57 protein-coding genes and 1 riboswitch (1 of these 58 only partly in view) are annotated in these 55,275 nt (G+C 70.1%); of the genes, 24 read left to right on the top strand and 33 right to left on the bottom strand.

The window, feature by feature from the left end; all coding sequences use genetic code 11:
• Together ABZ845_RS12645 and ABZ845_RS12640 are read right to left on the bottom strand one after the other, a co-directional pair.
• Positions 1–458: the 5' portion of a copper homeostasis protein CutC gene (locus tag ABZ845_RS12645; protein WP_360977116.1), read on the bottom strand. It extends 238 nt beyond the left edge of the window; only the first 458 of its 696 coding nucleotides appear in the window; it begins with the start codon at positions 456–458; its stop codon lies beyond the left edge, outside the window.
• A 141-nt stretch (positions 459–599) separates the two neighbouring features.
• Positions 600–1,277: a maleylpyruvate isomerase family mycothiol-dependent enzyme gene (locus ABZ845_RS12640; protein ID WP_360977113.1), complete on the bottom strand. Its 678-nt coding sequence runs from the start codon at positions 1,275–1,277 to the stop codon at positions 600–602.
• A gap of 287 nt (positions 1,278–1,564) precedes the next feature.
• On the opposite strand from ABZ845_RS12640, the gene ABZ845_RS12635 reads away from it, so the two are divergent.
• From ABZ845_RS12635 to ABZ845_RS12625, 3 genes are all read left to right on the top strand, one after another.
• Complete coding sequence (locus ABZ845_RS12635; RefSeq protein WP_360977110.1) at positions 1,565–3,403, top strand: trypsin-like serine protease; 1,839 nt, start codon at positions 1,565–1,567, stop codon at positions 3,401–3,403.
• 237 nt (positions 3,404–3,640) lie between these two features.
• Positions 3,641–4,285 (top strand): hypothetical protein, encoded by a 645-nt coding sequence (locus ABZ845_RS12630; protein WP_360977107.1) that lies wholly within the window; start codon positions 3,641–3,643, stop codon positions 4,283–4,285.
• Between the two features lie 82 nt (positions 4,286–4,367).
• Positions 4,368–5,483, top strand: a complete 1,116-nt coding sequence (locus ABZ845_RS12625) for a GNAT family N-acetyltransferase (RefSeq protein ID WP_360977104.1) — start codon at positions 4,368–4,370, stop codon at positions 5,481–5,483.
• Here the strand turns inward: ABZ845_RS12625 and ABZ845_RS12620 are convergent.
• Both ABZ845_RS12620 and ABZ845_RS12615 read right to left on the bottom strand, forming a co-directional pair.
• Positions 5,465–5,788, bottom strand: a complete 324-nt coding sequence (locus tag ABZ845_RS12620) for a DUF4031 domain-containing protein (protein ID WP_360977101.1) — start codon at positions 5,786–5,788, stop codon at positions 5,465–5,467. The two genes, ABZ845_RS12625 and ABZ845_RS12620, sit on opposite strands and share 19 nt — an antisense overlap.
• On the bottom strand, positions 5,785–6,168 hold the full coding sequence (locus tag ABZ845_RS12615; RefSeq protein ID WP_360977098.1) for a hypothetical protein: 384 nt from the start codon (positions 6,166–6,168) through the stop codon (positions 5,785–5,787). The genes ABZ845_RS12620 and ABZ845_RS12615 overlap by 4 nt, the downstream gene beginning before the upstream one ends.
• Positions 6,169–6,236: 68 nt before the next feature.
• Between ABZ845_RS12615 and ABZ845_RS12610 the strand changes: the two genes are divergently transcribed.
• A complete protein-coding gene (locus ABZ845_RS12610) occupies positions 6,237–7,211 on the top strand; it encodes a MurR/RpiR family transcriptional regulator (protein ID WP_360977095.1) in 975 nt (324 codons plus the stop codon).
• Here the strand turns inward: ABZ845_RS12610 and ABZ845_RS12605 are convergent.
• Both ABZ845_RS12605 and ABZ845_RS12600 read right to left on the bottom strand, forming a co-directional pair.
• Entirely contained in the window at positions 7,201–8,109 is a 909-nt protein-coding gene (locus ABZ845_RS12605; RefSeq protein ID WP_360977092.1) for an oxidoreductase, read from the bottom strand. The two genes, ABZ845_RS12610 and ABZ845_RS12605, sit on opposite strands and share 11 nt — an antisense overlap.
• A 138-nt stretch (positions 8,110–8,247) precedes the next feature.
• Entirely contained in the window at positions 8,248–8,748 is a 501-nt protein-coding gene (locus tag ABZ845_RS12600; RefSeq protein ID WP_360977089.1) for a cupin domain-containing protein, read from the bottom strand.
• A gap of 145 nt (positions 8,749–8,893) precedes the next feature.
• Between ABZ845_RS12600 and ABZ845_RS12595 the strand changes: the two genes are divergently transcribed.
• Positions 8,894–9,679, top strand: coding sequence for an alpha/beta fold hydrolase (locus ABZ845_RS12595; RefSeq protein WP_360977086.1), 786 nt, complete (start codon positions 8,894–8,896; stop codon positions 9,677–9,679).
• 63 nt (positions 9,680–9,742) lie between these two features.
• Here the strand turns inward: ABZ845_RS12595 and ABZ845_RS12590 are convergent, their stop codons facing one another.
• From ABZ845_RS12590 to thrC, 5 genes are all read right to left on the bottom strand, one after another.
• On the bottom strand, positions 9,743–10,873 hold the full coding sequence (locus tag ABZ845_RS12590) for an NADH:flavin oxidoreductase (protein ID WP_360977083.1): 1,131 nt from the start codon (positions 10,871–10,873) through the stop codon (positions 9,743–9,745).
• 207 nt (positions 10,874–11,080) lie between these two features.
• On the bottom strand, positions 11,081–12,703 hold the full coding sequence (groL, locus tag ABZ845_RS12585) for a chaperonin GroEL (protein ID WP_360977080.1): 1,623 nt from the start codon (positions 12,701–12,703) through the stop codon (positions 11,081–11,083).
• Positions 12,704–13,119: 416 nt separating this feature from the next.
• Positions 13,120–13,323 carry a cold-shock protein gene (locus ABZ845_RS12580; protein WP_009339379.1) on the bottom strand — a complete coding sequence of 68 codons (204 nt, stop codon included), beginning with the start codon at positions 13,321–13,323 and terminating at the stop codon, positions 13,120–13,122.
• A 463-nt stretch (positions 13,324–13,786) separates the two neighbouring features.
• A complete protein-coding gene (locus tag ABZ845_RS12575) occupies positions 13,787–14,062 on the bottom strand; it encodes a MoaD/ThiS family protein (RefSeq protein WP_360977077.1) in 276 nt (91 codons plus the stop codon).
• Between the two features lie 54 nt (positions 14,063–14,116).
• Complete coding sequence (thrC, locus tag ABZ845_RS12570; protein WP_360977074.1) at positions 14,117–15,397, bottom strand: threonine synthase; 1,281 nt, start codon at positions 15,395–15,397, stop codon at positions 14,117–14,119.
• A gap of 18 nt (positions 15,398–15,415) precedes the next feature.
• A riboswitch (SAM riboswitch) is annotated at positions 15,416–15,566 on the bottom strand.
• Between the two features lie 141 nt (positions 15,567–15,707).
• On the opposite strand from thrC, the gene ABZ845_RS12565 reads away from it, so the two are divergent.
• Positions 15,708–16,652, top strand: coding sequence for a glucosyl-3-phosphoglycerate synthase (locus ABZ845_RS12565; RefSeq protein WP_360977499.1), 945 nt, complete (start codon positions 15,708–15,710; stop codon positions 16,650–16,652).
• A gap of 59 nt (positions 16,653–16,711) precedes the next feature.
• The gene (locus tag ABZ845_RS12560) at positions 16,712–18,148 is read left to right on the top strand and encodes a trehalose-6-phosphate synthase (protein ID WP_360977071.1); all 1,437 of its coding nucleotides are present in this window, start codon (positions 16,712–16,714) and stop codon (positions 18,146–18,148) included.
• Between the two features lie 34 nt (positions 18,149–18,182).
• On the opposite strand, the gene otsB is transcribed toward ABZ845_RS12560, so the two are convergent.
• From otsB to ABZ845_RS12545, 3 genes are all read right to left on the bottom strand, one after another.
• Positions 18,183–19,055, bottom strand: coding sequence for a trehalose-phosphatase (otsB, locus tag ABZ845_RS12555; RefSeq protein WP_360977069.1), 873 nt, complete (start codon positions 19,053–19,055; stop codon positions 18,183–18,185).
• A gap of 55 nt (positions 19,056–19,110) precedes the next feature.
• Positions 19,111–19,338, bottom strand: coding sequence for a DUF3263 domain-containing protein (locus tag ABZ845_RS12550; RefSeq protein ID WP_360977066.1), 228 nt, complete (start codon positions 19,336–19,338; stop codon positions 19,111–19,113).
• Between the two features lie 65 nt (positions 19,339–19,403).
• Positions 19,404–20,654: an extracellular solute-binding protein gene (locus ABZ845_RS12545; protein WP_360977496.1), complete on the bottom strand. Its 1,251-nt coding sequence runs from the start codon at positions 20,652–20,654 to the stop codon at positions 19,404–19,406.
• Between the two features lie 174 nt (positions 20,655–20,828).
• On the opposite strand from ABZ845_RS12545, the gene ABZ845_RS12540 reads away from it, so the two are divergent.
• From ABZ845_RS12540 to ABZ845_RS12530, 3 genes are all read left to right on the top strand, one after another.
• Positions 20,829–21,839: an ROK family protein gene (locus ABZ845_RS12540; RefSeq protein ID WP_360977063.1), complete on the top strand. Its 1,011-nt coding sequence runs from the start codon at positions 20,829–20,831 to the stop codon at positions 21,837–21,839.
• On the top strand, positions 21,839–23,020 hold the full coding sequence (gene nagA, locus ABZ845_RS12535; protein WP_360977059.1) for an N-acetylglucosamine-6-phosphate deacetylase: 1,182 nt from the start codon (positions 21,839–21,841) through the stop codon (positions 23,018–23,020). The genes ABZ845_RS12540 and nagA overlap by 1 nt, the downstream gene beginning before the upstream one ends.
• Positions 23,021–23,159: 139 nt before the next feature.
• Complete coding sequence (locus ABZ845_RS12530; protein ID WP_360977056.1) at positions 23,160–24,089, top strand: 1-phosphofructokinase family hexose kinase; 930 nt, start codon at positions 23,160–23,162, stop codon at positions 24,087–24,089.
• Between the two features lie 66 nt (positions 24,090–24,155).
• Here ABZ845_RS12530 and ABZ845_RS12525 read toward each other — a convergent pair whose 3' ends face one another.
• From ABZ845_RS12525 to cdgB, 3 genes are all read right to left on the bottom strand, one after another.
• A complete protein-coding gene (locus ABZ845_RS12525) occupies positions 24,156–24,488 on the bottom strand; it encodes a peptidase inhibitor family I36 protein (RefSeq protein ID WP_360977053.1) in 333 nt (110 codons plus the stop codon).
• A gap of 89 nt (positions 24,489–24,577) precedes the next feature.
• On the bottom strand, positions 24,578–25,537 hold the full coding sequence (locus ABZ845_RS12520) for a CBM35 domain-containing protein (protein WP_360977051.1): 960 nt from the start codon (positions 25,535–25,537) through the stop codon (positions 24,578–24,580).
• 128 nt (positions 25,538–25,665) lie between these two features.
• Entirely contained in the window at positions 25,666–27,345 is a 1,680-nt protein-coding gene (gene cdgB / locus ABZ845_RS12515) for a diguanylate cyclase CdgB (RefSeq protein ID WP_360977048.1), read from the bottom strand.
• Positions 27,346–27,898: 553 nt separating this feature from the next.
• Between cdgB and ABZ845_RS12510 the strand changes: the two genes are divergently transcribed.
• Complete coding sequence (locus ABZ845_RS12510) at positions 27,899–28,474, top strand: flavin reductase family protein (RefSeq protein ID WP_360977045.1); 576 nt, start codon at positions 27,899–27,901, stop codon at positions 28,472–28,474.
• Between the two features lie 236 nt (positions 28,475–28,710).
• Here the strand turns inward: ABZ845_RS12510 and arfB are convergent, their stop codons facing one another.
• A complete protein-coding gene (gene arfB, locus ABZ845_RS12505; RefSeq protein ID WP_360977042.1) occupies positions 28,711–29,139 on the bottom strand; it encodes an alternative ribosome rescue aminoacyl-tRNA hydrolase ArfB in 429 nt (142 codons plus the stop codon).
• A 204-nt stretch (positions 29,140–29,343) separates the two neighbouring features.
• Here arfB and ABZ845_RS12500 point away from each other — a divergent pair, with 204 nt between their 5' ends.
• Both ABZ845_RS12500 and ABZ845_RS12495 read left to right on the top strand, forming a co-directional pair.
• Positions 29,344–29,919, top strand: coding sequence for a TerD family protein (locus tag ABZ845_RS12500; RefSeq protein ID WP_360977039.1), 576 nt, complete (start codon positions 29,344–29,346; stop codon positions 29,917–29,919).
• Between the two features lie 245 nt (positions 29,920–30,164).
• Positions 30,165–30,680 (top strand): GNAT family N-acetyltransferase, encoded by a 516-nt coding sequence (locus tag ABZ845_RS12495; protein ID WP_360977036.1) that lies wholly within the window; start codon positions 30,165–30,167, stop codon positions 30,678–30,680.
• A 76-nt stretch (positions 30,681–30,756) separates the two neighbouring features.
• Here ABZ845_RS12495 and ABZ845_RS12490 read toward each other — a convergent pair whose 3' ends face one another.
• Positions 30,757–32,169 (bottom strand): M1 family metallopeptidase, encoded by a 1,413-nt coding sequence (locus ABZ845_RS12490; protein ID WP_360977033.1) that lies wholly within the window; start codon positions 32,167–32,169, stop codon positions 30,757–30,759.
• 63 nt (positions 32,170–32,232) lie between these two features.
• Here ABZ845_RS12490 and ABZ845_RS12485 point away from each other — a divergent pair, with 63 nt between their 5' ends.
• From ABZ845_RS12485 to ABZ845_RS12475, 3 genes are all read left to right on the top strand, one after another.
• Positions 32,233–32,733, top strand: a complete 501-nt coding sequence (locus ABZ845_RS12485) for a hypothetical protein (RefSeq protein ID WP_360977030.1) — start codon at positions 32,233–32,235, stop codon at positions 32,731–32,733.
• A gap of 61 nt (positions 32,734–32,794) precedes the next feature.
• A complete protein-coding gene (locus ABZ845_RS12480) occupies positions 32,795–33,238 on the top strand; it encodes a hypothetical protein (RefSeq protein ID WP_360977027.1) in 444 nt (147 codons plus the stop codon).
• 169 nt (positions 33,239–33,407) lie between these two features.
• Positions 33,408–34,091 (top strand): pentapeptide repeat-containing protein, encoded by a 684-nt coding sequence (locus ABZ845_RS12475; protein WP_360977024.1) that lies wholly within the window; start codon positions 33,408–33,410, stop codon positions 34,089–34,091.
• Between the two features lie 96 nt (positions 34,092–34,187).
• Here ABZ845_RS12475 and ABZ845_RS12470 read toward each other — a convergent pair whose 3' ends face one another.
• Entirely contained in the window at positions 34,188–35,594 is a 1,407-nt protein-coding gene (locus ABZ845_RS12470) for an FAD-dependent oxidoreductase (protein ID WP_360977020.1), read from the bottom strand.
• A gap of 10 nt (positions 35,595–35,604) precedes the next feature.
• Positions 35,605–36,258, bottom strand: a complete 654-nt coding sequence (locus ABZ845_RS12465) for a rhomboid-like protein (RefSeq protein WP_360977017.1) — start codon at positions 36,256–36,258, stop codon at positions 35,605–35,607.
• A gap of 197 nt (positions 36,259–36,455) precedes the next feature.
• Between ABZ845_RS12465 and ABZ845_RS12460 the strand changes: the two genes are divergently transcribed.
• Positions 36,456–37,520: a right-handed parallel beta-helix repeat-containing protein gene (locus ABZ845_RS12460; RefSeq protein ID WP_360977014.1), complete on the top strand. Its 1,065-nt coding sequence runs from the start codon at positions 36,456–36,458 to the stop codon at positions 37,518–37,520.
• A 53-nt stretch (positions 37,521–37,573) separates the two neighbouring features.
• Positions 37,574–38,626 carry a methyltransferase gene (locus tag ABZ845_RS12455; RefSeq protein ID WP_360977011.1) on the top strand — a complete coding sequence of 351 codons (1,053 nt, stop codon included), beginning with the start codon at positions 37,574–37,576 and terminating at the stop codon, positions 38,624–38,626.
• Positions 38,627–38,749: 123 nt separating this feature from the next.
• Here the strand turns inward: ABZ845_RS12455 and ABZ845_RS12450 are convergent, their stop codons facing one another.
• The 7 genes from ABZ845_RS12450 to ABZ845_RS12420 form a co-directional block, all read right to left on the bottom strand.
• A complete protein-coding gene (locus ABZ845_RS12450) occupies positions 38,750–39,082 on the bottom strand; it encodes a TcmI family type II polyketide cyclase (RefSeq protein ID WP_360977008.1) in 333 nt (110 codons plus the stop codon).
• 67 nt (positions 39,083–39,149) lie between these two features.
• Positions 39,150–39,629: an SRPBCC family protein gene (locus ABZ845_RS12445; RefSeq protein WP_360977005.1), complete on the bottom strand. Its 480-nt coding sequence runs from the start codon at positions 39,627–39,629 to the stop codon at positions 39,150–39,152.
• A gap of 1 nt (position 39,630) precedes the next feature.
• Complete coding sequence (locus tag ABZ845_RS12440) at positions 39,631–39,888, bottom strand: acyl carrier protein (RefSeq protein WP_360977002.1); 258 nt, start codon at positions 39,886–39,888, stop codon at positions 39,631–39,633.
• 27 nt (positions 39,889–39,915) lie between these two features.
• A complete protein-coding gene (locus ABZ845_RS12435) occupies positions 39,916–41,184 on the bottom strand; it encodes a ketosynthase chain-length factor (RefSeq protein ID WP_360976999.1) in 1,269 nt (422 codons plus the stop codon).
• Complete coding sequence (locus ABZ845_RS12430) at positions 41,181–42,449, bottom strand: beta-ketoacyl-[acyl-carrier-protein] synthase family protein (RefSeq protein ID WP_360976996.1); 1,269 nt, start codon at positions 42,447–42,449, stop codon at positions 41,181–41,183. The genes ABZ845_RS12435 and ABZ845_RS12430 overlap by 4 nt, the downstream gene beginning before the upstream one ends.
• A complete protein-coding gene (locus ABZ845_RS12425) occupies positions 42,446–42,925 on the bottom strand; it encodes a cupin domain-containing protein (protein WP_360976994.1) in 480 nt (159 codons plus the stop codon). The genes ABZ845_RS12430 and ABZ845_RS12425 overlap by 4 nt, the downstream gene beginning before the upstream one ends.
• 321 nt (positions 42,926–43,246) lie before the next feature.
• On the bottom strand, positions 43,247–44,404 hold the full coding sequence (locus tag ABZ845_RS12420) for a SchA/CurD-like domain-containing protein (RefSeq protein WP_360976991.1): 1,158 nt from the start codon (positions 44,402–44,404) through the stop codon (positions 43,247–43,249).
• A gap of 544 nt (positions 44,405–44,948) precedes the next feature.
• Here ABZ845_RS12420 and ABZ845_RS12415 point away from each other — a divergent pair.
• From ABZ845_RS12415 to ABZ845_RS12405, 3 genes are all read left to right on the top strand, one after another.
• Positions 44,949–45,539 carry a hypothetical protein gene (locus ABZ845_RS12415; protein WP_360976989.1) on the top strand — a complete coding sequence of 197 codons (591 nt, stop codon included), beginning with the start codon at positions 44,949–44,951 and terminating at the stop codon, positions 45,537–45,539.
• A gap of 221 nt (positions 45,540–45,760) precedes the next feature.
• The gene (locus ABZ845_RS12410; protein WP_360976986.1) at positions 45,761–46,234 is read left to right on the top strand and encodes a carboxymuconolactone decarboxylase family protein; all 474 of its coding nucleotides are present in this window, start codon (positions 45,761–45,763) and stop codon (positions 46,232–46,234) included.
• 66 nt (positions 46,235–46,300) lie between these two features.
• Positions 46,301–47,230, top strand: coding sequence for an RNA polymerase sigma-70 factor (locus tag ABZ845_RS12405; protein ID WP_360976984.1), 930 nt, complete (start codon positions 46,301–46,303; stop codon positions 47,228–47,230).
• A 69-nt stretch (positions 47,231–47,299) separates the two neighbouring features.
• On the opposite strand, the gene ABZ845_RS12400 is transcribed toward ABZ845_RS12405, so the two are convergent.
• The 3 genes from ABZ845_RS12400 to ABZ845_RS12390 are packed head-to-tail and all read right to left on the bottom strand — an operon-like array spanning position 47,300 to position 49,468.
• A complete protein-coding gene (locus ABZ845_RS12400; protein ID WP_360976981.1) occupies positions 47,300–47,662 on the bottom strand; it encodes a hypothetical protein in 363 nt (120 codons plus the stop codon).
• A 22-nt stretch (positions 47,663–47,684) separates the two neighbouring features.
• Complete coding sequence (locus tag ABZ845_RS12395) at positions 47,685–49,175, bottom strand: hypothetical protein (protein ID WP_360976978.1); 1,491 nt, start codon at positions 49,173–49,175, stop codon at positions 47,685–47,687.
• A complete protein-coding gene (locus ABZ845_RS12390; protein ID WP_360976975.1) occupies positions 49,172–49,468 on the bottom strand; it encodes a WXG100 family type VII secretion target in 297 nt (98 codons plus the stop codon). The genes ABZ845_RS12395 and ABZ845_RS12390 overlap by 4 nt, the downstream gene beginning before the upstream one ends.
• 566 nt (positions 49,469–50,034) lie before the next feature.
• Here ABZ845_RS12390 and ABZ845_RS12385 point away from each other — a divergent pair.
• The 3 genes from ABZ845_RS12385 to ABZ845_RS12375 all read left to right on the top strand — a co-directional run bounded on the left by ABZ845_RS12385 (position 50,035) and on the right by ABZ845_RS12375 (position 52,660).
• The gene (locus ABZ845_RS12385; RefSeq protein WP_360976972.1) at positions 50,035–51,993 is read left to right on the top strand and encodes a hypothetical protein; all 1,959 of its coding nucleotides are present in this window, start codon (positions 50,035–50,037) and stop codon (positions 51,991–51,993) included.
• A 227-nt stretch (positions 51,994–52,220) separates the two neighbouring features.
• Complete coding sequence (locus ABZ845_RS12380; protein WP_360976969.1) at positions 52,221–52,454, top strand: hypothetical protein; 234 nt, start codon at positions 52,221–52,223, stop codon at positions 52,452–52,454.
• Complete coding sequence (locus ABZ845_RS12375) at positions 52,451–52,660, top strand: hypothetical protein (RefSeq protein WP_360976966.1); 210 nt, start codon at positions 52,451–52,453, stop codon at positions 52,658–52,660. Before ABZ845_RS12380 ends, ABZ845_RS12375 begins: the two co-directional genes overlap by 4 nt.
• 45 nt (positions 52,661–52,705) lie before the next feature.
• Here the strand turns inward: ABZ845_RS12375 and ABZ845_RS12370 are convergent, their stop codons facing one another.
• Both ABZ845_RS12370 and ABZ845_RS12365 read right to left on the bottom strand, forming a co-directional pair.
• Entirely contained in the window at positions 52,706–53,845 is a 1,140-nt protein-coding gene (locus ABZ845_RS12370) for a hypothetical protein (protein WP_360976963.1), read from the bottom strand.
• A 197-nt stretch (positions 53,846–54,042) separates the two neighbouring features.
• The gene (locus ABZ845_RS12365) at positions 54,043–55,176 is read right to left on the bottom strand and encodes a hypothetical protein (RefSeq protein ID WP_360976959.1); all 1,134 of its coding nucleotides are present in this window, start codon (positions 55,174–55,176) and stop codon (positions 54,043–54,045) included.
• Positions 55,177–55,275 lie beyond the last annotated feature (99 nt).

Raw genomic sequence — 55,275 nt, 5'->3', positions numbered from 1 at the left:
TCCGGCGAGCCCGCCGTGAGGTAGGTGTCCAGGCCCGGCAGGTCCGCGAGCCGTTTGCGCAGGGCATCGCGGTCGGCGGCCCGGTCGATGGCGCGGTGGAAGGTCCAGCGGCACCCGTCCAGCTCCGCGACCAGCCGCTCCACGGCATCGAGATCGGGGCCGCCGTCCTCGCCGAGGAAGCCGAACACGAATTCGTCGGCACCGGCCGCGCGCAGCCGGCACGCCGTACGGACGAGCCCGTCGACGTCACCGGCCGCGAACCCGTCGTGCAGCCGGAGCATCACCCGCAGCGAGATGTCCACGGCGGCCCGGACCCCGGCGAAGGTCTCCGCGGGCGGAGTGAGCCCGTCGGCGGCCATGTCGGTGACCAGTTCGAGGCGGTCCGCACCTCCGGCCTGTGCGGCGACCGCGTCCTCGACGCCGAGGGCGATCACCTCCAGGACTGCACGCGTGCTCATAGGGCCCCTTCCGTCGGTGTTCCCTGGAGCGAGGGTCGACTACAGGTCTAGTCCAATCCAAGGGTACGACGAAGGACCGCCGACGGCCTGCCGGCGGCCCGGTCGGCCGCAGTGATCAGCGGCAGCGATCAGCCGAAAAGGTCAGCCGAAGAGGTTCAACTCCCCTTCCTCCACGCCCGCCAGCTCGTACGGCGTCCCCGTGACCGGACGGCCGGAGTAGAGCCGTACCAGCGTGGACGCGTCCCCGATGTACCGGGCGGGCGGATGCTGTCCATCCGTGCCGCCCAGACGCAGGGGTTCGTCGGCGTCGTCGAGGTCCGCGTGCAGCGGAATGTGACCCCTCTCACGGGACACCTGGGCGAGCAGGACGAGCGCGTGCGGCAGCGCGTCGCCCCCGTACGCCCCCGGCTCCCCGAGGGTGTCGCGTACGTCCCCGGCGTGCACCCACTCGCCCAGCGCGACCATGTCGAGGGAACCGTCCGCCTTCGCGATGACGGCTCCCGCCTCGCTCATCCCGCGCTCCAGCTCGTCCAGCACCTGGGCGTTGGTCCATCCGGCGCGCTCGGCGATGTCACGGTCGTTCGACTCGGGTCCGAACACCCCTTTCTCGAAGCGGCTTTCCACCACCCGAGTCAGTGCCGCCGAGCAGTGCGCCAGTACGTGCCGCACGGTCCAGCCCGGACACGCGGCGACCGGCAGCGTGAAGTCCGCGTCGGTGCGGGCCCGCAGCAGCGGGATCAGCGCGTCGCGCTCGATGGTCAGCAGCCGGCCTGGAAGTCCGGGGTCCCGTACGTCGTCGTGCAGGTCTGCGATCGTCATGGAATCCACGCTAGGCGCTCCGCCGGAATTGCGGTTCATCATCCGCGGGTCGGTCGTGGCTGGTGCCGCAGCAGGCAACGTTCGCCCCGTCACGACGGCCGGTCCCGCAACTCGCCTCCGCTCGACGGCCGTTCGCGATCCGCTCGCCCAGCCGGAACCCGGTGACCGGGGCCGAAACGTTAGGCATCTGTGGCCCAGGAGTCTGGTGAAGATCAGGGGGCCAGAAGTAGCATCAGCCGCTTGTCTTTGATTCTGCTTCTTCAGCATTTCACTCACAGGAGACCTGAGTGTCCTCTGCCCACAGAGGCGGCAAGCACCGCCGCCGGGGCCGCATAGCCGTACGCGCCGCTGTCGCCACGCTGTTCCTCGGCGGCGCCGGTGCGTTTCTCATCGCGCCCGCCGACGCGGCGCCCCTGCCGACGGACATCGGCGTGCAGGGCCACGACAGCGCCGGCAAGGCGCAGCTCACCGCCCGCGTGCACGGCGCGCTCACCGCGCCGGCCGCCAACACCCCCGCCGGCCTGCGACCCGCCACGAGCGCGGGCACACCGTCCGGCACCACCACCCCGAAGCCGCGGCCCTCGGCTTCCGGCGCCGTCGGCCCGCAGATCATCGGCGGCACGACCACCAGCATCTCCACGGTCCCGTGGATGGTGCAGCTGTGGTACTACGACGACAAGGGCACCACCGACACCAGTGACGACGTCGGCTTCTTCTGCGGCGGCACCGTCGTGTCGCCCACGAAGATCCTCACCGCCGCGCACTGCGTCTCGGGCTACGACTGGCACAACAACGGCTCCGTCATCTACGGCACGGACCAGCTGCCGACCACCGACCCGTCGACCAACACCACCGACTTCCACGGCGGAACGGTGACGGGCGTCTGGCGTCAGTGGAACGATTCCTCGTTCGGGATCACCCCGCACGGCACCGCTGTCAACGACGTCGCCGTGCTGACGCTGCCCAACCCGATCAGCGCCAAGCCGCTGCCCATCACCACCTCCAACGACACCACGTCGTACAAGGCGGGCACCCAGGCGCAGATCTACGGCTGGGGCCGCACCAGCTCCACCAGCCAGGACATCTCGCAGTCCCTGCGCAAGGCCACCGTGCCGGTGAACGGCGACTCCACCTGCTCGGGTTTCTACGGCGGCGACTTCGTCGCGGGCGAGATGACCTGCGTCGGCACACCGGCCAGCGGCTCCGACAGCGGCACCGTCGCCACCTGCAACGGCGACTCCGGAGGCCCGCTGGTCGTGGGCGGACGTGTCGTCGGCATCGTGTCGTGGGGCGCGCAGGACTGCGTGGTCAAGGGCTCGTACAGCGTCTTCACCAAGCTGAGCACGTACGTCGGGGCGACCGAACCGCGCATCGATGACACCGACCTGAACGGTGACGGCCGCGCCGACATGTTCGCGATCGCCTCCAACGGACAGGGCTACGAGTACGACTCGCGCGGCTCATCCTTCGCGTCTCGCGTGTCGCTCGGCGACTGGAGCGGGGTCAACCTGGTCCGCCAGGCCGACCTCGACCGCGACGGCTACGCCGACCTGCTGGTCCGCACCACCGACGGCACCCTGTACTGGCAGCACCTGAACCTGTCCACCGACACCACCGACGTCACCAAGCTCGGGGCCGGCTGGAACAGCATGAAGGTCATGCTCGTGCCCGGCGACGTCAACGGCGACGGCCACCAGGACCTGCTGGCCATCGACACCAGCGGCAACTTCTGGCTCTACCCCGGCACCGGCCACGGCAACTTCGGCTCGCGCGTCAAGCTCGGCTACGGCTACAACATCTACGGCGCCAACGTCTTCGGCAAGGGCGACTTCACCGGCGACGGCAAGCTCGACCTGCTCGCCCAGGACTCCTCCGGGAACCTGTGGCTGTACAAGGGCACCGGCGACACGTCGCACCCGCTGGCGTCCCGAGTGAAGATCGGCTGGGGCTTCCACTACACCGCGTACGTGATGAACGGGGACATGACCGGCGACGGTCACTCCGACCTGATCACCCGCGACAGCAGCGGCAACCTGTGGCTGTACAAGGGCACCGGCGACGTCTCGCACCCGCTGGCCTCCCGCGTCAAGATCGGCTGGGGCTACAACGGCTACCGGCTGAGCTGACCCGTACCGGCGAACGTCCGGTCCCGCACCCGGACACCGGGTGAGCGCGGGCCCGCATGCGTCCTGATCCAGGCGTGTGCGGGCCCGTTCGCCGTTGACCGGCGGCTGGTGCCACAGCAGGCGACGTTCGCCCCGTCGCGCATCCGGGGCCGCCGCGTCCCGCGCCTCTCGGCACCCCGCGCAAGGCCCGCATAGCATCGTGCCCATGACAGCCCCGTCGTTCACGGAGATCACCGCATGACCGACCTCGACGCACTGCGTTCCCGCTGGGTGCGTGCCCTGCTCGCGGTCCGGGAGGACGAGTGCTTCCCCGACCCGTACCGGTACGCCGACGACCTGCTGCGCCGCTGGTCGGAGCCGCAGCGCCGCTACCACACGGTCGAGCATCTGGCTGCGGTCCTCGATCACATCGATGTGCTCGAGGAGTACGCGGACGACCCGGACGCGGTACGTCTCGCCGCATGGTTCCACGACGCGGTCTATCTGCCGGACCGCTCGACGAACGAGGAGCGCTCGGCGCGGCTGGCCGAACGCGCGCTTCCCGAGGCGGGGGTGGCGCAGGGCACGACCGGCGAGGTCGCCCGGCTGGTGCGGCTCACGGTCGGTCACGCCCCGGAGCCCGGCGACGCCAACGGCGCCGTCCTGTGCGACGCCGACCTGGCGATCCTCGCCGCGCCCCCGCACGCGTACGCCGCGTACACGGCGGCGGTCCGCCAGGAGTACGGCTTCGTCCCGGACGAGGCGTTCCGCGTCGGCCGCGCCGCCGTGCTGCGGCAACTCCTCGACCTGCCCGGTCTGTTCCGCACGCCGTACGGGCGGCGGGAGTGGGAGGCCACGGCCCGCTGGAACCTCGCCGCCGAACTGGAACTGCTCGGCGCCTGAACGGCGTTCGGGACGCAGCCGCCGTCGCACTCGACCGGAAACCCGGTGGGGACGAGCGCACTCGGCGGCATATCCTCGCCGCATGCGAAGCATGGACGGGGAACAGGTGACCAAAGCCGTCACGGGTGCCGTGGCGGCGTTGCGGGCGGGCGGGGACCAGGACTGGAGCGAGGTGATCGCTGGCCGCCTGGAGTGGACCTGCCTCCGTACGGCCGAGCATCTCACGGGCGCCCTCTGCGGGTACGCGGGGCAGTTGACGGCACGCGCCCGGGACGCACGGGTGCCCTTGTACACCACGCTGCGGGACGGCGTCGACCACGAGGGAATCCTGCAGTCGATCGAGACGGCAGCGGTCCTGCTCGCCACCGTCATCGCCGCCACGCCCCGCGAGGTGCGCGGCTTCCACCCCCTCCCCTTCCGCAGCGCGAACCGTGAGGGGTTCGCCGCGATGGCCGTCACCGAAATCGTGCTGCACACGCACGACATGGCCGAGGGCCTGGGCATCGCGTACGAGCCCGAAGCCGAGCTGTGCGAGGACGTCCTGACGCGGCTCTTCCCGCATGTGCGCCCCGGCCCCGACCACTGGCGCACCCTGCTGTGGGCCACCGGGCGCGGCGATCTGCCGGGACACGCCCCGGTGACCAGCTGGCGCTGGAGCAACAACCTGGTGATCCCCACCGAACGGCTCACCCTTCAGGGCATCACACCTGCGGCCGCCATGGATCTGCGGCAAGGCGGCTCGGGCGGCTTCGAGTGGCTCGACGGCAGCCCCTACGAGGGCACACGCGACGCCGCCGGAATGCTGGTGAAGGCGTACGAGTCCGGGGTGCACCGGCCGGAGTGGGGCATGTTCGCGCTCGTACGCTCCGAGGACGGCCGCGCGGTCGGGGCCATCGGCTTCCACGGCACCCCCGACGAGGAGGAACGCGCCGAGATCGGCTACGACCTGGTGGAAGGCGCCCGTGGCCACGGCTATGCGACCGAGGCGCTGTGTGCGCTGGCGGATTGGGCGATGACCGGGGACGGCGGCGAGGACGACGCGACGTACGGCTTCGGGTTCGGCGCCAAGCACAGCGTGAAGGAACTCCTCGCGACCGTCGAGCGGACGAACATTCCCTCGCAGCGCGTGGTCGAGAGGGCCGGATTCGCCCAGGTGGGTGAGGGCCAGGGGACGTACGCCTACGCGCTGCGCCCCTGAGCCCGGGGGCGGCCGGCCTCCCGTCCACCGGCTCCGCCGGTCGCCGCCCACTGCTTGCGCCTGCGCAGTCCCGACGCGTGCAGCAGCCGCACCACCTCGCGGCTGCCGACCGCGACCGCCCCGGCCCGCACCGCGTCGGCGTACCGGTGGGAGGACAGGTCGTAGTGGTCGCGGTCGAAGGCGCGGCGCGGCACGTCCAGCCTCGCGGCGAACGCGTGCAGTTCGTCGTACGAGACATCGCTGATCAGATGCGACCACATCCGGCCGTGGCCGGGCCAGGAGGGCGGGTCGATGTAGATCGTCACGAGGAGGGCATCCCGCCCGTCGCCCGCCCGAGCGCACCCACCGCCGCGACCTTCACCCCCGCCTTCGTACACACCCAGTGCGGGTCGGGCCCCAGTTCCGGCTCCACGTCGAGGGCGTGCGGATCGCCGGAGCCGCAGACGGGGCACAGCGGCCAGCGCCCGTAGCGCTCCAGCAGGGCGTCCTGGACGTCCTGGGCGACCAGTCCCGCCACGTAGTGCGCGCCTTCGGGCCACTGTTCGACCCACCAGCGGCGCTGGGTGACCGAGTCCTCGACCAGCGACACGACGTCCGCCTCGGCGACGTCCCCCGCGACCAGGTCGGCCAGCACGAGGGCGCGAGCGGCGTGCAGGGCCTGCTCCATGGGGCTGATGGGGTCCATGCCCCCATTGTGCGCACTCTTGACCGGACGGCCGAGCGGAAAATATCTTTCACGGTGTGCCTCGTGACATGAAGAAAACTTCCGCAGGGTCGGCCCGCCCTCGCACGGGCCCTCGCACCGGCCCTCAGGCAGGCCCCAAAGCGAGCCCCGGGACGCCGCCCGCACCCGCCGCGCTCGCCGCGAAGGTGCGGACCCTCGCGCCCTCCATGACCCGGTCCATGCAGCGCGTCGCCGAGACCGTCGCCGGTGACCCTGCCGGGTGCGCCGCGCTCACGGTCACCGGGCTGGCCGAGCTGACCGGCACCAGCGAGGCCACCGTCGTCCGCACGGCCCGCCTTCTCGGCTACGCCGGCTACCGCGACCTCAGGCTCGCCCTCGCGGGCCTCGCCGCCCAGCAGCAGTCGGGCCGCTCCCCAGCCGTCACCGCCGACATCGCGGTGGACGATCCCCTCGCCGATGTCGTCGCGAAGCTCGCCTACGACGAGCAGCAGACCCTCGCCGACACGGCGGCCGGACTCGACACCGTGCAGCTCGACGCCGCCGTGACCGCGCTCGCCGCCGCCCGCCGCGTCGACGTCTACGGCATCGGCGCCTCCGGCCTCGTCGCTCAGGACCTGGTCCAGAAGCTGCTGCGGATAGGACGCATAGCCCACGCGCACAGCGACCCGCACCTCGCGGTCACCAACGCCGTGCAACTGCGCGCCAAGGACGTGGCGATCGCGATCACGCACTCCGGGTCCACGGGCGATGTCATCGAACCGCTGCGGGCCGCCTTCGAGCACGGCGCGACGACCATCGCCGTCACCGGCAGCCCGGACGGTCCGGTGACGCAGTACGCCGACCACATCCTCACCACGTCCACGGCACGCGAGAGCGAGCTGCGCCCGGCGGCGATGTCCTCCCGCACGAGCCAACTGCTGGTGGTGGACTGCCTGTTCGTGGGAGTGGCCCAACGGACGTACGAGACCGCCGGGCCCGCCCTTTCCGCGTCCTACGAGGCCTTGGCGCATCGCCACCATCCGCGCGGCGCGGCTAGGGGCTGAGCGTTGCTCGCCCTCCGGACAGGTGCGCCATCTCCTGCTCGGTCAGCCGCAGTGCGCCCGCCGCCACGTTCTCGGCCAGATGGTCCGGGTCGCCGGTGCCCGGGATGACCAGCAGGTGCGCGCCTCGCTGAAGCGTCCAGGCCAGCCGGACCTGCGCGGGCGACGCGCCGTGCGCGCGGGCGACGGCGAGTATCTCCTGGCTCTCGCTCCCGGTCGCTCCCGTCGCACGCCCGTCACCGGCGACGGAGAAGAACGGCACGACCGCGATGCCCTGCGCACCGCAGTCCCGCACCAGTAGCTCCTCGTCCTCACGCGCGTCGATTCCATAGCGGTTCTGCACGCACACCACCGGTGCGATCGCCCGGGCTTCGGCAAGGTGATGCGGCCGGATGCCGGAGACCCCGAGATGCCGGATGAGACCGGCACCGCGCAGTTCGGCGAGGGCCCCGAAGTGCTCCGCGATGGAGTCCTGGCCGTCCATGACGCGCAGGTTGACCAGGTCGAGGTGGTCACGTCCCAGTTGGCGCAGGTTCTCTTCCACCTGACCGCGCAGCTCGTCGGGCCGGGCGGGGGCGCTCCACCCGCCCGAGGCATCCCGCCCCGGTCCGACCTTGGTGGCGATGACGAGGTCGTCCGGGTAGGGCGACAGCGCCGAGTTGATCAGCTCATTGGCGGAGCGGAGCTGCGAGAAGTAGAAGGCCGCGGTGTCGATGTGGTTGACCCCGAGTGCGACGGCCTGCCGCAGGACCCCCAGCACGCGGTCGCGGTCGCTGGGGGTGCCGCGGTGGAAGGGTGCGCTCCCGGTCAGCCGCATGGCACCGAAGCCGATCCGGTTGACCCTCATGTCGCCGAGCAGCCAGGTGCCCGCGACCGCCGCGGATGCCGTCTGCGCCGTCATGCTGCAATGTCCCCCTCAACCTAGCGCCATGATCCATGAGTTGGCGCGGTCATGGACTATGCACGGGCGGCAGCCCCCGGGGGAAGGCGCGGAGCGTGGGGCGAACGTCATAGCGAGAAGGGGAACGCCCGGGCCCCGTCAGACGTTGTCACTGATGTCCGGGGCCACCTGGTAGGAGCTGGTCCGGTAACGGCCGCGGAACTCGGCCAGCAGCTCATCGGTCGCCACGGCTCCGGCGCTCACGGCGGCATGGACGTCGCGGAAGTAGTTCTCGTACCCGGCCGGGGTGTAGAGGCACAGGGCGCGTGCGGGGACCGTCCCCGCGTTGCGGAAACCGTGCGGGGTGCCGCGGGTCGCGGCGAGCAGATCACCGGGACCGGCCGTCACCTCGCCGTCCCCGTTGTGCAGGGTCAACTCCCCTTCCAGAACGTAGAAGTACTCGTCGTGCCCCTCGTGCACATGCGGTCTGGCACCGATGGTTCCGGGGGCGAGACCGAACTCCTCGAAGGCGAAGTGCCCGCCCGTGTGCTCGCCGGTGAGCCGGAAGAAGTGCGCGACACCGGCGACGTCTATGAGCTCACCGTCCGCGGGGCGGCGCAGCAGCGGACGGGCGGGGATCCTGGACTGGTCATCGGTCATGGCGCATTGTGACCCGGGACAGTGACCTTCATCGCTTCAATATCGGCGTGGGCGGAGGGTGGCGCCGGCTCCCTCCCGCTCCCGGAGCCCGGAAGCGTTCCCTTAATGGCTGGCCGATGCGCTGTGACCCTGGGAGCATCCGCACATGCTCGTACTCCACGATGATCTCGGACACCTTTCCTACGACATGACCGGCGACGGCCCGCCCGTCGTGCTCGTGCACGCCGGGGTGGCCGATCACCGCATGTGGGACGCGGTCGTGCCCGCTCTCGCGGAACGTCACACCGTCATCCGGTACGACCTGCGCGGCTTCGGCGAGTCCGCGCTCCCGGCCGGCCCGTTCCGCGAGACCGACGACCTGCGCCGCCTGATGGACCACCTCGGCCACGAACGCGTACGGCTGGTGGGCGCGTCCTGGGGTGGCCGCGTGGCCCTGGACTTCACGCTCACCCACCCGGACCGGGTGCACTCGCTGGCGATGCTCGCCGCGCCCTGGCCTCGTTACCACTGGTCCGAGGACATGATCGCGTACGACGAGGCCGAGACGGCGGCGCTGGACGCCGGCGACCTGGACGCCGCCGTACGCATCAACCTGGACATGTGGCTGCGCGGGCCTGCTCGCGACTGGGACGACGTGGCCGACGGACTGGCCGACCGGCTCCGCGGCCCGCTGCGGACATCGCTGGTGAACCAAGCCACCGTCGGGCAGCACTCCCAGGGTCCCGCGACCGGCGACCTGGCCGCCGTCTCCGTCCCCACGCTGGTGGGCGTCGGCAAGCTGGACGTCGCCGACTTCCAGGACATCGCCCGCCGCTACGCCGCCGGGATCCCCGACGCCACCCTGGTCGAGTTCGCCACCGCCGCCCACCTCATCGCGATGGACATGCCCGCCGAACTGGGCGCGGAACTGCGCTCGTTCCTCGCCCGTTGAAGCCGGGAGCTTCGGAGCCCGGACGGGCCACGGCCGTGGGGGACGTCCGAGTGGGGCCCGCCGTCAGTACAGGCTCTTCATCGCCGCCGCGTCGTACGGCTTCAGCTCCTCGTAGCGGTCGGCCAGTACCTTCGCCGCCCACTCCGGGTCCTGAAGCAGGGCACGGCCGATCGCGACCATGTCGAACTCGTCGCGCTCCATGCGGTCCAGGAGGTCGTCGATGCCCTTGATCGAGGCACCTTCGCCCATGAACGACTTGATGAACTCGCCGTCCAGGCCCACCGAGCCGACGGTGATGACCTGCTTGCCGGTCAGCTTCTTCGTCCAGCCCGCGAGGTTGAGGTCCGAGCCCTCGAACTCCGGGAGCCAGTAGCGGCGGGTGGAGGCGTGGAAGACGTCGACGCCGGCCGCGGCCAGCGGGGCCAGGATCGCCTCCAGCTCCTCGGGGCTCTCGGCGAGCCGGGCGTCGTAGGCCTCCTGCTTCCACTGCGAGTAGCGGAAGATGACCGGGAAATCCGGGGACACTGCCTCGCGTACGGCGGCCACGATCTCCGCGCCGAACTTCGTACGGGCCACCGGGTCGCCGCCGTACGCGTCGCCGCGGCGGTTGGTGCCCTCCCACAGGAACTGGTCCACGAGGTAGCCATGGGCGCCGTGGATCTCCACACCGTCGAAACCGATGCGCTCGGCGTCGGCCGCGGCCCGGGCGAACGCGCCGATCACGGCATCCAGGTCGGCCCGGTCCATGGCCTTGCCGGTGGCCTCGTCGGCGCCGATGCGCAGGCCCGAGGGGCCGACGGCGGGGGCGTCGGAGAACGGCGGCTGGCCCTGCTTGCGCACCATGCCGATGTGCCACAGCTGCGGAACGATCGTGCCGCCCGCCGCGTGCACCGCCTCGGCGACCTTCGCCCAGCCCGCCAGCTGCTCCTCGCCGTGGAAGCGGGGCACACGGTCGCTCTGGCCCGCCGAGTCGTGGCCCACGTACGTGCCCTCGGTGACGATCAGACCGACACCGGCGGCGGCCCGGCGGGCGTAGTACGCCCGCACGTCCTCACCGGGGATGCCGCCCGGGGAGAACATACGGGTCATCGGGGCCATCGCGATCCGGTTCGGGACCGTGAGGCCGTTGAGGGTGATCGGCCGGGACAGGACGCGGGCCGCGCGGGAGGCGGATTCCGAGGCGGTGACGGTCATATGGGGGGCTCCTTGTCGGTGGCTCTGCCCGGGGCACGCGGCTAACCGGTTGGTATGTGCGTATGCATTGTTGCATCGCATAAAACAACTGTCACCGGGCACCCCGTATTCCTCCCCCCGCACCCCGGATACGCCCGAGGGCGGCACCCCCCGTTGTCGGGGAGTGCCGCCCTCGGTCCGAAGGACGGTCGATCAACCAGGGGTCGATCAGAAGTCCATGTCACCGCCCGGCATGCCGCCACCGGCAGGCGCGGCGGCCTTCTCCGGCTTGTCGGCGATGACGGCCTCGGTGGTGAGGAACAGCGCGGCGATGGAGGCGGCGTTCTGCAGCGCGGAACGGGTCACCTTCGCCGGGTCGATGATGCCTTCCTTGACCAGGTCGACGTACTCGCCGGTCGCGGCGTTCAGGCCGTGGCCCGGGGTCAGGTTGCGCACCTTCTCCACCACGACGCCGCCCTCGAGGCCGGCGTTGACGGCGATCTGCTTCAGCGGGGCCTCGAGCGCCAGCTTGACGGCGGCGGCACCGGTGGCCTCGTCGCCCTCCAGCTCCAGCTTCTCGAAGACCTGGGAGGCCTGGAGCAGGGCCACGCCACCACCGGCGACGATGCCCTCCTCGACGGCCGCCTTCGCGTTGCGGACGGCGTCCTCGATGCGGTGCTTGCGCTCCTTGAGCTCGACCTCGGTGGCGGCACCGGCCTTGATGACGGCCACGCCGCCGGCCAGCTTCGCCAGACGCTCCTGGAGCTTCTCGCGGTCGTAGTCCGAGTCGCTGTTCTCGATCTCGGCGCGGATCTGGTTCACGCGGCCCGCGACCTGGTCGGCGGAGCCGGAGCCGTCGACGATGGTGGTCTCGTCCTTGGTGATGACGACCTTGCGGGCGCGGCCCAGGAGGTCCAGGGTCGCGTTCTCCAGCTTGAGGCCGACCTCCTCGGAGATGACCTCGCCGCCCGTGAGGATGGCGATGTCGCCGAGCATGGCCTTGCGGCGGTCACCGAAGCCCGGGGCCTTGACGGCGACGGACTTGAAGGTGCCGCGGATCTTGTTGACGACCAGGGTCGACAGGGCCTCGCCCTCGACGTCCTCGGCGATGATCAGCAGCGGCTTGCCCGACTGCATGACCTTCTCGAGGAGCGGGAGCAGGTCCTTGACCGAGGAGATCTTCTGGTTGGCGATCAGGATGTACGGGTCGTCGAGGACGGCCTCCATACGCTCCATGTCGGTGGCGAAGTACGCCGAGATGTAGCCCTTGTCGAAGCGCATGCCCTCGGTGAGCTCCAGCTCGAGACCGAAGGTCTGCGACTCCTCGACGGTGATGACGCCTTCCTTGCCGACCTTGTCCATGGCCTCGGCGATCAGCTCGCCGATCTGGGTGTCAGCAGCGGAGATGGAGGCCGTGGAAGCGATCTGCTCCTTGGTCTCGACGTCCTTCGCCTGCTCGAGCAGGGCGGCGGAGACGGCCTCGACGGCCTTCTCGATACCGCGCTTGAGGGCCATCGGGTTGGCGCCGGCGGCGACGTTGCGCAGGCCCTCGCGGACCAGCGCCTGGGCGAGAACGGTCGCGGTGGTCGTACCGTCACCGGCGACGTCGTCCGTCTTCTTGGCGACTTCCTTGACCAGCTCGGCGCCGATCTTCTCGTACGGGTCCTCGAGCTCGATCTCCTTGGCGATGGACACACCATCGTTGGTGATCGTGGGGGCGCCCCACTTCTTCTCGAGGACGACGTTGCGGCCCTTGGGGCCGAGCGTCACCTTGACGGCGTCCGCGAGCTGGTTCATGCCGCGCTCGAGGCCGCGCCGCGCCTCCTCGTCGAACGCGATGATCTTGGCCATGTGAAGTGGTCCCTCCAGGACTGGGGGTGATTCCTTCGGACCGCGCCCGCGCCCGCGACGGACGGCCCCGGCCGGAGGTTCCCTGCCCCACCCGGTCCAACGGCCTCACCGACCCGGTCCTTCTTTGTCACTCTCACCTTCAGAGTGCTAACGCCAATGATTAGCACTCGCCCCTGCCGAGTGCAAGCGGCTACCGCGGATCGCGTGGTGAACAAAGGAGCATGATCCGCAGGTGGGCCTGACGATGCGCCCCTGACGAACCGCCCGTGGACACCCCGCCCCGGACGGGTTCCGGAACAGGCCCGCACGGGCCCCCGGACGCGCCCGCACAGGCTCCGGGGCAGACCGAGGGGCTCGCACCCCTATGGGATACGAGCCCCTCGACACGTCGAACAGTTCAGTCGTCGGCGCGCAACTCAACCGGCCAGACGGACCATGTCCGCCTGCGGCCCCTTCTGACCCTGCGAGATCTCGAACTCGACCCGCTGGCCCTCTTCGAGGGTGCGGTAACCGTCCATCTGGATCGCGCTGTAGTGGACGAAAACATCCGCACCACCGTCGACCGCGATGAAGCCGTACCCCTTCTCCGCGTTGAACCACTTGACGGTGCCCTGAGCCATGCCTAACTCCCCTATTACTGGCCCTTGCACAGATCCACACTTCGCGGATCCGGGTCAGACCTCACCCCCCAAACGGTTGGGGGCGTGCGCCGGAACGCGTCGACCGCGGCTGAATGTATCTGTCCAACTGCCGTCTGCAACAGGTCAATCGGACGAGAATTCCGGGCACGACCGATCGGAAATGTACGAACAATGCACGTAAATTCAGGGCAAGTCGGACCCGGCAAAAGGGGTGATCGGCGCAAATATCCCGCACACTTTGGCTACTTCTTGGCGGGGAGAAGGCATGACGCCAGGGTGTTCGATAGGGAAAACCCCGCGTGGTACCCCAACTGTATCGCGCTCAACCACACAGAATTGCCCCCTCCACTTCTCAAGCGGAGGAGGCAATTCGGTGAACTCTCCGTTACCTGCGTTACCGAGGGTAATTTTCCCGCGGATGAGCGGTCTTCGATCGCCGCCGTCAGCCGCCCGCGACCGCCGGGATGATGGAGACGCCCACGCCGTCCGGAGTGGCGGTCTCCAGGCCCTGCTCGAAGCGGACGTCGTCGTCGTTGACGTACACGTTGACGAAACGGCGCAGCTTGCCCTGATCGTCCAGGACGCGGGCGGCGATCCCGGTGTGGTTCTTCTCCAGATCGGCGATGACCTCGGCGAGGGTGGCGCCCTCGGCGGGCACCTCGGCCTGGCCGCCGGTGTAGGTGCGCAGGATGGTGGGGATGCGGACGGTGACGCTCATGGGGTGTGGCCTCCGGTCGGGGTACGGCTGGCGGGGGGTGGGCGAGCGGACGGCTCAGGCGAGCCCGGCCTCGCGGAAGGAGTCGAGGTTCGGGCGGATCGTGGCGGTCAGCCCCGTGCCCGCCACCGCGTCCAGGGTCTTGAGACCGTCACCGGTGTTCAGCACGACCGTCGACTTCGCCGGGTCGAGCACACCGTTCTCGATCAGCTTGCGGGTCACGCCGACCGTCACACCGCCGGCCGTCTCCGCGAAGATGCCCTCGGTGCGGGCGAGCAGCTTGATGGCGTCCACGATCTGCGCGTCCGTCACATCCTCCACCGCGCCACCGGTACGGCGGGCGATGTCGAGGACATAGGGGCCGTCCGCCGGGTTCCCGATCGCCAGCGACTTGGCGATGGTGTCCGGCTTCTGCGGCCTCACCACGTCATGCCCCGCCTTGAACGCGGCCGACACCGGCGAGCAGCCCTCGGCCTGCGCACCGAAGATCTTGTACGGCTTGTCCTCGACGAGACCGAGCGCGACCAGCTCCCGCAGACCCTTGTCGATCTTCGTCAGCTGCGAACCGGAGGCGATGGGGACCACGATCTGGTCGGGCAGCCGCCAGCCGAGCTGCTCGGCGATCTCGTACGCCAGGGTCTTGGACCCCTCCGCGTAGTACGGGCGGAGGTTGACGTTGACGAAGCCCCAGCCCTCGCCCGCCGGGTCGCCGATCAGCTCGGAGCAGAAGCGGTTCACGTCGTCGTAGTTGCCTTCGATGCCGACGAGCTCACCGCCGTAGACCGCGGCCATGACGACCTTGCCCTGCTCCAGGTCGTGCGGGATGAAGACGCAGGAGCGGAAGCCGGCGCGGGCCGCCGCCGCGCCGACCGCGCCCGCGAGATTGCCGGTGGAGGAGCAGGAGAGCGTGGTGAAGCCGAAGGCGCGCGCCGCCTCCAGGGCCTGGGCGACCACGCGGTCCTTGAAGGAGTGCGTCGGGTTGCCGGAGTCGTCCTTCACCCACAGCCCGCCGGTCACTCCGAGCTCGCGCGCGAGATTGTCGGCCTTGACGAGCTCGGTCCAGCCCGGGTTCAGGTTCGGCTTGCCGGCGACGTCCGCAGGGACGGGCAGCAGCGGCGCGTAGCGCCAGATGTTCGCGGGACCCGCCTCGATCCGCTTGCGCAGCTCCTCGGCGTCGTAGCCCGAGAAGTCGTACGCGATCTCCAGCGGCCCGAAGCACTCCTCGCACGCGAAGACCGGGCCGAGCGGCACCCGGTGGCCGCACTCGCGACAGGAAAGTGCCGCGGCGGGACCGAGATCGACGGAGTTCGTGAAGCTTGCAACAGTCTGCGCAGCCATGTCAGGCGAGGCCCTCTCTCCTCATCTTCCTCACGACGCACCTCGCCGTGAGACGGATTTGGCACCTTCCCTAGCCGGGAGCCTCGCTGCGAGCTGCAAAGACGAGAAACCGGCTGGAGGGTTGCCGGGGCTTCATCGGGCCGTGTCCCTCTGCCCCTCTGGATGAGCGGTATGCGGTTGTGGACGCCGGCGACCCCGGATATGCGATGGTCATCGGCGTTGTTCAAGACTGTAACCGAAGGCCAGGACGGTTGAGATAGTCGTCCGAACCGCGAGACAACGTGAGGAGCCGCTGACTGTGCCGCAGACCGTGCTGGAAGAAGTCGAGCGCTGGCTGGCCACCCGCTCCTGGTCCGTGGCCGATCGCCCCCTCGCCAGGATCCTCGCCGCCAAGCAGCGGACGGGGCAGTCGGTCTCTGTCGTGCTGCCCGCGCTGAACGAGGAGCGGACGGTCGGCGACATCGTCACCGTCATACGCCGCGACCTCGTGGAGCGAGCCCCGCTGGTCGACGAGCTCGTCGTGGTCGACTCGGGGTCGACCGACCGCACCGCCGAGGTCGCCGCGGCCGCGGGGGCCAGGGTCGTCCGCCGCGACGACATCCTGCCCCGCATCCCGGCCGTCCCCGGCAAGGGAGAGGTGCTGTGGCGGTCTCTGCTCGTCACCGGCGGCGACATCGTGTGCTTCATCGACGCGGACCTCAGGGAGTTCTCGTCCGACTTCGTGTCCGGGATCGTGGGCCCGCTGCTCACCGACCCGGGCGTGGACCTGGTGAAGGCGATGTACGACCGGCCGATGGGCGACACGGCCGGCCAGGGCGGGCGCGTCACGGAGCTGATGGCCCGGCCGCTGCTCAACATGCACTGGCCCCGGCTGGCCGGTTTCGTCCAGCCGCTCGGCGGCGAGTACGCGGCCCGCCGCTCCCTGCTGGAACGGCTGCCCTTCCCGGTCGGCTACGGCGTCGAGCTCGGCATGCTGGTCGACGCCCTGCACCTGGTGGGTCTGGACGCCCTGGCACAGGTCGACGTCGGCGTGCGCAAGCACCGGCACCAGGACAGCCAGGCGCTGGGCCGCATGGCCGCCGCGATCTACCGCACCGCGCAGTTGCGTCTGGCCCGCGGCCATCTGGTCCGGCCCGCCCTCACCCAGTTCGAGCGCGGCGAGGAGGGATTCGAGCCGCGGACGTACTCCGTGGACACGGAGGAGAGGCCGCCCATGGCGGAGACAGCGGAGTACGCGGCGCGCAGGGTGGCCTGATCGGCCACTCGTCAGCGCAGAACGTTTGAGCGTTTCCGGGCCGGGCTAGGTTGAGGTCTATGGCTTCCACGCACGGTGCTGAGGTGCTGGTCGCGTCCAATCGCGGCCCGGTTTCGTACGAGGTGCGCGAGGGTGGCGTGCTGCATGCCAAACGGGGCGGCGGCGGGCTGGTCTCGGGCCTGTCGGCCATCGGTCCTGACGCGGACGCGGTGTGGGTGTGCGCCGCGCTGAGCGACGCAGACCGGGAGGCGGTACGGCGCTCGCACGGCGGCCGTCGCCTGTCCGAGGACGCGACCGGCGGGCAGCGGGTGCGGATGCTGGACATCGACGCGACGGTGTTCTCCGACGCGTACAACGGCGTCGCCAACTCCGTGCTGTGGTTCGTGCACCACATGCTGTACCAGACTCCGCTCGAGCCGGTGTTCGACGCGGAGTTCCGCCGCCAGTGGGCGTCGTACGAGGCCTACAACCACGCCTTCGCGCAGGCCCTGGCCGAGGAGGCGGCGCAGGGTGCGGCGGTCCTGATCCAGGACTACCACCTCGCCCTGGCGCCCAGGATGCTCCGCGAGCTCCGCCCCGACCTGCGGATCGGCCATTTCTCGCACACGCCATGGGCGCCCCCGGAGTACTTCCGTCTGCTGCCCGACGACATCGCGGCGCAGGTGCTCGGCGGGATCCTGGGAGCGGACCGGGCGGCGTTCCTCACCCGGCGCTGGGCGGACGCGTTCACGGACTGCTGCCATGCCGTCCTCGGCCCCGGAATCCCCTCGGGCACGCGCATCGGTGTCCATGGGCTCGGAGCGGACGCCGACTTCCTGCGGCGGCGGGCGCACCAGCCGGACGTGGACGAGCGGATGGCGATGCTGCGCGAACAGGTGGGCTCCGCCCCGGACGGCACCGCCCGCAGGACGATCGTGCGGGTGGACCGCACGGAACTGTCGAAGAACATCGTGCGGGGCCTGCTGGCGTACGAGGAACTGCTCGATACGCGTCCCGAGTGGCGCGAGCGCGTCTGCCACATCGCCTTCGCCTACCCCTCCCGCCAGGATCTGGCCGTCTACCGCGACTACACGGCGGAGGTCCAGCGGGTGGCGCAGGAGGTCAACTCCCGCTTCGGCACGCCGGAGTGGACCCCGGTCGTGCTGCATGTGAAGGACGACTTCGCGCGCTCGCTGGCCGCGTACCGGCTGGCCGACGTGGCCCTGGTCAACCCCATCCGGGACGGGATGAACCTGGTCGCCAAGGAGGTGCCGGTGGTCTCCGACGAGGGCTGCGCGCTGGTGCTGTCCCGGGAGGCGGGGGCGTTCGAGGAGCTGGGCGAGGACGCCGTCGCCGTGAACCCGTACGACATCGGGGGCACGGCGGCGGCGCTGCACGAGGCGCTGTCGATGGGGCCGGAGGAGCGCGCGGAGCGTACGAAGCGGCTGGCCGCGCAGGCCACGGCGCTTCCCCCGGCCCGCTGGTTCCTGGATCAGCTGGACGCGCTGGGGGCATGACCTCCGGCTGTCCGCCCGGGTGACGCTTGGCCGGTCACCGGGGTGCGCCGGCGACCCGGCGCGCCAGCGCCTTCAGGAGCCGCACCACTCCCTCCGGGCCGTCCACGACCAGATCCGCCCTCTTGGCCAGCTCCGTGACCTCCTCGCTGCCGCTGCAGACGAGAAGCCCGGGTACACCGTCGGAGCGCAGTTCCTCGACCGCGGCGAAGGCGGGGAGGTCGCCGAGGTCGTCGCCCGCGTACAGGACGGCTCCGGCGCCGGTCTCACGGACGTACTCAATCAGGGCGACACCCTTGTCCATGCCCGGCGGGCGAAGCTCCAGCACCAGGCGGCCCGGTTCGACGATCAGACCGTGCCGGGTCGCCAGGCCGGCGAGGGGTTCGCGCAGGGCCTCGAAGGCGGCCTCCGGGTCGTCGGCGCGGCGGGTGTGTACGGCGACGGAGCGCCCCTTCTCCTCGATCCATGTCCCCTTCCAGGAGCCGATCCGGTCGAGGAGGCCGGGGAGCTCGGCGCGGACGGCGGCGACCCCGGGGTGCGGGGCGGGGGCGTCGACGGTGCCGGAGCGGGCGTTCCAGCGTTCGGCGCCGTAGTGGCCGAGGACCACGAGATGCTCCAGCCCGGCCACGCCCGCGAAGCCGCCGTGGCGGACGGCCACACCGGCGGGGCGGCCGGTGACGACCGCGACGGAGGCGACCCGCGGGGCGATCGCGGCGAGGGCGGGGACCGTGTCGGGGTGGGCGCGGGCCTGGTCGGGGTCGGGGACGATCGGGGCGAGCGTCCCGTCGAAGTCGAAGGCGAGGACGGCCCGACCGGGCCGCGCGAGGATGGCGTCGAGACCGTCACGCCCGGCCGCTGTGGCGGGCGTCGGCAAGGAGTCCATGGATTCGGGTTCCGTATGGCTGCCCATACGACGACCCTATCCACGGGAGGGCGGGCCTACCCCTGCCGCGCGCGCTCGGCTCTCAGCGCTCGGCGCGGCGGGAGTCGCGGACGCGCCGCAGCCGGTTGACGGTGACCGGGGCGTGCGCGAGGGCTCTCGGATCGTCGAGGAGGGCGTTGAGCAGCTGGTAGTACCGGACGGGGGCGAGGCCGAGCTGCTCACGTATCGCCCGCTCCTTGACACCCGGACCGGGAAAACTGCGCCCCTCCAGAGCGAGGACGGCCTCTTCACGAGGCGTGAGTTCTTCCATGGGGGCACGGTAGCCCGGGGGACCGACACCGGCCGCCCGGGCCGGCCCCTGCCTTCAGGCGTCCCTCACTGCCCCGCGGTGTTGTCCGCCGTCACGGCCGCCCGCTGCAACTGGCCCAGGACCGCCCCCGGGCCGGCGTCGGGGCTGACGGCCTGGCCGATCCGCTTCTTGATCTCGGCGCTCACGCCCGCCCACGACCTCTTGCCCACCGGGTACAGCTCCGAGGCCGGCAGTTCCTGGAGGAACGGCCGGAGATCCGCGTCCTGGGAGGATCCCGACATCGTCTGCTGGGCCGAGTCCGTCACCGGCAGCAGGTCGTACTCGCGCGAGAACGCGAGCACGTTCTTCTCGCTGTACGCGTAGTCGAGGAAGTCGCGGATCTGTTCCTTGTGGCCGCCCCGCCTGAACGCCATCATCCAGTCGGTCACGCCCATCGTGGACTTCGCCGGGCCGTTCTCGCCGGGCAGCGGCACCATGCCGAAGTCCACGCCCTTCGCCTTCGCCGTCTTCATGAGCGAGGGGTGCCCGTTCAGCATGCCGACCTCGCCCCGGGTGAAGGCGGCGAAGGCGTCGGCGCGGTTCAGCCGCGCCGGTGCCACCGGACCCGTCAGCCCCTTTGCCACCAGGTCGTCCTTCAGCCAGGTGAAGGTGGCCACGTTCCGCGTGGAGTCGATGTCGTACGAGCCGGAGCCGTCGAGATAGCCGTAGCTGCCGCCGCCGCTGCCGCCGCGGTCTCCGGCGAGCAGCCACTGCATCGTCTCCGCCTGCGCCTCCTCGGGACCCAGCGGCAGCGCGAACGGGAACTTCACGCCCTTGGCCTTCAGCGCCTGCGCGTCCGATGCCAGCTCGCTCCAGGTCGTCGGCGGCTTGATGGCCGCCCGGGAGAACAGCGTCTTGTTGTAGAAGAGCAGCCGCGTGGACGCCGCGAACGGCATGCCGTACTGCACGTTGTTCACTTCCCCCGCGTCGCTCAGCTTCCCGGCGAAGTCCGCCTGCGCGGGGATGGAGAGCACGTCACCGGCCTCGTAGAGCTTCCCCGCCGCCGCGTAGTCCGCGTACGCCCCGATCTGCGCCATGTCCGGTGCCCGGCCCGCGGCGACCATCTCCTTGACCTCGCGGTCGACGTCCTTCCAGGAGTAGACGCTGACATCGACCTTGATCCCCGGGTGCCCTGCCTCGAACCCCTGGACCACCTGGTCCCAGTACTTCTTGGAGCTGTTGGCCGGGGAGTCCCCGTAGTCCGCGGCCACCAGCCGCAGGGTCACATCACCGGAGGCGGAGCCCGGGCCTCCGCAGCCGGCCAGGGCTCCCGTCATTCCCAGTGCGGACACCCCCGCGATGAGACCGTCCCGCCATACCGTCCGACGTGTCCTGCACCGCTGCACCGCCTGCGACCAACCTTGCCGTCTCGCCGAGTTCAACATCGACATAAGGTCTACACCACGGAAGTGGACTAGACCTCTTCCAGGTCCAGGCTTCACACTGTCTCCGTGAAACATGTCATCGCCCTCGACGTGGGCGGCACAGGGATGAAGGCCGCCCTGGTAGGGGCCGGGGGCGAGCTGCTGCACCAGGCGCGCCGGGCCACCGGGCGCGAGCGCGGTCCCGACGCCGTGGTGGAGTCGGTCCTCGGCTTCGCCGCCGAACTGCGCGCCCACGGCGAACGGCACCTCGGAGAGGGCGCGGCCGCCGCCGGGGTCGCCGTCCCCGGCGTGGTCGACGCCGAGCGCGGTATCGCCGCCTACTCGGCCAACCTCGGCTGGCGTGACGTGCCCCTGCGCGACCTGCTCAGCCGCCGCCTCGACGGCGCGCCCGTCGCACTGGGGCACGATGTGCGCACCGGAGGGCTCGCCGAGGGCCGCGTCGGCGCGGGCCGGGGAACGGACCGGTTCCTGTTCGTGCCCCTGGGCACCGGTATCGCGGGCGCCATCGGCATCGAGGGCCGCGTGGAGGCCGGGGCGCACGGCACCGCGGGCGAGATCGGCCATGTCGTCGTGCGGCCGGGCGGGGCGCCGTGTCCGTGCGGTCAGCGCGGCTGTCTGGAGCGGTACGCCTCCGCGGCGGCGGTGAGCGAGGCATGGGCCGAGGCGTCCGGTAGCCCGGGCGCGGACGCGGCGGACTGCGCGAAGGCCGTGGCAGCGGGCGACCCGGACGCCGTACGGGTCTGGCAGGAGGCCGTGGACGCACTGGCCGACGGACTGGTCACCGCGCTCACCCTGCTGGACCCGCGGGCGCTGATCATCGGTGGCGGGCTCGCCGAGGCCGGGGAAACCTTGTTCACACCGCTGCGGGACGCCGTCCGGCGGCGGCTGACCTTCCAGAAGCCGCCCGAGATCGTGCCCGCGGCGCTGGGTGACACCGCCGGATGCCTGGGCGCGGGACTCCTCGCCTGGGACCTCCTCGAATCCACCGGAACCGACCGCGACACCATCGACCACCACTCCGCCGAACCCGGCACCACCGACCCCGGCACCACCGACACCTCGGAGGTAACCACCTGATGGCCCCCAGCAAGGTTCTCGCCGGTGCCCGGGTGGTGCTGCCCACCGGGATCGTGGACGGCGGCAGCGTCGTCGTGGAGGGCACACGGATCGCCGCGCCCTCGCCCAAGGACTCCGGCACGCCCCGTTCAGCGGGCGCCCGCGCCCCGGATGCGGAGACCTTCGATGTACGGGGCCACTGGCTGGTCCCCGGCTTCGTCGACCTCCACAACCACGGCGGCGGCGGCGCGTCCTTCTCCGGCACGGCCGAGGCCGCCCTGACCGCCGTACGCACCCACCGTCTGCACGGCACCACCACCCTCGTCGCCTCGACCGTCACCGACGACATGGACGTCCTGGCCCGGCAGGCCGGACTGCTGTCCGAGCTGGCCGAGCAGGGCGACATCGCCGGCGTCCACTTCGAGGGGCCCTTCATCTCACCGTGCCGCAAGGGCGCCCACTCCGAGGAACTGCTGCGCGACCCGGATCCCGCGGAGGTCCGCAAGCTGATCGACGCGGCACGCGGCCAGGCCCGGATGGTCACGCTCGCCGCCGAACTGCCCGGCGGCACCGACTCGGTGCGCCTGCTCGCCGACCACGGCGTGATCGCGGCGATCGGGCACACGGACGCGACGTACGAGCAGACGGCCGCCGCCATCGAAGCGGGCGCCACGGTCGCCACCCACCTCTTCAACGCGATGCCACAGCTCGCTCATCGCGCGCCCGGCCCCATCGCCGCCCTGCTGGAGGACGAGCGGGTCACGGTCGAACTGATCGACGACGGAACCCATCTGCACCCGGCCGCACTCCAGTTGGCGTTCCATCACGCGGGCGCCGGGCGGGTCGCGCTCATCACGGACGCGATGGACGCGGCGGGCACCGGCGACGGGCGGTACATGCTCGGCCCGCTGGAGGTGGAGGTGACCGACGGCGTGGCGCGCCTGGTGGAGGGCGGTTCGATCGCCGGCTCGACGCTGACCCTGGACCGCGCTTTCCGGCGTGCGGTCACCGTCGACCGGCTGCCCGTGCGGGACGTCGTCACCGCCATCTCGGCCAATCCGGCGAAGCTGCTGGGTGTCTACGACCGGGTGGGCTCCCTGGAGCCCGGCAAGGACGCCGACCTGGTCCTGCTGGACGCCGACTTCGCCCTCAAGGGCGTGATGCGGCGCGGCGAATGGGTTGTTGCTCCACAACTGGACTGATTCATCCACTTGTTGGTGTGTGGCCTGGCGTACGTTCTTGCATAAGGCCTGACATACAGCGGTCGGTCCGGGGGACTGGGCCGACCACCGTTCCGTTTGGCATGATCGGGCCTCCGCACACTTTCGAGGGAGGTCCCGGGTGATCCTGACGGTCACGCTGAACACCGCTCTCGACATGACCTACCGTGTTCCGGCCCTGAGGCCGGGCGCCTCGCACCGGGTGTCCGAGGTGACCGAACGGCCCGGCGGCAAGGGGCTGAACGTGGCCCGGGTGCTCGCCGCGCTCGGCCATGAGGTGACGGCGACGGGTTTCGCGGGCGGGGCGACGGGCCGCTGTCTGCGGGAGCAGCTCGCGGGCACACCCGGCCTGGTGGACGCGCTGGTCCCGGTCGAGGGCGCCACCCGGCGCACCATCGCGGTCGTGGACGGCACGACCGGCGACACCACGCAGCTCAACGAGCCGGGCCCGGTGATAGCACCCGCCGAGTGGTCGGCCTTCGTTTCGTTGTACGGGGATCTGCTGTCCTCGGCCTCGGCGGTCGCCCTGTGCGGCAGCCTGCCCCCGGGGGTCCCGGTGGGCGCGTATGCCCAACTCGTGCGCACCGCACACGCGATGGACGTTCCCGTGCTGCTCGACACGAGCGGGGAGCCGCTGCGCCGTGGAGTCGCCGCCCGCCCCGACATCGTCAAGCCGAACGCCGAGGAACTGGCCGAACTCACCGGCTCCCACGAGCCGTTGCGGGCCACCCGGGACGCCCGGCGGCGCGGCGCCCACGCGGTGGTCGCCTCCCTGGGTGCGCAAGGCCTCCTCGCGGTCACCGCGGAGGGCCGCTGGCGCACCACGCCCCCGGCACGGATGCGCGGGAACCCGACCGGCGCCGGCGACTCGGTGGTGGCGGGCCTTCTGTCGGGCCTCGTGGAACAACTCCCGTGGCCGGACCGCCTGGCCCGCGCCGCCGCCCTGTCCGCGGCGACCGTACTGGCGCCGGTGGCGGGCGAGTTCGACCGGAAGGACTACGAGGAGCTGCTGGGGAGCGTGGCGGTGACGGGCGAGGCCAGCGCGGCGTGAACGGCAAGCGGGTCATGGCCGGTTCTCGTCGCCACGACCCGCTGCACGTTGTTCGACCCGCTCAGGTCATGGGCCCCAGACCCCGACAGCCGCAACAGGCCAGGGCGCGTTCGAGGTGTAGTGCCCCGGCTTGAGGTCGAAGTGGTCGCCGAGGCAGGACGGCTGCCTGTACAGCGTGATGCGGTGCGTGCTCTGGTTGGAGACCGTGCGACCGCCGAACGGGTAGCACCCGGGCGTCGGACGGTTGAGGACGTACTTCGCTCCCCCGAAGTTCGATCCGTTCCACTCGCAAACTGCCCCCGTCGCACAGGTGGACGAGGCGGAGGCCGGCTGCGCGGTGAGTGGCAGGGCTGTCAGCAAGGCCGCTGCTCCGACTACCCCTAAGAGACGTTTCTTCATGTGTGAACTGCTCCCGTTTTGGTCATTCGGTGGTCGCAGTCCAGTTTGGTTGATCCCCCGTCAGTGATCAACGAGATATGCGGCCGGACTCAGCCGTTCTGAAGGTACAACTGGTCGATGTTCGCATTGCATTGATTGCCCGGGTTGCACACGAGCTGGATGGTGTTCGTGCCCTTGGTCAGCTGGACGTTGGCCCAGGTGGTCTGCCAGCCCTTCTCCCAATCGCCCTGCGGAGAGCGGGCGAAGTTGTTCATTTTCAGCGGCTGGGAGTTGGCCTTCCCGTCGACCACCAGCGTCGCGTTGGCGTCCACGCCGGGGATGCCGTAGCGCACATTCAGCCGGTACGTGCCCCCGGTCTCGATGTTGCTGATCGTCCAGGTGACCTTGGCGCCGACCTGATTGAAGCCGGCCACGTAGATCCCGCCGTCCGCGTTGGCCCCCTTCACGTCCGAGGCCAAAGTGGCACCGCCCTCGATGCGCAACGCCTTCGCGTCGATCTTCGGCAGACCCGCGGGAGTGGCGCCACTGCTCGCCGACTGGCTCGGGGAGCTGCTCTGCACGCTCGTCGGGCCGGGACCCGCCTTGTCGTGGCCCTTGCTGTCGCCGGAGCCGCCGTTGATCATCGCGATGCTGATGCCGATCACGACCGCGGCGACCACCGCGACGGCGCCGATCAGCAGCCCCTTGGTGTTGGGTCCACGGCGGCCGGGGCCGTCCTGGCCCGCGCCCGGGGTCTGGCGGGTCGGGGCACCGCCGCCGGGCATGGTCTCGGGCGCGGCGTAGTGCGCGTTCGGCTGGCCGTACGCCTGGCCGTAGGGCGCTTGCTGCTGGGGCACCTGGCCGTAGGCGGCCGTCTGGGTCCCCGGCTGGCCCTGGACCTGCTGCTGGCCGTACTGGCGCTGGCCCACCGCGCGCACTCTGTTGACGGAGCCCGGGTAGCCGTAGCCGCCGGTGGGCGGCTGGGCGCCGTTGGCCTGACCGTCGGCGTAGAGGTAGCCGAACGGGTCGTCGTCCTCGGGCGTGCTCGCGCCGTTGTCGCCGGGCGTCATCCCTAGGTCTCCTCAGCAGGTGCGGGTCAAGATACGTACATGGCTGAATGGCGAGCCTACCCGCTCCTGGAGGTCCAAACAGGCGTTCTCCCCATCACCTATACATTGACCTGACGGTTGACCTGCCGCTATCCCGCGCGCCGATGCTGTTTGGGACGAGATCGTTTCTCTACGTACATCCGCTCGTCGGCGGACTTCAGCACCTCGTCCGCGGTCATACCGCAGTGCGCCCAGCTGATGCCGAAGCTGGCGCCCACCCGCATGGCGCGCCCGTCGAGGCGGATCGGCTGGATGATCTCGTTGCGCAGGCGGACCGCGAGGTCCTGGGCGTCGGCCTTGGCGAGCCCGTCGGCGAGCACGACGAACTCGTCACCGCCGAGCCGGGCGACGGTGTCCCCGTCCCGCACCCCCCGGGTGAGCCGCCCGGCGACCTCGATCAGGACCGCGTCGCCCGCGTTGTGCCCGAAGCGGTCGTTGATCGACTTGAAGCCGTCGAGGTCGCAGAAGAGCACCGCGAGCCCCTTGGTGCCGTCGTCGGTGACGTCGTCGGGAGTGGCGGTGTGCACATGGTGGTCGAAGGTGTCGTACGGCTCCGGGCCCGAGTGGAAGTCGAAACCGTGACCGGCAAGGTCGAGAGCCGCCGGGTGGCCGGTCTCGAATCCTCCGTATCCCCCGTAGGAGTCCATGGAGTCCGCCGCGCCCGGCGGCAGGGAGTGCGGGCGCTGGCAGATGCGGGCGGACAGGCGGGAGCGCAGTTCGGCCGAGTTGGGCAGGCCGGTGAGCGAGTCATGGGAGGCGCGGTGGGCGAGCTGGAGCTCGCGGCGCTTGCGGTCCTCGATGTCCTCGACGTGGGTGAGCAGAAAGCGGGGCCCGTCGGCGGCGTCGGCGACGACGGAGTTGCGCAGGGACACCCAGACGTACGTGCCGTCCCTGCGCCCGAGCCTCAGTTCCGCCCGCCCGCCCTCGGCGGAGGTGCGCAGGAGCGTGCCGATGTCCTCGGGGTGGACGAGGTCGGAGAACGAGTAGCGGCGCATCGCGGAGGAGGGGCGGCCCAGCAGGCGGCACAGCGCGTCGTTGGTGCGCAGGATCCGTCCGTGCTGGTCGCCGCCCATCTCGGCGATGGCCATGCCGGAGGGGGCGTACTCGAAGGCCTGCCGGAAGGATTCCTCACTGGCGCGCAGGGCCTGCTGCTCGCGCTCCAGCCGGACCAGGGCCCGCTGCATGTTGGCCCGCAGCCGGGCGTTGCTGATGGCGATGGCCGCCTGGAACGCGTACATCTGGAGCGCCTCGCGGCCCCAGGCGCCGGGCAGCCGCCCGTTGCGCGGCCGGTCCACGGAGATGACGCCGATGAGCTCGCCGGGCCCGCCCTGGACACCCGGTGTGTACATGGGCGCGAAAAGGCGGTCGGCGGGGTGCCACTCGTCCTCGAAGCGGGGCTCCGGGCCGTCGGTGTGCCACTGCGGCACATCGTCGTCGTCGAGGACCCAGCCCTCGGTGTGCGGTATGAACCGCAGATCGCCCCAGGTCTCGCCCATGCTCAGCCGGCGTTCCCAGGAGAGGCGGGAGCCGACTCGGCCGGTGATGAGCGCCTCGGCCGCGGAGTTCCCGGCGAGGGCGGCGACGACGAGGTCGCCGTCCGGGCGCACGAGGTTGACGGCCGCCATCTCGTAGCCGAGGCCGCTCACGATGCCGTCCGCGACGTTCTGCAGCGTGTCCGCCAGGCTGCGGGCGGTGTTCATGTCCGCCATGACCCGGTGCAGCTGCCGCAGGGTCGCAAGGCGGACATACGGCTCCGACTCGGTCTCCATTCGCCCTCCCCTCGAGATCTCGCGGCAACTCAGGGATGCGTCGGCGTACCACGGCTCCCCGTTTCCCCCGGCGCGCTACTCGGCGTACTCCATGGGTAGCGTCGTGCAGCGTCCCCGCCACTGAATCACAGCGCGCTGCTCACTAGGTACACAGGGTCAACAAAATAAGGCACCTGTGACTCAAGTCACATCGGAACGTGAACAATTGAGTAGGGAATCCGTGATTTCTCTGTGCGTTTAGCGCATGCATTTTGAGGATCCGCATAGATCCTGCGATCACCCCCCGATCACCTATGATCGCCCACGATCACTTACGACCGCTTACGCGCTCCTCGATCTTACGCGCCAACCGGGCCCCGGCCGGGGTGCGTTGAGCTTACGGCGAACTACCGGACGAAGTACCTCCGGGGGTGCCCCGGGTGCCCGTGTGGTGCCTCCCGGGCGCCACCTGGGACCCCTCGGGATCCCGTACGGCCTCCGCCGCTGGTCCTAGGCCCCGGTTCGGGCGCGGGGCCGATGTGCGGGCCCAGGGGCGCCGACTAGCGTTCCTGACGTGCTGAAGACTTCCTCCGCCCCGCCCATACCGGCCGCCTCGCCCGCCTCCGGGCATGCTGAGGGTGTGAGCAACGACGAGTTCCGCGCCGCCATGTCCCGGCTGGCGGCCGGCGTGGTCCTGGTGACCGTGCACGAGCCCGCGCTGGATCCCGAGGGGCCGCAGGGCGAGGACGTGGGCATGACGGCGACCGCCTTCCTGTCGGTGTCCCTGGACCCACCCCTGGTGCTGGTCAGCCTGCGCGAGGGCTCCCGCATGGACGACCTGCTCGCCGAGCAGCCCCTGTGGGCCGTCTCCGTGCTCGCGGAGAGCCAGCGGCACATCGCGGGCCGGTTCGCGATGAAGGGGCGCATCAGCGACCGGCTCCTGTTCGAGGACATCGCGCACAGCCACGGCGAGGTCTCCGGCGCCCCGCTGGTCGGCGGCGCACTGGCGACCCTGGAGTGCCGCACGGAACAGCGGGTGCCGGCCGGAGATCACACTCTGGTCATCGGCAGGGTGCTCAAGGCCGGGGTGCCGAGCGCGGAAGGCGGACCACTGATGTACTTCCGGGGGCGGTACCGGCATCTGAGCTAGGGCCTCTCGTTTGGATCAGGCCGGGCTCGCGGGCCCTGGCACCGCGCCCTGATCCGGCCTGATCCAAACGAAAGACCCTAGTGCCGCGAGAAATTCCTGAAGGCCGGAAGGAATTGACTGTCCCTCTCCTTCGCGTCTCACGCAGGGCGGGCAAAGTGTCACCGATGCCAATTCAGGGAAATACACCCGATCAGGCAGCGTCCCGGCGGGCATCCACCGAACCGGCGGCCGGGAGACTAACCCCAGTCCCGCCCGGACCGGTTCCGCTTCGTTTCCGACCGCTGCTTCTTCTCGCGCAGCCTGCGCTCGTTGAGCCCCCGGGGGATGCGGGTCGGCTTGCGCGGCCTGGGCGGCGGCGCGGTCGCCTTGGCCAGCAGTGCGGCGAGGCGCACCGCGGCGGCCTCACGGTTGCGCCACTGCGACCGGTGCTCGGAGGCCCGCACGGTGACCACCCCGTCGGTCAGCCGTGCCGCCAGGCGCTCCAGAGCCCGCTGCTTCCACACCGGGGGCAGCGCCTCGGTCCGCGCCAGGTCGAACCGCAACTCGACCTGGGTGTCGCTGGTGTTGACGTGCTGCCCGCCCGGCCCTGACGACCTGGAGAAACGCCACAGGAGCTCGGCCTCGGGAAGCGAGACGGAGCCGCGAATGACGTAAGGACCGGACATGCCTCCATGGTCGCGCGCCCGTCCGCCCCGCGTCACCCGAATATCACCGCCGCGGGGCCGCCGCCGAGGACGGGTAAAGAACGTAAAGAGGCAGGGAACCAACGACACCCCTCTTGGCGTTCATACGGGTGGCTGTAGCTTCGTGCCGTACGGAGCGCACAGGAATCGCACCGTGTACGCGAACAAGGGAAGGGACTCCCGACAATGGCTGTAAGCCTGTCCAAGGGCGGCAACGTCTCGCTCACCAAGGAAGCTCCGGGCCTGACCGCCGTCACCGTGGGCCTCGGCTGGGACGTCCGCACCACCACCGGCACGGACTTCGACCTCGACGCGTCCGCGATCGCGGTCAACACCCAGGGCAAGGTCTACTCCGACCAGCACTTCGTCTTCTTCAACAACAAGCAGACGCCGGACAGCGCGATCGTCCACACCGGTGACAACCGCACGGGCGAGGGCGCGGGCGACGACGAGGCGATCAACGTCAACCTGGCCGCGCTCCCGGCCGACATCGACAAGATCGTCTTCCCGGTGTCCATCTACGACGCCGAGAGCCGCTCGCAGAACTTCGGCCAGGTCCGCAACGCCTACATCCGCATCGTCAACCAGGCCGGTGGCGCGGAGATCGCCCGCTACGACCTGTCGGAGGACGCGGCCACCGAGACGGCCATGGTCTTCGGCGAGCTGTACCGCAACGGCGCCGAGTGGAAGTTCCGCGCGGTGGGCCAGGGCTACGCCTCGGGCCTGGTCGGCATCGCCCAGGACTTCGGCGTCAACGTCTGACGCAGTCCCGCGGACAGCGCCTGATCCGGCGAACGGGCAGGACACGCGGCGCACAGGGGGTCGGATCGTTCGGAAGCCGACCCCCCTCGCCGTACCCGGCGGAGTTCTGCCGCTCGCCACGGTGTTCGATCCCGCCCACGGCTACGCCGCGCTTCCCTTCTGCCGACGCTGAGGGCGCGGGCTCGGCGGCCCTGTGCCCGGGCATCCTCACTGCTCAGGGCTCCGGCCGCGATACGTTGAGGCCCGTGATCCTCGCCCCGCTCCCGCTCTCCACCGACCACGACATCCCCGGTCCGCTGCTCACCGAACTCACCGCGCTCTACGTCTCCAACCGTGACTTCCACGCCCTCAGCGGCGACTTCCCGGACCCGGACGGCATCGGTACGGAGCAGGTGGCGACCGCCCTGGCCGGGGAACTGGCGCACCCGGACACGGAAGTCCTGCTCGCCCGCAGCGGGGGACGCCTCGTGGGGGTGGCGATCACCCTGGCCCATCACCCCGACCCGGCCGACCCGGACCCCTGGATCGGCCTGCTGATGGTGGACGCGGGCCTGCAACGCCAGGGATACGGCCACCGGTTTGCCGCCCTGGTCGAGGACCGCTTCCGCACCGCGGGCCGCACAGCCGTACGCCTGGCGGTACTGGACGACAACACCCGGGGCCTCGCCTTCTGGACGGCACTCGGCTACGAACCGATCGCCCGCCGCCCCGACCTCCAGAAGGGCCGCCCCTGCACGGTGCTGCGCAAAGCGCTCGGCTAGGGCCTTTGCGGCAGGTGTCGGTGGCCCAGAGCGCGCCACCGGCCGACATGCCGCCACCGTGCCGCAGGCCACGGGACTACTCGTGGGCCGGTCTGCCGTCCCCGTACAGCCAGTCGCGCCATATCTCGCTGAAGTCGTGGCCCGGTTCCTTCTTCTCGACGTAAGCCGTGAAGTCGGCGGTGTCCGCGTTGCCGTGGCGATGGTCGGCCGCCCAGGCCTGGATGAAGGCGAAGAAGGCACGATCGCCGATGGTCTGGCGGATCTTGTGCAGGACCATCGCGCCACGTGCGTACACGGGGTTGGCGGAGATCTGCTCGGCGTTCGGCGGCTTCGCGGGCGGGAACGCCCAGACCGCCTTGCTCTGGTCGGGATCGTCGTAGTAGTCGCCCTTGTAGAGCGCGTCGAAGGTCTGCTGGGCCGTGTCGCCTCCGTGGTCCTCCTCCCACAGCCACTCCGCGTAGGTCGCGAAGCCCTCGTTGAGCCACATGTCCCGCCAGCTCTTCGGGGTGACGGAGTCGCCGTACCACTCGTGGGCCAGCTCGTGGACCATGGTCAGGGTGTCGGGGGCGCCGGGGAAGACCGGGCGGGTCTGTGTCTCCAGGGCGTAGCCGGAGTCGTGGGGCCGGTTGACGATCGCGCCGGCGGAGGAGAAGGGGTACGGGCCGAACTTCCGCTGTTCCCAGTCCAGGACCTCCGGCAGCTTCGCCAGCGCCGTGCGGCCGGCCTCCGCCTGGTCCGGGTCGACGGCGGTGTAGACATGCAGGCCGGTCTTCAGGGTGGAGCTGGTGACCTGGTACGGGCCGATCGCGAGCACGGCGAGGTAGCTCGCCATCGGCTCGGCCGTGTGCCAGGTGTACGTGGTCCGGCCGCCCCCGGTCGACTGATGCGTCAGCTCCCCGTTGGAGATGGCCTCGAGGCCCTTGGGGACGGTGATCGCGAGGTCGTACGCCGCCTTGTCGGAAGGGTGGTGGTTGCCGGGGAACCACGCCATGGACCCGGCCGGCTCCCCGAGCGCCAGCGCTCCGTCCTCCGTTCTCAGCCAGCCCTCCTTCGAGCCGTCCGGATCGGTGATCGTCTCCGGCGTGCCCGAATAGCGCACCGTCGTACTGAACGTCGCGCCCTTGGCGAGGTCCCGGGCCGGGCGCACGGTCAGCTCCTGACCGGCGCGGTTCCAGCGGGCGGTGCGTCCCTCGACCATGACGTCGGAGACGTCCAGCCCCTCGAGGTCCAGGTCGAACGCGGAGAGGTCCTGGGTCGCGCGGGCCGTGATCACGGCGGTGCCGGTGAGGTGGTGGCGGTCCGGGTCGTAGGCGAGGGTGAGGTCGTAGTGGGTGACGTCGTATCCGCCGTTGCCGAGCTTCGGGAAGTAGGGGTCGCGCACGCCGGAGCTGCCGGGGGTGCCGTGCACACCGCCGCCGCACGCGGTGAGTGCGAGGGCCAGCGTGAGCAGCGGGGCAAGGGCCGGGACAAGGCGTACGGATCGGGACACGACCGCGATCTTATGGGGCGGCCCACGAGGGTGGGTACGGCCGGGGCGTGACACCATCGCCCCGTGCTCGACATCGGCTACGCCCTCTCCAACCGCTTCCCCGACCCCCCGCAGACCGACTACCGCCGCGCGGACGTCCACGCGCTGCGGCACGACCTGTTCTGCGGGGACGTCTACCTCGCCGACACCAAGGCGGACCGGGAGTTGTCCACAGCCTGGGGATGGGTGCCCGTGCTCGACTTCGCGTGGGCGCTGTGCGACATCGTGGAGCACCTCGACCGCGACCCGCTCGGCAGCCGCGCCGCCCGGCCGCAGCACGCGGAACTGGACTTCACCGAGTCCACCGACCGCATGCTCTTCGAGCGCCGTTTCGGCTGGGTGGACATCGAGGGGGAGTGGCTGCCCGCGAGCGAGCCGCCGCTGTCCTTCTCCCACACCGAACTGCGCCGTGAGTCCCGTGACTTTCTGCACGATCTGATCGCCGACCTCGTGGATCTGCATGAGGATCTCGGTGAGAACCCGGCGATCTGGACGCTCCAGTCCCGTTTTCCGAGGGTCCGGTAGGTGCGCCGGGACGAGGGGCCCATGTGCCGGACGGATGCGCACCTGCCATAGGGTCATGCCCATGCCCGAACAGATGTCCCGTCAGCAGCAGTCCGCTCTGAGCCAGTTGGCGCCCGGCGAACAACTCCTCGCCTACGGCATCGTGGTGCCGGCCAAGGGCGCCAAGAGCCTCAAGATGGGCTATCTCGGCGGAGATCTCGGCCAGGAGATGGTGCGCAGCATCGGCGCCGAGTCCGGTGGGCCCGGCAGCGTCGCGTCGGGCATGCCGCGCACCTCGGGCGCGCTGCTGATGCGCGTCACCGACCAGCGCGTCGGGCTCGTGCACCACTTGAACGGCACCCCCGTCTGGGAGATCCCCCGCACCTGGGCCGTCCGCGTCGAGCGCCGCCCGCGCCTCCAGCTGATGGCCCGCTTCCGCCTTCACTTCGCGGACGGCTCCTGGCTCGCGTTCCTGACCATGCGCCGCCACAGGATCGAGGCCTTCCGGGGAATCATCGGCGGTTAGGGTCTTTCGTTCGGATCGGGCCGGATCGGGGAGCGGGCTCTGGTGCCGTGCATCGCAGGGCGGAGGAGGGCGCCATGGCGGAACCATGGCAACCGGCGCGCGGTGCCCGACCCGGATGCCGGACGGGTCCGCCGGGGTCGTTGTCAGTGGTGAGGTGCAGCATGGGGACATGGCGCGGAACGATCGGAACAACCGGGCGGTGAAGGCGGCGCGGCGGCCCGAGGTGCGGCTGCCGGAACTGGTGGCATGGGCGGAAGGGGAGTTGACGCCCGACGGGGACTACGACGGGCTGGAGTTCAGGGACGCGGACTTCGCCGGGCAGGACGGCGGGGGCGCCCGCTTCATGGACTGCGCGCTGACGGGCTGCGCACTGGACGAGACGCAGTTGCAGAAGGCGCGTGTGCTGGACTCCGTGCTCACCGGCATACGGGGGGTGGGCACGGACCTCGCTGAGGCGAGCCTGCGCGATGTGGAGCTGGTTGACGCCAGGCTCGGCGGGGTGCAGCTGCACGGCGCGGTGCTGGAGCGGGTCGTGGTGCGGGGCGGCAAGATCGACTATCTGAATCTGCGCACGGCCAGGCTCAAGGACGTCGTCTTCGAGGACTGCGTCCTGGTCGAGCCGGACTTCGGGGGTGCCCGGCTGGAGCGGGTCGAGTTCGTGGACTGCGTCCTGAAGGGCGCGGACCTCACGGCGGCGACGCTGGTGGACGTGGATCTGCGCCGTGCGGCGGAGCTCGACATCAGCCGCGGGGCGGGCAGGCTGTCGGGCGCGGTGATCAGCCACGCCCAGCTGCTCGACCTGGCGCCCGTGCTGGCGGCGGAGATGGGGGTACGGGTGGCAGGAGACGACTGAGCCGGAAACGACTCGGCCCGTGGCGGCCGGGACGTGGCCCCTCCGGGGAGGTGCCCGTGGCCCGTGTGCCGTGGGCCGGGTGCCGAGCCCAAGGCGTCAATGGCGGCCCGCCACCCGGTCCGCCAGCTGGGCCAGGCGGGACGAGTCGGTGCTGTGTGTCGTGCGTTCGCGGCGGTCCGCGGCGCGGTAGGTGGCGTACATGCCGTGGACGCCCAGCCAGCGCAGCGGCTCCGGCTCCCACTTGCGCACCCGGTGGTTCACCCAGGGCAGCGTGCTCAGCCCGGTCGCGCCGCTCTGGCCGGAGTCCTGCTGGACGAGGTCGCGCAGCGTGCGGGCGGCGAGGTTGGCCGTGGCGACGCCCGAGCCGACGTAGCCGCCCGCCCAGCCGAGGCCCGTCGACCGGTCCAGGGTGACCGTGGCGCACCAGTCGCGGGGCACCCCGAGCACACCGGACCAGCCGTGGGCCACCTTCACCCCCGCCAGCGACGGGAAGAAGCGGACCAGGATGTCGTGGAGGGCCTCGATGGTCGCGGGCTGGGTGCGGCCGTCGTTGTCGGTGCGGGAGCCGAAGCGGTAGGGGACGCCCCGGCCGCCGAGCGCGATCCGTCCGTCGGCGGTGCGCTGCGCGTACATGTACGCGTGCGCCATGTCGCCCAGCGTCTCGCACCCCTCCCAGCCGACCCCCGCCCACTGCTCGTCGGTCAGCGGCTCGGTCACGATCATGGACGAGTTCATGGGGAGCCAGGTGCGCCGCTGGCCCTTCAGCGATGCCGTGAAGCCCTCGGTGCAGCGCAGGACGTAGGGCGCCCGGACCGTGCCGTACGGCGTCACCGCGTGCTTGGGGCGGATCTCGGTGACCGGGGTCAGCTCGTGGATCGTCACCCCGAGCGCCTCGACGGCCGCGGCGAGGCCCTTGACCAGTTTGACCGGGTGCAGCCTGGCCCCGTGCGGGGTCCAGGTCGAGCCGACCACGTCCGCGACCCGGACGCGCCGCGCGGTCTCCCGGGCGCCGTACAGTTCTCGGTCCTTCTCGCCGTACGACAGTTCGTGCTCGTGGAACGCCTTCAGCCTGGCGAGCTGCGCCGGGGTGTAGGCGACCTCCAGGACACCGCCGACGTGCACGTCGGCCTTGATGCCCTCGTCCTGGGTGACCCGTACGACCTCGGCGACGGTCTCGTTCATCGCCGTCTGGAGCCGGACGGCGGCCTGGTGGCCGTGCAGCTTGGCGTACCGGTCGCGGCCCGCGACACCGTTGTAGAGCCAGCCTCCGTTGCGCCCGGAGGCGCCGTAGCCGCAGAACTTCTGCTCCAGCACGGTGATCCGCAGGAAGGGCGCCGCCTTCTTCAGGTAGTACGCGGTCCACAGACCGGTGTAGCCGCCGCCGACGATGACGACATCGGCGGACGCGTCCCCGGGGAGCGGCTCCCGCTGGGCGGGGAGGCCGTCGTCGGCGTACCAGAAGGAGACTCCGCCGTTGACGGCGCTGCTAGCTGCGCTGCTCATGCGCGGGACGTTAGCCCTTGAGGGCCACCAATGTCTCCTTCGGATTCCATGGTTTTCCGCGGCCCAGGGTCAGCGGGTAGCACGCGAGTCCGATCAGCACCGAGATGAGGTGCCCGAAGTCGGTGAAGGTGGGCGCGGAGGCGAGGGGAAGGGTATAGACGACCAGGACGAACGCCAGATAGGCATAGCGCCAGGGGACGGCGATCCGGTACGTGAGCACCGCGATCGCCCCGGCCAGGGCATAACTCACGCCGACGTCCAGCGTGTTGACCGCCGAGTGGGGCACCGCGCCCCGCTGTATCGCCCGCAGCAGCACTCCCTCGCTGGCCAGCGTCGCCAGCACATGCGCGGCCACGCACACCGCGAGCCAGCGCACGGTGCCCAGCCAGTGCTCCGCCTGGGCGTGGAAGACCGTGTAGAGCGCGGCGTAGGGCAGCCAGCGCCCTCCGTCTATCCACATGGCGCTGGTGATGAACACCCGTACGGGGTCGGCGGACAGCTCATGGATGTTGGTGGAACGCTGCCGCAGAAAGCGCTCCTCGAAGTGGGGCGACATGTGGTGCAGGGCGATGGTGGTGACGAACAGGACGGTCAGCCAGACGTAGGTGCCTGGGGCCGCGCGGACGTACGCGACCACCGGATCGAGCCCACGCCTCAATCGCATGACCCAGTTCACGTACATAAGTATGGTTGGGGCGGCGAGGGCGGTGCCTGGCGAGCAGCCCGTCTCGCAGGGGAAATGGGCAAACGGGTGACATCGCGCGGGGCGCGGGTGACCCGCGGGCGGCTCGTCGGCCCCGGACACGCCGCCGGATGGCCGATCCGCTGTTCAGCGGGTGATCAGGTCATAGCGTAAAGAATATGACGAAAAGCCACATCGCCCGCCTTGTGTGCAGCACGGCACTCCTCGGGTCGGCGGTCGGGTGTGCGGCCGCGACCGCCGCGGCCCCGGCGGCGCACACGGTGCGTCCGGGGGAATCGATTCAGCAGGCAGTGGACGCCGCGAAGACCGGTGACACGATCTTCCTCTCCCCCGGTACGTACCACGAGAGCGTCCGGATCACGAAGTCCGGGCTGACCCTGCGCGGCACGGGAGCCGGCACCGTGATCTCACCGGCCACCAAGACCTCATCGAACGCGTGTGCGCAGGCCGGCAGTGGCATCTGCGTCGAGGGCACGGCCCGCCGCCTGGTCGAGGACACCACCATCGAGTCGCTGACCGTGTCCGGGTTCCCCAAGAACGGGGTGTGGTCGGCGTGGACCGACGGGCTGACCGTACGGCAGGTGACCGCCGACAAGAACGGGCAGTGGGGCATCGGGCAGGAGCACGCCACCCACAGCGCCCTCCTGGACAACACCGCCCGCAGCAGCGGCAACGCCGGGCTGTACCTCGCCAACACCGCCACCACCGCCGAGGCGGCGGCCCTGGACACCCAGGGCACGGTGATCGCGCGGAACCGGCTCCAGGACAACCGGGTCGGCGTCACCCTTCGACGCGTGCGGGACCTGACCGTCGCGAGCAACGACTTCACCGCGAACTGCGCGGCGGTGTTCGTCATCGGCGACGAGAACAAGCCGCGGGGCGGTGCGCTCACCGTGAGCGACAACTTCATCCACGCGAACAACAAGCTGTGCCCGGCGGCCGGCCGGCTGCCCGCCATCCAGGGCGCCGGAGTCGTGCTGAGCGGCGTCGAGGACACCCAGGTCACCCGGAACGTGATCACCGACAACGCGGGCGGTTCCCCGTACGCGGGCGGTGTCGTGCTCTTCAAGAGCATGGTCGGCGTTCCCGGCGAGCGGAACCGCATCACCGGCAACACGCTGAAGCACAACTCACCGGCGGACCTCGTCAACGCGGACAAGGGAAAGACCAACAGCTTGCAGGGCAACACCTGCCGGGTCTCCAAGCCCGCCGGGCTGTGCTGACGGGCCGGGCGACGGCTCCGGCCCCGGACAACACCAGACAGGAGATGCGGCACATGACGACCGCAACCACCGCCGCGCCGACGACCGCGAACACCGCCCCACCGCCGTCCATGCGGCTGAGGGAACTCGTCTTCGGGGCGGCGTGCGCCGCCGCCCTCCGTGCGGCGGCACGACTGCGCGTACCCGACGCGCTCGGCGACGAACCGGCGTACGTGGAGGACCTCGCGACCGTCGTGGGCATCGAACCCCGGCCGCTGCGACGGCTGCTGCGCGCCCTGTCCTGCTACGGCGTCTTCGCCGAGCAGAAGGACGGATCCTTCGCCCACACCGACATGTCCCGGCTGCTGCGCGAGGACGACCCGAACAGCCTGCGCTTCATCTCCCTGTGGTGCACCGAGCCCTGGACCTGGGCCGCCTGGCCCAAGCTGGACGAGGCGGTGCGCTCCAACCACAACGTCGTCGAGGAGCTGTACGGGAAGGAGTTCTTCGACTACCTGCACGAGGACGCCCCGGAATCGGCCGACGTCTTCAACCGCGCCATGACCACCTCCAGCGAGCAGTCGGCGCGCGATGTCGCCCAGCTCCTCGACCTGTCGGGCAGTTCATCCGTCGCCGACATCGGGGGCGGCCAGGGGCATGTGGTGGCGAGCCTGCTGGAGAAGTACCCCTCGATGCGGGGCACCCTGCTGGATCTGCCCCGCGTGGTGGAGCACGCCGATCCCCGGCTGCGCGCGGGAGGCGCGCTCGCGGACCGGGCCGAGGTCGTGCCCGGCGACTGCCGCGCGGCCATCCCGGTCCGGGCCGATGTGTACATCATCAAGAACATCCTGGAGTGGGACGACGACAGCACCGCGCGGACGCTGCGCAACGTCATCGACGCCGGCGGCCCCGGGGCGAGGGTCGTGGTCATCGAGAACCTCGTGGACGACACCCCGTCCATGCGGTTCAGCACGGCCATGGACCTGTTGCTGCTGCTGAACGTCGGCGGGGCCAAGCACACCACCAAGAGCATGGTCGAGCGGCTGACGGCGGCGGGTCTGTTCATCAACTCGGTCCGTCCGGTCAACCCCTACCTGCACGCGTTCGACTGCACGGTTCCCGTATGACCGCCTGCCCATGAACTGCCCTCGTGAACTGTCCCGTGAGCAACCGCCGCACACACCATCGGCCGCCGGGTCCGCGTCGAATGCGGGCCGGCGGCCGATGGCTGTCGGGACGTGGTGCGGGCATCAGGCGATGGGCTCCCGCTCCCAGCGGTAGAAGCACTGAGCCATCGCGTCCTTCGGAGAGCGCCAGGTCGCGGGATCGTACGCCCTGACGTACGCCGTGAGCCGCTCGCTGATCTCCCGGAAGGCCGGATGCTCGGACACCTTGGCGATGGCGGGACCGGGCTCCCGCTCGGACTCGACGAGGTGCATGTACACATCGCCGAACTGGAAGAGGCTGCGCCGGCTGACCCCGACGAGGTGCGGCAGCTCTCCCCGGTCCGAGTCCGCGAACACCTTGGCGATGTCGGGGGCCGATCCCGGGGCCATACGGGCGACGATCAGGGCCTGGTGCATGAGGTCCGTACTCCGTCCTGTCCAGTCGTTGTCTCGGTCGATCTCTCAGTCGATCTCACGGTCGGTTTCAGTCGGCCAGGACCGATGTGGGCCGGTGCCGGGTGGCGACCTGCTCGATGCGGTCCCGGATGAGGGCCATCTGGACCTTGGAGTTGCGGTTGATGTTGTCGGTCATCCAGGCGTCGTCGACAGGCGCCTCCGCCTTCATCTGGAAGTCCTGCGTCCACACCATCCGGGTGCCCTGGGGCACCTCTTCGTACTGCCAGCGGATGTTCATGTAGGCGAAGGGTCCTGGTTCGACGCGGCGGGCCTTGACGCTCAGGGTGTCGCGGTCCGTCTCGCGCTCCGAGACCCAGCTCCACACCGTGCCGTTCTCGTCGGGGTGCATGGTCAGCCGGAACTGTGTCCGGTTGCCCTCGCGGGAGAGCACCTCGCAGGACGCGTACTCGCTGAACAGCTGCGGCCAGTTCTCCAGGTCGTTGGTCATGTCCCAGACCAGGTCCACCGGCGCGGCGATGGTGATCTCGTTCTCGGTGTGTCCGGCCATGTCAGGCTCCTGCCATAAGGGTGGTGTTGACGAGGTCGAGGAACTGGCGGGGGGTCTTGCAGCGCTCCGCGTCGGGCGGCATCTGGGTGCCGTGCCGGTTCTCCAGCTCGCCCACGATGCCGAGCAGGCCGAGCGAGTCGATTCCGAGACTGTCGAAGTCGGAGTCACAGCTCTGCTGGAGGTCCTGCGGAGCGACGGTGACCCCGGCGGCCTTCTTCATCAGTTCGGACAGTTCTTCCACGGTGATGCGCTCACTCATGCGATTTCTCTCCTTTCCTCTCCTTTGCTAGGCGCCGTGCCGCAGCACGAGCGCCGAGTTCGACCCCATGAGTCCCCGGCTGAGGACCAGCGCCGCGCGCAGCTCGGCGGGGCGCGCCTGGCCGGTCACCAGGTCGAGGTCGTGGCAGACGTCGAAGACGCCCGGGGTGGGCGGGATCAGCCCGTGCTCCATCGCGAGCACGGCCGCCACGCTGTCCAGGACGGGCGCCGCGCAGTAGCCGCGGCCCGTGCCCGTCTTGGGCGCCGTGACGGGGACACGCCTGCCGTGCGCACCCAGTGCGTCGGCGATGGCGAGCGCCTCGGCGCGGTCCGCCTCCGGCACCCCGAGGGCGTCGGCGAAGACGACGTCGATCTCCTCGGGGGCGCAGCCGGCCTCGTCCAGGGCGCCGCGGATCGCCTGGACGAGCCCCTCCCGGGACTGCTCCCAACGGGAGGCCCCGGTGAAGGTCGCCGCGTGTCCGGCCAGCACGGCCCGTACGCGCACACCCCGTTCACAGGCCGAGGTCTCGTCCTCCACCACCAGCATCGCGCCGCCCTCGGCGGGTACGAATCCGCAGGCGCCGGAGGTGAACGGGCGGTACGCGCGGGCCGGATCGTCGACGGTGCTCAGCTCCTCGTAGCCGAGCTGGCAGACCATCGAGTACGGGGCGAGGGGCGCCTCGGTCGAACCGGCCAGCATCAGATCGGTTCCGCGCTCGACGGCCCGTGCGGCGTGCGCAAGGGCGTCCAGGCCGCCCGCCTCGTCGGCGGCGAGGACCGAGCAGGGACCCTTGAACCCACGACGGATCGAGATCTGACCGGTGCTGGCCGCGTAGAACCAGGCGATGGACTGGTAGGGGCCGACGAAGCGGCTTCCCTTTCCCCACAGCTGCTGGAGTTCCCGCTGCCCGAACTCGCCGCCGCCGGACCCGGCGGCGGTGACCACACCCAGCGAGAACGGTGAGAACGGCGAACCGTCGGGACCACCGGGACCGCCGGAGCCGTCCCGGCCGATCCGCGCGTCTTCGAGCGCGAGATCGGCCGCGGCCATCCCGAAGTGCGTGAACCGGTCGGTCTGGACGAGGAACCGCTCCTCGACCGCCGACGACGGCTCGAAGGCACGCACCTCCCCGGCCACCCGCAGCGGCAGATGCTCGCAGCCCTCGCGGGTGATCAGGTCCAGGACGCTTATCCCCTCGCGGGTGGACTTCCAGAAGGCATCGGTACTGATTCCGTTGGGCGCTACGACGCCGATTCCGGTGACGGCGGCGCGCCTGGTGTGGTGCCGTGCACTCATCGTGTCCTCTCCCTCTGCCGGGTCAGGATCACCGCGGACTGGAAGCCGCCGAACCCGCTCCCCACGGAGAGCACGCTGTTGAGCTTGCGCTCGCGTGCGACACGGGGCACGTAGTCCAGGTCGCACTCGGGGTCAGGGGTCTCGTAGTTCGCGGTCGGCGGTACGACCTGGCGGTCCAGGGCCAGTACGCAGGCCACGACCTCGATGGCGCCGATCGCGCCGAGCGAGTGGCCCACCATGGATTTGATGGAACTCATCGGGGTGTCGTAGGCGTGCTGGCCAAGCGCCCGTTTCACCGCGGCGGTCTCGTGCCGGTCGTTCTGCCGGGTGCCCGAGCCGTGCGCGTTGACGTAGTCGATCGCCGAGCCGTCGAGCCGGGAGTGGTCCAGCGCGGTCTCGATCGCCCGCGCCATCTCCAGGCCCTCACTGGTCAGACCCGTCATGTGGTAGGCGTTGCCGAACGTGGCGTAGCCGCTGAGTTCGCAGTACACGCGGGCGCCACGGGCCCTCGCGTGTTCCAGCTCCTCCAGCACCAGGACCGCGCCTCCCTCGCCCATGACGAAACCGTCACGGTTGTTGTCGAAGGGCCGGGAGGCGTGCTCCGGGTCGTCGTTGTTCGGGGACGTCGCCTTGATCGCGTCGAAGCAGGCCATGGTGATCGGAGAGATCGGCGAGTCCGACGCACCGGTGATGCAGATGTCGGCCCGGCCCTCCTCCACGGTGTGGAAGGCGTACCCCACCGCGTCCAGCCCGGAGGTGCAGCCCGTGGAGACGGTCTGCACCGGACCGCACGCGCCGAAGCGTTCCGCCACGGCCGACGCGAGCGTGCTCGGCGAGAACGCCCGGTGCAGCTGGGGTTCCGCCTCGCGATGGTCCACGTCCCAGCGCTCCCCGTGGTGGCTGACCAGGACGTAGTCGTGCTCCAGCCGGGTGGTGCCGCCGACCGCGGTGCCGAGGGAGACCCCGACCCGCCACGGGTTCTCCCGGGCGAGGTCGAGGCCGGCGTCCCGTACGGCTTCGTCGCCGGCGGCGAGGGCGAACTGGATGTACCGGTCGGACCGTTCGATCTGCTCCGCGTCCAGCCCGTGGGCCGCCGGGTCGAAGTCACACTCGGCGGCGATCCGCGAGCGGAGGCTGGACGGGTCGAAGAAGGTGATGCCCCGCGTCGCGGTACGGCCATTGGCGAGCAGATCCCAGAACGCCGGTACGCCGATACCGCCCGGAGCCACTACGCCTATGCCCGTAACCGCCACGCGCCGGGTCATGAACGGACCTGACCTCGGTCGGCCGGCCGGGCACCGCCCGCCTCGGCTCCCTCCACCGTGCCCGCGACCGCGACGACGTCCTTCTCCTCGGCCTCCTCCTCCGTGTCCACATGGCCGAGCTGCGGACGCGGCGCCAGCGGACCGAGGTGGAAGACGAGGCGGGCCTCTTCGTCACCGACGTTGCGGAAGCGGTGCCGCATATAGGCAGGGATCAGCAGTCCCTGCTCGGGCCGCAGCGGGGTGGCCTCGCCGTCCAGGTCCACCTCCAGCTTCCCGCAGATGACGTACACGAACTCCTCGGAGTACGGGTGGTAGTGCTCGCCGATGCGGTCGCCGGGCTCGATGAGGGCCACACCCATGAAACCGCTGGTGGAGCCGACCGTGGCCGGGGTGAGCATGGCGCGCAGATCGCCGCCGCGTCGGCGGTTGGGGTCGATCTCGTTGAGGCCCACGATTCTGGGGCGGGGTTTGATCACGTCGATTCCTCCGGTAGTGAGATGCCTGGGCTCATGTGCTGAGTAGGCATGGGCTCGGCCGGCAGGGACGGAGCCGGCAGGGCCCGATCGATGGGTCTGGTCGTCGGTGAGGTAGTCGTTGCCGAGCCGGTCGCCGCGGCCCGGCGGGCGCCGGTCCGGCGCTCAGCCGGGACCGGCGCTCGGGTGAGGGGCCACGGCTCGGGTGCGGCCGTACGGCATCGCGCCGCGTTCGCCGGCAGGCGGCGTGCATCGGGCGACGGCCTGGCCTGCCGTCGGGCGCCAGGCCTCGGCCGTCACCCGTGGGGCGTCACCCGTAAGGCGTCACGCCTGAGGCGCCGACACGCGGTCGGTGACGAGGTCCATGCGGGCGAGCGTGAGGAACCGCACGAGGTCCTCGCCCTTCAGCGCGGAGCCGTCCGCGCCGATGGTGGCCCCGTCGACCAGGGTCGCCAGCTCGGCCGCCTGCGGGGAGCCGGGAAGACCGAGGGCGAGGACGGGGTCCGCCTCGAGCCCGCCCCGCACGTCGATCAGCCGCACCACGACCTCGTCGCGCTGGAAGATCGTGCTGCCGCAGACCGGGCTGTTCGGGTCGTCCGCCGCCAGTTCGTCCTGCTCCGCGAGCAGCCGGGCCAGCTGCATGCCTCGGCCGGGGCGCGCCGGGTAGTACAGCGCGAGCCGCTCCGCCTCGGGGCACTCCTGATCGCTCGTCACATGGTGCACCGCGGGTACCGCCGCCAGGGCGAAGAAGATCCGGGTGGCCTCGGGGTCGTTGAAGTCCCGCTCCTCCTCCAGATACGGGTTGATGGCCTCCTCGACGGCCCGCACCTCGGGCTGCCGGGACACATGGCGCAGCGCGGCGAGCAGGTCGCCCTCCACCTCGATGGCGCGCACCACCCGGTTGCCGTGCATGAAGAGGGAGGTACGGCACAGCCGTGTGTTCTCGTCGACCTGCGCCTTGGGCGCGGCGTAGTTCGCGAGGAGTTTGGCGACGGTCTCCTCGCTGCCCCGCTTGACGGTGAAGGTGAGCGCGTGGCGGATCTTGCCGTCACCGATACGGGGGGCCGTCTGGAGGCGGCGCGTGACATCGTCGGGGGACGTCACGATGCCGGTCTCGCGAACGATGTGGAAGCGCAACGAACGGGTACTACGGACGCAACTGTGCAACGGGCGCACCATCTGCACGTGCTCCTCGCTGTTCACCCAGTCGAGGAAGGGAGGGGCGCTCTCCCACTCGCTGGTGATGAGCCACTGGGAGGGGTTCTCGATCGACTGGCAGAGCTGGTCGCTGACGTGCCCGGGGACGGACGCGACCTGGCTGCACAGCTTCTCGTAAGCCGCCAGGAACTCCGGCTGGGCTCCGTCGTACACGTCCACGAGGAGCATGACGCGCAGTCGTGAGCCATCGAAGACGGACTGGGAGACCCGCTTCGACATCTGTCGCGTCAGCGGTTCTGAAATACGTTCAGACGTTGTGGTCATCCTTCGCACTTCTTCCTAGCGAGGGGGCAGAGGGCAACGTCGAGCCGCGGGTGACGCGACGTCAGCGTTCCTCGATCGTGTGCCGGTCACAGGAAGTGCGCGACTCGGATGAACCACGTGGGTGACTGGGGACGCGAACGGGCCTCCGAAGGGGTGGAAGCTCCACCCGGGCAGGCACGGATGCACGGATGAGCCGGTCACCGGTTTCCGGTCCTCGTCGTCGGCTCCCTGATGGGCCTGTCCCTGCTGTTCCTGGGCCCCCACGGCGTACGCACACCCTGGAGGAGCTGCACACGGGGATCCCCGTCCACCCCCGCGGGGGCGGCGGCAAAACGTGGGGGCGACGGAGCTGTCCCGGGTGAGCGGCATCGGGCCGGCCGTCAAGTCGGCGGGGGCCCTCCGGGCGGGCCCCCACGGCATCCCGGGGACCCAGCGCATTCGCCTCGCCGGACGTCCCCTTTCACAATCTAGGCAAACCGGGATGACAGCCGCGTCCCGCCGTGGGACGTTGTAGGCCGTCAGCACGACGGAGGGGGAACAACACATGCCGAAGTACGCCGAGAGCGACGAGGAAGCGAACAAGAGCCTCCTGGAGTACTGCGAGTCCATCGGCTTCGACCCCGAGTGGATCTCGCCGGACAAGTGGGACACGACGATCAGGATCGCCCGGACCAAGGACAAGGGCTACGTCGAGGCGTACAAGACGATCGACACCGACCGCACGGACATGATCAAGGCCGGCGCCCGCGAGGCGAGGCAGAAGAAGGTCGACAACGACGCCGCCAATCTGTTCACCCAGATCAAGACCGATTACACCCTCAAGGACTCGCTGGTCCTGCCCATCCTCAAGCAGTGCGCGGCGGCGTACGTGGGCGGGGAGCGCGTCGACCTGGGCCTTGGCGGCTCCCCGATGGACCGCTCCGTCTACGCGGAGCTGCGCGAGGAGTGGGACCAGGCGGCCCCGCTCGCCACGGGCGGGATCTACACGGAATTCCACAGCTTCGCCCCGCAGAACAAGGCCGCCCTGGGCAAGGGCAACGTGGGCGACACCCTCGCCAAGCGGAAGGTACAGGGAAACCTGCTGGTGAAGGTCGCCGGAGTGCGCTTCAACATGCACATCGACATCGCGGACTAGTACCGCGGCACTAGCAGGTCGGGCCCGGACTCGATCCGGGTGGGCGACCCCGGGCGGGAACGGCTTCCGGCCGTTCCCGCTCGTGTGTTCCGGCCGGTCGTCGCCGGTTACGGCCGGGCGCCAGAACGGTCTGAGAGCCAGGTCACACGCGGCCATGTCACAGGTCGTCCGGCTGTCTCGTCTCGGGTGTGCAGGCACCGACGACTTCGGAGGAGCACATCATGGACGCGCGACTGAACTTCTTCGCCAGCCCGACCGCCGGCAAGACCATGAAGCACTTCATGTCGATCAACAAGGCGTTCAAGGAATCGCCGCTGCCCGTCGCGACGCAGGAGCTGGTGGCGCTGCGCGTGAGCCAGATCAACGGCTGCGCGGTCTGCATCGACATGCACACCAAGGAGGCCGCCGCGGCGGGCGAGACCTCGGTGCGTCTGAACCTGGTCGCGGCATGGCGCGAGGCCACGGTCTTCACCGAGGCCGAGCGTACGGCGCTGCGGCTGGCGGAGGAGGGGACCCGGGTCGCGGACGCGGCCGAAGGGGTCAGCGACGAGGTGTGGGCGCGTGCCGCCGAGCACTATGACGAGGAGCAGCTCACCGTCCTGGTGATGCTGATCTCCGTCATGAACACGGTGAACCGGCTGAACATCATCACCCAGCAGCCCGCAGGCGACTACGAGGTCGGGCAGCTGCACTGAGTTCACCGAGTTCACTGAGCCCACTGTTTTCATGAGTCAACTGAACCTTCAAGGGGGGCATTCGGCGTGAGCAAGGTCGAGGAGTACGAAGAGCTGCGGCCGCTGCTGTTCTCGATCGCCTATCGGATCCTGGGCAGTGTGGGTGAGGCCGAGGACGCCGTGCAGGAGACGTGGCTGCGCTACGACGGCTCGTCGACCCGGCCCACGTCGGCCAAGGCCTTCCTGTCGGCCACGGTGACACGGATATCGGTCGACGTCCTGCGTTCCGCGCGGGTACGGCGGGAGGAGTACGTGGGCCCGTGGTTTCCCGAACCGCTGCTGAGCGATCCCTATCAGGACCCGGCGCGGTCGGCGGAGCTGGCCGACTCGGTGTCGATGGCGGCGCTGCTGCTCCTGGAGCGCCTCAGCCCGCTGGAGCGGGCGGTGTTCGTTCTGCGGGAGGTGTTCGGCTTCGGGTTCGACGAGGTGGCCTCGGCGGTGGGCCGCTCGGAGCCGGCGTGCCGACAGCTGCTCGTACGGGCACGCGGGCACATGCGGGCCGGGCGGCCACGCTTCGAGGCGGTCCGCGAGGAACGGGAGCAACTGGCCGCTCAGTTCTTCGACGCCCTGCGTGAAGGCGACGTCACCGGTCTGCGGGACCTGCTCGCCGCCGACGTGTCGATGGTCGGCGACGGCGGAGGCAAGGCCCCGCAACTGGCCAGGGCCGTCATCGGCCCCGAGAACGTGGCCCGGCTCCTTGTCGCCGTCCTCCCCCGGATGACCCTGGTCGGCGTGACGTTCGAGCCGCACGAGATCAACGGCCAGCCGGGCGCCGTCTTCCGCGACCGGGACGGCAAGGTGCTCCAAACCCTGGTGCTCGACATACTCGACGGACAGATCCAGGCGATCCTCGCGGTGATCAACCCCGACAAGCTCGGGCACCTGGGCGCGGTGGCGGACTCCTGGGCGATCCACCGCGAGGTACGACAGGTACACCGACCCATGGAATCCGACTGACCGATCCGGCGGACCCCTGCCGGTCAAGAGCCCCCTGTCACTGAACGGGACTGCCGTCAAGAACTGCCGTCAGTGCATCGGCGGCGCGGCATCCAGCAGCTTCTGCAGGTCGAATACCAGGAGGAGGTTGTAGCGGCCGGTGGCGGCGAGGTGGTCGAAGACCCGGCGGGCCATCTGCTCCTGGCGTTCCAGGTCGCGGTCGTAGTCGCGGACGGTCAGCAGCAGGTCGTACTGCTCGAAGGGCATGCCGAAGTCTTCCTCGTAGTCGTGCTGCGACTCCAGCTCGACGACACCTCGTTCCACCCTCACCGCATAGTCGACCGGCCCCTCCTCGATCGGTTCCAGCTCCCGCCCGGCAAATGCCGCGAGGTCGGCCAGCAGCCTCGCACGGGGCTCGCCGGGTCGGACGAAGATCTGGTGGTACATGCTCATGTGTCGCTCCTCACCGCGGGTCTCACGGCCAGATGATGTCGTAGCCGTCACCGACCACACGGATGTTGTTCATGCGCCCCGGCGGGTTATTGCGCAGGAACTTTGCTATTCCGGCTCGTGCTTCGTCCGCGCTCAGACCGCTGCCCCGCGCGTCGATGATCGCATCCCGGGCCTGGCCCTTGGCAGAGTTGAGCGCGTTCTTCACAGTGTTCTGGCTCGCTCCTTCATCGAGGCTCTTGAACTCCGTGTCCACGCCGTCCACCGTCGAGTCGGGCATACGTTCGCCGTCGACATCGGACTCCTTGACGGCCTTGACGTGCTTGCCCTCGCCCTTGAGCAGTTCGGCGATCTTGCGTTCCCGGTCGTTGAAGCTCTTGGCGCTCTCGTCGACGCTGCCCGGCTCATCGTCTTCGGGGAACGGAGGGTCTTCCGGCGGCTTGCCCCCGCCCCCGCCGCCTCCGGAATTGCCGCCGCCCCTGGCCTCTGCGGTCGCCATTTCGCGGTCCAGGGCCTCAGTCACTTCCGTGGTCTCAGCATCCACCGCCTCAACCTCTGGGACATCCTCGGCCGCAGAGGCCAGCACCGTTTCCAGTTGCTCGATGCCCTCGGCGGCGTAGTCGGCCATTGCCGCGTCCATGATGCCTTCGACTGAGGCGAACAGGGCCGCGGCCTCACCGGCATCCAAAGCGACCGCGCCCGCGTCGGATCCGCCGAGGGTGAAGACGGTGCCCAGGATCCCGACGGCGGTGGTCAGACCGATCGCAATGCCCGCCTCGGTGGCCTTGTGCTCGAACTCACTGTGCGCCTGGTCGATGGCATGCGCGAACTTCTCACATGCCGAGGCCAGTTGGGTGCACGCCAGATGCGCGGTGGATAGCGGTGCCAGGCCGCCCGGGTCGTGGTCTTGCCAGATCTTCCCCCAGAACGCGGCCATCGCGGTGACCGCACCACTGGAGTTGAAGTCGGTGATCGCCTGTACCTGCAAGTGCAGGCTCGTACCCAGGCTGTTGATGTCCTGGGCAGCAGTTCGGAATGCGGAGGCGGCCGAACGTAGTCGGTCCTGGTGGCCGTTTGCCCAGTACTTGTCGATCGGCGGCGGCCAGTGATTGCTGCCCTCACCGACGGCCGACGGCGGATCGGGATACATTACGTCATCGATCACCGCCGGCCAGGGGAAGAGATGTACCGCGCCCTTGCCGGCCTTGGGATTGGAGTGGTGGTCGGCCTTGAGGTAGTTGTTCGCGGTGCGAACCAGACCGGTCGCAGACTGCCCGATCGCGCGCACCGCAGCCGAGATCGTCCCGCACAACGCCTTGGATGCAGGGTCGTAGCTCGTCGCGAACTTCTTACCGTATTTGTCGTCACCGGCCATACCCGCAGCGGCCTGCAGCGCCGCGCTGAGGGTGCTGGCGATGCCGTCCAGACGGTTCTGTCCCCCGGCGAAGGCGGTCGCCGCCGTGTTCAAGTCGGACGGGGTGATGTCGATCCGCCCGTCCGGTTCACCGCGGCTCACTCCCCACCCCAGATCAGGCGGTTCGCCGTCTCTGCGGCATGGTAGTTGCCGTGCGCTGTGTGCGTGACGTGATGCATGCCGCGCAGCATCCGGTGGAGGTCGGTGGACGTGTCCCGCCACTGCGTGAAAACCGCACGGAAACGGTCGTGCGCTTCGCCCTCCCATGCGCTCTCGAAACGCTTCATGCCGGAGTCCAGCTTGGTCAGCAGGTCATCCAGGGTGTCGACGGTGCCCTTCAGGCCGCTCGCAAGTTCAGCGAGCGCGGCCAGTTCGGCATTCAGGCGCGATGTCATGGTTGTGACGCTTCTCCCCGTTGTTGTCTCACAGTCGCGGCTCGTCGGTCACGCAGGTCTTCAGACCCCAGAGGCTGCTGACTGGCGGGTCCGCAACCGACGGCGCGTCTTGCCTGACCTGGAGCACACGAAAGACAGATTCTCTCTGGCCCAACTGGCTTTATCGGCACGGAATTCGGCAAACTATCTGTCATGATCCGGTCACTGGTTGACCATGTCCCGTCCCGCACGCGGGTGCGGCACCTACCTGTCACTGGTTCAGTGCTGAGAGGGACCGCTCAGCAGGGCGGTAAGGCCCTTTGGGGTGCCGGCGGCCGGCATCTGCCGTGATCCGGGATCGGTTGTCCCCCGTCCGAGAGGGGCGGCGGCCAGACAACGCCCGTCGGCTGCGTACGCAACCCTGATCAAGGATTTACCTGTTCCGCGTTGTTCGTGGTCAGAGGTGTGGCTAACGTTCCTCCGCCCCCCCATCTGCGGATCTCGCATCGGCGTTGATCGGCAGCATCCGACTGCCATGGGCGGACCATTCGGTCCCCCATCGCCATCACCATAAGAAGGGCATTTCCTTGCTCTCGAGGAGACGTCGGGCGGCATCCACCGCCGCCCTGCTGTCCACCACTGCACTCATATCGACCGGATGGCTCACGGCCACCGCGTCCGCCGCACCGTCGGCCCCCGGGGCGCCCCATGTCAAACACCTGTGCGCCCACGCCACCACGCCGGGCCACGTGGCGTGCCTCGCCGAGGCTCGTACCGACGTCGTCCAGCACCTGACCGTCAGCCCGCACACCCCACCGTCCGGTTACGGCCCCTCGGACCTGCAGAGCGCCTACAACCTGCCGTCCTCCACCGCCGGTTCGGGCCGCACCGTCGCGATCGTCGACGCCATGGACGACCCCAACGCCGAGTCCGACCTCGCCGCCTACCGGTCCCAGTACGGCCTCCCCGCCTGCACCACGGCCAACGGCTGCTTCAAGAAGGTGAACCAGACCGGCGGCACCACCTACCCGAGCGCGAACACCGGCTGGGCCGGCGAGATATCCCTCGACCTCGACATGGTCAGCGCGGCCTGCCCGCAGTGCCACATCCTGCTCGTCGAGGCCGCCTCGGCGAACATGTCCGACATCGGCACTGCCGAGAACGAGGCAGTCGCCCTCGGCGCGAAGTACGTCTCCAACTCCTTCGGCGGCCCCGAGGACCCGGCCGAGACCACCGCCGACGTCCAGTACTTCAACCACCCCGGCGTCGCCATCACCGTCAGCGCGGGAGACAGCGGCTACGGCGCCCAGTACCCGGCCACCTCCCCCTACGTCACCGCGGTCGGCGGCACCTCCCTCAGCCACGCGAGCAACTCCCGCGGCTGGAGCGAGTCGGTGTGGTCCACCGACTCGACCGAAGGCACCGGCTCCGGATGCTCCGCCGACGAGGCCAAGCCCACCTGGCAGTCCGACACCGGCTGCGGCAAGCGCACCGTCGCCGACGTCTCCGCGGTCGCCGACCCGGCCACCGGCGTCGCCGTCTACAACACCTACGGCGCCTCCGGCTGGGACGTCTACGGCGGAACCAGCGCCTCGTCGCCCATCATCGCCGCCATCTACGCCCTCGCCGGCACCCCGACCGCGAACAGCTACCCGTCCTCCTACCTGTACGGGCACGGGTCGGCACTGAACGACGTCACCACAGGCAGCGACGGCACCTGCTCCCCGAGCTACCTGTGCACCGCGGGCTCCGGCTACGACGGCCCCACCGGTCTCGGCACCCCCAACGGCACCACCGCCTTCGCCGGCGGAGCCAACACGGTCAACTCCCTGCAGCCCGGCCGGAAGCTCACCTCCGGCCACCGCCTGAGCAGCGCGAACATCACGCTGACGATGGGCAGCGACGGCAACCTGGTCGCCTACCTCAAGACGAACGGCACGAGCAGCAGCGGCCCGGCGATCTGGTCCAGCCACACCTCCGGCCACTCCGGCGCCTATGCCTACATGCAGACCGACGGCAACCTCGTCGTCTACTCGAGCACCGGCAGCGCGCTCTGGTCCACCCACACCAACGGCCACACCGGCGCCTACTTCCTGGTGCAGGACGACGGCAACATGGTGGTCTACGGATCCGGCGGAGGCCCCAGCACCGGCGGCTCGCTGTGGTCGGACGGCACCAACGCCCGCTCGGCGAAGATCGGCTCGGGCCAGAAGCTCCAGGGCGGCTGGTGGACCCAGACCCAGTACACCCGACTGGTGATGCAGCCGGACGGCAACTTCGTGATCTACCGCAAGCACGACGGCAAGGCGCTCTGGTCGACCGGCACCTCCGGCCACTCCGGCGCCTACGCCTACATGCAGACCGACGGCAACCTCGTCGTCTACCCGGCCACCGGCAGCGCGCTCTGGTCCACCCACACCTACGGCCACACCGGCGCGTACGCCCTGCTGCAGAACGACGGCAACTTCGTCGTCTACACAAGCACCGGCGCACCCGGAAAGGGCGGCGCCCTGTGGGCCAGCAACACTCAGTCGTACGTGCCCTGATCCGTACGTACTCTTGAAAAATGACGATGACCTGGGGAAAGCCCCAGGTCATCGCCGTATGTGGACTCCCCGAACACGCGCCCACCGGACCTCATCGACTGGGCACACTCGGGACAGACCGGGCCGTCGTCGCTCATACGCCGCCGTGGGAAGCTCACGTACGCCGCACCCAAAGACTGTCCGGACTCACCAAGTACCTTCTGGCACAGTCCTGTTGGAATTCTCTTATGGCCACTCCCGCCGACGGAACCACCCGACCGAGTCCGGACGAGCCCGCGCACCGCCTGCGTGCCGAGATCGAGCGGCTGAGAGACGAGGCGACGCGCCAGAGGACACTCGCCCACCGCCGGGCCGAGTTCTGGGCCAGGACGGACATCTCCCTCGGTTTCCCCGCAGCCCTGCTCGCGGGCACGGCGGGAGCGGCAGGACTGGCCTCGGCGCTCAAGCCACAGCCGCCGTGACCGGTGAGCATGACGCCCGTGTCCCCGTGGGCGTCTGTCCCACCGTGAACGAGGACACCGGCATGGTGTGCGGTGAGCGACTCCGGGTCTCCCCCTGGGCGTTCACGCTGCGGTGCGGGGCCTGCGCGGCGTCCTGGGCCCGGGATGAGTGGCTCCGGCTCGGCGCCCGGCTGCGGGGCCTGCAACCACCGCCCACGGCCGCGTGATCAGGCTGCCGGCGGCCGGTGCGGGGCGTGGGATCGGGGGCTGTGTCAGCCGACGCATCCGGTGACGATGACGGGGCTGCCGTCGCAGTTGGTGGGGATGTTGTGCCGGATCTCTGACCGGTTCACCGTGAACTGGGTGTCGGTCCACACGCCGCCCGGTGCTGTGGTGGAGGCGTTGTCGTTCACCTCACTGCGATCGAGCGTCACCGCACCGCTGGTGATGTAGATGCCGCCGCCCTGTGAAGTGCCGGAGCCGTTGGCGCTGTTGCGGTCGACCGAGCTGTCCCGCAGCACCAGAGTGCCGCTGCCTTCTTGGTAAATGCCGCCGCCCTGGCCGTTGGAGCCTCCTGCGACGTTGCCTGAGACCTCGGTCTTGATGAGCGTCAGCGAGGTTTGATTCCAGATCCCGCCGCCCTGCGAACCTGCGGTGGTGTTGTTGAGGATCTTGCTGTTGATGAACTGTGCGGTGCCGCCGTCGAGGTCGATACCGCCGCCGTCGGCGCCTGAGGTGTTGTTCTTCAGGGTCGTGTTGCGGTGGACCGTGTCACCGTGCTCGTGGTCGATGGCTCCGCCATAGGACGCGGCGTGGTTGCGGTCGAACACGACGTCGTCGGTGAACCCGGTGCCGTCCGACTGGAGGCCTCCGCCCGTGAGGTCCGCGTTGTTGAAGGTGAACTCGCTGTGTGTGATGTCCGCCGTGGCTCCTGGCTCGACAGACACGCCACCTCCCGCGCTGCCGGCGGTGTTGTTGTCGAGGACGGCCAAGCTGAGTTTCAGCGTGCCGGAGCCGTCGACAAGGATGCCTCCACCGTCAACGGGCGCGTTGCCGCCGCGGATCGTGACATCGTCGAGCCGCAGATCACCGGTGGAGGTGACGTGGAAGATACGGAAGGCGCCGGCCGTCAGCCCGTCGCGGACGATGGTGGCGCCCCGGCCCTCGATGGTGAGTTGCCTGTCGATGGGGGGCAGTCCGTCGTCGCCGACGTAGGCGGTGGTCAGGTGGTAGGTGCAGTGGCGGGCGAGGACGAGCGTGGACCCGGCCGGCGCCGTGGCGATCGCGTTGATCAGGGCCGTGGTGTCGCACGGCACCGAAATGCCGCTGATCGCCGCGGCCGGTACCGTGCTCACGCCGTTGACCACGATCGCAGCCAGGGCGGCAACGCCGGACAGTGTGGTGTATCGCATGGCTCTCCTTGAAGTGCGGGGACCGCCGGAGCACAGACAGCCCCTCGTCCGCGTCCCGGACACAGGGAGCAAAGTCGCTTCTCGCATGTCTCAGATGCGGGCGTCGCAGTCTCGGCAGGAGGCGCGCGGGACGTGCGGGTCTCACCTTCAGGACGTGCTGTGGTGCCGCCGTGCGCGTCGGTTGCGTCTGCGTCCGGTCAGCCGATGCAGCCGGTGACGATGACGGGGCTGCCGTCGCAGTTGGTGGGGATGTTGCGCTGGATCTCGGACCGGTTCACCGTGAACTGCGTGTTGGTCCACACCCCGCCCGGTGCGACGGTGGAGGCGTTGTCGTTCACCTCACTGCGATCGAGCGTCACCGCACCGCCGGTGTTGTAGATGCCGCCGGCCTGTGAATTGCCGGAGCCGTTGGCGCTGTTGCGGTCGACCTTGCTGTCCCGCAGCACCAGGGTGCCAGTGTCTTCGTAAATGCCGCCGCCCTCGCCGCCGGAGCCTCCGACGACGTTACCGGTGACCTCGGTCTTGATGAGGGTCAGCGAGGCCGCATTCCAGATCCCGCCGCCCTGCGTACCCGTGGTGGTGTTGTCGATGATCTTGCTGTTGATGAACTGCACGGTGTCGCTGTCGGTGTCGATGCCACCACCGTCAGAGCTTGAGGCGTTGTTCTTCAGAGTGGTGTTGCGGTAGACGGCGTCACCTTCTTCGTGGCCGATGGCCCCGCCGACGGGGGCGAAGTTGCGGGAGAACACGACCCCGTCGGTGGTGACGGTGCCGTCCGACTCCAGGCCTCCGCCATCGCCGCCCGCGTTGTTGAAGGTGAACTCGCTGCGGGTGATGTACGCCGTGGCTCCGAACTCGACATCGACGCCGCCTCCCTCGGTGCCGGCGGTGTTGTTGTCCAGGGTGGTCTTGTCGAGCTTCAGCATGCCGGAGGTGTCGACGAGGATGCCTCCTCCGTCATCGGGTGCGTTGCCGCCGCGGATCGTGACGTCGTCGAGCCGGAGGTCACCGGTGGAGGTGACGTGGAAGATGCGGAAGACGCCCGCCGTCGGTCCGTCGCGGACGATGGTGGAGTCCCGGCCCTCGATGGTGAGCTGCCTGTCGACGGGGGGCAGTCCGTCGTCGCCGGAGTAGGCGGTGGTCAGCTGGTAGGTGCAGTGGCGGGCGAGGACGAGCGTGGATCCCGCAGGCGCCGTGGCGATCGCGTTGATCAGGGCCGTGGTGTCGCACGGCACCGAAATGCCGCTTACCGCCACGGCCGGTACCGTGCTCACGCCGTTGACCACGATCGCAGCCAGGGCCGCAACGCCGGACAGTGTGCTGTATCGCATGGCTCTCCGTAAGTTGTTAGGCGGCCCGGGAGGGCCGGATGTGGCTGATCGGGTCTTGCCGGTCGTGGCTCCGAAGGAGTGGCCGTCCGGCTCTCCGGG

Source organism: Streptomyces sp. NPDC047022 (genome assembly GCF_040644155.1).
Lineage (GTDB): Bacteria > Actinomycetota > Actinomycetes > Streptomycetales > Streptomycetaceae > Streptomyces.
Note: the sequence above shows the minus strand (reverse complement) of the source record. Positions and strands in the feature narration are given on the sequence as shown.

Excerpts from the sequence above, each read along its gene's own strand:
- ABZ845_RS12640 (WP_360977113.1), bottom strand. The coding sequence starts at position 1,277 with ATGACGATCGCAGACCTGCACGACGACGTACGGGACCCCGGACTTCCA.
- ABZ845_RS12630 (WP_360977107.1), top strand. The coding sequence starts at position 3,641 with ATGACCGACCTCGACGCACTGCGTTCCCGCTGGGTGCGTGCCCTGCTC.
- ABZ845_RS12625 (WP_360977104.1), top strand. The coding sequence starts at position 4,368 with ATGCGAAGCATGGACGGGGAACAGGTGACCAAAGCCGTCACGGGTGCC.
- ABZ845_RS12615 (WP_360977098.1), bottom strand. The coding sequence starts at position 6,168 with ATGGACCCCATCAGCCCCATGGAGCAGGCCCTGCACGCCGCTCGCGCC.
- ABZ845_RS12610 (WP_360977095.1), top strand. The coding sequence starts at position 6,237 with ATGAAGAAAACTTCCGCAGGGTCGGCCCGCCCTCGCACGGGCCCTCGC.
- ABZ845_RS12605 (WP_360977092.1), bottom strand. The coding sequence starts at position 8,109 with ATGACGGCGCAGACGGCATCCGCGGCGGTCGCGGGCACCTGGCTGCTC.
- ABZ845_RS12600 (WP_360977089.1), bottom strand. The coding sequence starts at position 8,748 with ATGACCGATGACCAGTCCAGGATCCCCGCCCGTCCGCTGCTGCGCCGC.
- ABZ845_RS12595 (WP_360977086.1), top strand. The coding sequence starts at position 8,894 with ATGCTCGTACTCCACGATGATCTCGGACACCTTTCCTACGACATGACC.
- ABZ845_RS12590 (WP_360977083.1), bottom strand. The coding sequence starts at position 10,873 with ATGACCGTCACCGCCTCGGAATCCGCCTCCCGCGCGGCCCGCGTCCTG.
- groL (WP_360977080.1), bottom strand. The coding sequence starts at position 12,703 with ATGGCCAAGATCATCGCGTTCGACGAGGAGGCGCGGCGCGGCCTCGAG.
- ABZ845_RS12580 (WP_009339379.1), bottom strand. The coding sequence starts at position 13,323 with ATGGCTCAGGGCACCGTCAAGTGGTTCAACGCGGAGAAGGGGTACGGC.
- ABZ845_RS12575 (WP_360977077.1), bottom strand. The coding sequence starts at position 14,062 with ATGAGCGTCACCGTCCGCATCCCCACCATCCTGCGCACCTACACCGGC.
- thrC (WP_360977074.1), bottom strand. The coding sequence starts at position 15,397 with ATGGCTGCGCAGACTGTTGCAAGCTTCACGAACTCCGTCGATCTCGGT.
- ABZ845_RS12560 (WP_360977071.1), top strand. The coding sequence starts at position 16,712 with ATGGCTTCCACGCACGGTGCTGAGGTGCTGGTCGCGTCCAATCGCGGC.
- otsB (WP_360977069.1), bottom strand. The coding sequence starts at position 19,055 with ATGGGCAGCCATACGGAACCCGAATCCATGGACTCCTTGCCGACGCCC.
- ABZ845_RS12550 (WP_360977066.1), bottom strand. The coding sequence starts at position 19,338 with ATGGAAGAACTCACGCCTCGTGAAGAGGCCGTCCTCGCTCTGGAGGGG.
- ABZ845_RS12545 (WP_360977496.1), bottom strand. The coding sequence starts at position 20,654 with ATGACGGGAGCCCTGGCCGGCTGCGGAGGCCCGGGCTCCGCCTCCGGT.
- nagA (WP_360977059.1), top strand. The coding sequence starts at position 21,839 with ATGGCCCCCAGCAAGGTTCTCGCCGGTGCCCGGGTGGTGCTGCCCACC.
- ABZ845_RS12525 (WP_360977053.1), bottom strand. The coding sequence starts at position 24,488 with ATGAAGAAACGTCTCTTAGGGGTAGTCGGAGCAGCGGCCTTGCTGACA.
- ABZ845_RS12520 (WP_360977051.1), bottom strand. The coding sequence starts at position 25,537 with ATGACGCCCGGCGACAACGGCGCGAGCACGCCCGAGGACGACGACCCG.
- cdgB (WP_360977048.1), bottom strand. The coding sequence starts at position 27,345 with ATGGAGACCGAGTCGGAGCCGTATGTCCGCCTTGCGACCCTGCGGCAG.
- arfB (WP_360977042.1), bottom strand. The coding sequence starts at position 29,139 with ATGTCCGGTCCTTACGTCATTCGCGGCTCCGTCTCGCTTCCCGAGGCC.
- ABZ845_RS12500 (WP_360977039.1), top strand. The coding sequence starts at position 29,344 with ATGGCTGTAAGCCTGTCCAAGGGCGGCAACGTCTCGCTCACCAAGGAA.
- ABZ845_RS12480 (WP_360977027.1), top strand. The coding sequence starts at position 32,795 with ATGCCCGAACAGATGTCCCGTCAGCAGCAGTCCGCTCTGAGCCAGTTG.
- ABZ845_RS12475 (WP_360977024.1), top strand. The coding sequence starts at position 33,408 with ATGGCGCGGAACGATCGGAACAACCGGGCGGTGAAGGCGGCGCGGCGG.
- ABZ845_RS12470 (WP_360977020.1), bottom strand. The coding sequence starts at position 35,594 with ATGAGCAGCGCAGCTAGCAGCGCCGTCAACGGCGGAGTCTCCTTCTGG.
- ABZ845_RS12465 (WP_360977017.1), bottom strand. The coding sequence starts at position 36,258 with ATGCGATTGAGGCGTGGGCTCGATCCGGTGGTCGCGTACGTCCGCGCG.
- ABZ845_RS12460 (WP_360977014.1), top strand. The coding sequence starts at position 36,456 with ATGACGAAAAGCCACATCGCCCGCCTTGTGTGCAGCACGGCACTCCTC.
- ABZ845_RS12455 (WP_360977011.1), top strand. The coding sequence starts at position 37,574 with ATGACGACCGCAACCACCGCCGCGCCGACGACCGCGAACACCGCCCCA.
- ABZ845_RS12450 (WP_360977008.1), bottom strand. The coding sequence starts at position 39,082 with ATGCACCAGGCCCTGATCGTCGCCCGTATGGCCCCGGGATCGGCCCCC.
- ABZ845_RS12445 (WP_360977005.1), bottom strand. The coding sequence starts at position 39,629 with ATGGCCGGACACACCGAGAACGAGATCACCATCGCCGCGCCGGTGGAC.
- ABZ845_RS12440 (WP_360977002.1), bottom strand. The coding sequence starts at position 39,888 with ATGAGTGAGCGCATCACCGTGGAAGAACTGTCCGAACTGATGAAGAAG.
- ABZ845_RS12435 (WP_360976999.1), bottom strand. The coding sequence starts at position 41,184 with ATGAGTGCACGGCACCACACCAGGCGCGCCGCCGTCACCGGAATCGGC.
- ABZ845_RS12430 (WP_360976996.1), bottom strand. The coding sequence starts at position 42,449 with ATGACCCGGCGCGTGGCGGTTACGGGCATAGGCGTAGTGGCTCCGGGC.
- ABZ845_RS12420 (WP_360976991.1), bottom strand. The coding sequence starts at position 44,404 with ATGACCACAACGTCTGAACGTATTTCAGAACCGCTGACGCGACAGATG.
- ABZ845_RS12415 (WP_360976989.1), top strand. The coding sequence starts at position 44,949 with ATGCCGAAGTACGCCGAGAGCGACGAGGAAGCGAACAAGAGCCTCCTG.
- ABZ845_RS12410 (WP_360976986.1), top strand. The coding sequence starts at position 45,761 with ATGGACGCGCGACTGAACTTCTTCGCCAGCCCGACCGCCGGCAAGACC.
- ABZ845_RS12400 (WP_360976981.1), bottom strand. The coding sequence starts at position 47,662 with ATGAGCATGTACCACCAGATCTTCGTCCGACCCGGCGAGCCCCGTGCG.
- ABZ845_RS12390 (WP_360976975.1), bottom strand. The coding sequence starts at position 49,468 with ATGACATCGCGCCTGAATGCCGAACTGGCCGCGCTCGCTGAACTTGCG.
- ABZ845_RS12380 (WP_360976969.1), top strand. The coding sequence starts at position 52,221 with ATGGCCACTCCCGCCGACGGAACCACCCGACCGAGTCCGGACGAGCCC.
- ABZ845_RS12370 (WP_360976963.1), bottom strand. The coding sequence starts at position 53,845 with ATGCGATACACCACACTGTCCGGCGTTGCCGCCCTGGCTGCGATCGTG.
- ABZ845_RS12365 (WP_360976959.1), bottom strand. The coding sequence starts at position 55,176 with ATGCGATACAGCACACTGTCCGGCGTTGCGGCCCTGGCTGCGATCGTG.